We start from the raw sequence: 56,743 nt of genomic DNA, 5'->3' as shown, positions 1-56,743 counted from the left end.
CAGGGTCTGCGCCGCTTCCAGCCACTGCTTGTCGATGCCTTCCACCGCTGCCATCAGCACGCCGATGGTGCGCGGCAGCAGAAAGTAGAGATAACCGATGAACAGCCCGGCCATGCCGTAGGCGAGCACCGTCGGCTCGCCGGTGAGTGCCCGCGAAAGCGTATTGAGCACCCCCTGACGGCCCGTGGTCAGGATCACCAGAAAGCCCACCACCACGCCGGGGAAGGCGAGCGGAAAGAGCAGCAGCGCCATCAGCGCCCGGCGCCCGGGGAAGTGCGGATGCCGGGCCAGAAAGCGGCTGACCGGCAGCGCGATGGCCAGGGTGGCGAGGGTCGCCCCCAGTGACAGCGCCACCGTATTGGCCAGGCTGTGCCAGTAGCGCGGCTGGGTCACCACCAGCCAGTAGGCCGAGCTCTCCATGCCCTGGGGCGTGGCCGCCCCCAGCCCGGCCAGCTTGGCCATCGGCAGCAGCCAGAAGGCGATGAACAGCGTGGCGGCGGGTATGGCGATGGGCAGCCAGGCGCGGCGCCCCGCCAGCGCCGCCCGGCGACCGCCCCGCGAAGTGAGCGGGGCGGCCCGGTGCGGGGCCGCCATCATCAATTCACCTCGTCGGCGTAGCGCTGGGCGAAGGCGCGCTGCGCCGCCGCCATCTGGGTGTAGTCGACGGTACCGGCGCGGGCGTAGTCGCTGGCCGGGAGGAACTTGCTCTGGGCTTCCTGCGAGATCGCTTCCGGGCGTACCGGGCGCAGGTAGGCGTTGGCCCAGATCGCCTGACCCTTGTCGGAGAGCACATAGTCGAGCACCTTCTTGGCCGCCGCGGGGTTCGGGTCGTTGGCCACCAGGCTCATCACGTAGAGCACGCTGATGGTGCCCTCCTGCGGAATCACGAAGCGCACATTGGCGTGGTCCTGGTAGCGCGCGCGATAGGCGTTGAAGTCGTAGTCGAGCAGGATCGGAATCTCGCCGGAGAGCACCCGGGCGTAGGCGGTCTGCTTGGGCACGATGGGGCTGTTGGCCTGCAGCTTCTGGAACCACTCGATGGCCGGGGTGAAGTCGTCGAGTGTGCCGCCCAGGGCGCGGTTGACGGCGACCGCACCGACATAGCCGACGAACGCCGAACCGGGGTCGAGATAGCCGACCATGGTGCGGTACTCGGGCTTGAGCAGGTCGCTCCACGACTGCGGCACCGGCAGGCCGTGCAGCGCATCGACGTTGACCATGAAGCCCAGGGTGCCGGAGTGGATCGCGAACCACTTGCCGTCCGGGTCCTTGAGATCGGCAGGGATCGCATCCCAGTGGGCCGGCTTGTAGGGCTGTACCAGCCCCTGTTTGGCGGCCTGGATACCGAAGGTGACGCCGTAATAGACCACGTCCGCCACCGGGTTGTTCTTCTCCGCCACCAGCGAGGCCAGCGACTGGCCGGAGTTCTTGTTGTCCTGGGGGACATGGACGCCGGTATCGGCCTCGATGGCCTTCAACTGGGTGCCCCAGTCGGCCCACTCCGGCGGGCAGTTGTAGCAGATCGCGGTATCGTCGGTGGCGTGAACCGGCAGCGAGGCCAGGGTCACGGTGGTCATGCCCAGCGCCAGACAGGCAGCGCGCAGTGTCTTGTTCAGCATCTCAGGGTCCTCGAGTGCCGCGGGGGCGGCGTGGGTGAAATCGCATGGCGAGTGGGAAACTTCATGGCGAGCCCGGCGCGGTGATGGTGCCGCCATCGAACAACCAGTGGGGCAGGCGCCGCGAACGGCTGGGGCGCCCGGCGAGTGCGGCCAGCAGCTCGCGGCAGGCGTGTTTGCCGATATCGGTACTGGGCTGATGCACGCTGGCCAGTGATGGCACCATCAGCGCGCCGAAATCCATGCCGTCGAAGCCGCACACCGAGATGTCGTCGGGCACGCGCAGACCCAGGGTGGCCAGCTCGGCGATCACCGCGGCGGCGAGCAGATCATTGGAGCAGAACAGCGCGCTCGGTGGCTGCGGGGCAGCGAGCAACTCCTTGAGTCGGCCGCGGTCGGCGGCGGTGTGGCGTGACATCGAGACGTGGATCGGGGGCGGCAGCCCCAGTGTCTCCGCGCACGCCATTGCCCCCGCCAGGCGGTGTACCGCGCGGTCGGAGGCGGCCAGCGGGCCGCTGATCATGGCCAGCTGGCGATGCCCCTGCGCGGCCAGATGGGAAACCATGTCGGCGGCGGCGGCGCGGTTGTCGACGCTGACGCAGGGGTGGCAGTCGGACTCGTTGTAGGCCAGCACGAAAGGCACTCCGCTGCTGCCGAGCTCGCCCAGCGTGGCGCTATCTGCGGGGTCGGCCACGGTCAGGATCAGCCCCTCGACACGGTGATCGAGCAGGCTGCGCGCGGCCAGGCGTTCACGCTCGCTGTCGTAGCCGGTAGTCGCCAGCATCACGCTGTAGCCGGCATCTAGCGCGGCCATCTCCGCGCCCTCGAAGCAGGCGGCGAACACCGGGTTGGCCAGAGTCGGCAGCAGCAGGCCCAGCGTACGGGTGCTGCCCGAGCGCAGGCTGCTTCCGACCTTGTTGGGGCGGAAGCCGAGACGCTTGGCGGTGCTCAGAATGCGCTCGCGAGTGGCCGCATTCAGCAGCTCCGGGCGGTTGAACGCCCGCGACACCGTGGCCGGCGAGACACCGACCTGCTCGGCGACCTGGGTCAGCGACGGGCGCGAGGCCATGAGCTACCTCCCGGCGTGGCTGCCTGCACGATATCCCTGAACGCGCTCGCGACGATCCGACCCGAACCACAGCATGACGACATCGATCCACCTGCCCATGGCAATGAAAACGTTTGCAGTCTGGGGTGAATGCATGACGCTGGCGTGACGCCGGTATGTCAGTTGGGTGAAGCGTTAACGGAAGCGTCGAGCGGCCGAAACCGCGTCACGCGTCGAGAGAGCGTCACGCGTCGAGATAGCGTCACGCGTCGAGATAGCGCGTCGGCAGCCGCTCGGCGAGAAAGTCCATGAAGGCGCGGGCGCGGCGGGTCAGCGCGGTCTGCTGGTAGTAGACTGCGCTGACCCGCTGGGTCTGCAGCTCGGTCGCCGTCGCCAGCACCTCGACCAGCTCGCCGCGCTGGCGGGGTGGCAGCGTCATGTAGTCGGCCAGGCAGGCGATGCCCTCGCCGGCCAGCGCCAGGCTGAGCAGGGTGCTGCCGCTGGAGGCGCTGAGCGTGGGGGTGATGAGCAACGGCTCGCCCTGGGCATCGCGCAGCGGCCAGCGGTTGAGATGATCGAGCTGGCTGAAGCCGAGCAGGTCGTGATCCGCCAGCGCCGCCACCTTTGCCGGCGTACCGCGGCGCTCGAGATAGGCCGGGCTGGCGACCAGGCGCAACGGGCTGTGCCCCAGGGTGCGGGCGTGGAGCGAGGAGTCCTCCAGGTCGCCGATACGGATCGCCAGATCGACGCGCTGCTCGAGCAGATCGATGAAGCGGTCGTGGGTATCCAGCTCCAGGGTGATACCGGGATAGCGGCGGCGGAACTCGCCGATCAGCGGCACGAGCACCAGTTGCATGAAGCTCGGGGCGGCGTTGACCCGCAGCCGCCCCTGGGGCTGGTCATGGTGCCCGACCACCGACTCCTCCGCAGCCTCCACCGCGTTGAGGATACGGCGGCAGTGGTCGAGAAAGGTCTCGCCCTCCTGGGTCAGCTCCAGGCGCCGGGTGGTGCGCCGCATCAGGGTGGTCTCGAGCTTGCGTTCGAGGCGGTTGAGCGCGCGGCTGACCCCCGACACGGTGATGCCGAGCCGCTCGGCGGCGGCGGTGATCGAGCCGCAGTCGACCACGGCGATGAAGGCCTGCTGTTCTTCGAGAGTGCTTTTCATGATCCGGAAGCCGTCGGTGGCGGAAGGCGTGTCGGCGCGGTTTGTTGATTCTAAAGCAAACGTGACTTACCCGGGCGCGGGTTTTTCGTGTGCCCGAGATCCCCACAATAGCGCCCATCGATCGCTGACAGCGAGCGGCGCGCAGCGCCGGAAGCGCGGTCACGACCACGCATTGGAGGAGATCTCGAGATGAAGATACTACTGATCAACGGCGGCAAGGCCTTCGCGCATTCCCGCGGTGAACTCAACAATACCCTGCACGCGGTGGCCGTGGAGACGCTGGGAGCGCTCGGCCACGAGATCCGCGAGACGGTGATCGAGCAGGGTTACGTCAGCGCGGCGGAGGTCGACAAGATTCTGTGGGCCGACACCATCGTCTACCAGATGCCCGGCTGGTGGATGGGTGCACCCTGGAGCGTGAAGCGCTATCTCGACGAGGTCTTCACCGAAGGCCACGGCACCCTCTATGCCAGCGACGGCCGCTCGCGCCAGGACCCTACCAAGCAGTACGGCAGCGGTGGCCTGCTGCAGGGGCGGCGCTACCTGCTCTCGCTCACCTGGAACGCCCCCCGCGAGGCATTCGAGGCGCCCGACGACTTCTTCGAGGGGCGTGGCGTCGACGGGGTCTACTTCCCGTTCCACAAGGCGCAGCAGTTCATCGGGCTGGCCGCGCTGCCCACCTTCATCGCCAACGACGTGATCAAGGCGCCCGACGTCGAGCGTGACGTCGCTGCCTATCGCTCTCACCTGCGCGAGGTGTTCGGCACGGCCTAGTCTGCGTCTTCGCTGCGTGTCTCGCCCACCCCGAACCAGAATACCAGTGGTGCCAGCGCGCCGAAGGCAGCGAGGAACACAAAGCCGCCGACATAGCCGCTGGCATCCACCACATAGCCGGCGACCAGGTTGGAGGCGGCCGCGCCAAGCGCGAACAGCGTACCGAGGACCCCGATGGTGGCGTTGTAGCGCCCGCTGCCGCGGGTCAGGTCGGCGGCCACGATCAGCCACAGCACGCCGAAGATTCCCGCACCGATGCCATCCAGCGCCTGCACCAGCAGCAGCCACACCGGATCGTTGCTGACCCCGTAGAGCAGGCCGCGCAGCGGCAGCGCGAGCAGGCCGATCATCAATACCGGCCGTCGCCCCCAGCTCATCGCTCGGCGCCCCGCCCACCAGGCCACCGGTATCATCACCAGCTGCGCGATCACGATGCACGCCGACATGTAGAGCGAGGCGGCCTCCTGATCGCCGAGGGTCAGGTACTGGCCGACCAGCGGCAGCATCGCCGCGTTGGCGAAGTGAAACAGCGTCAGCGCCGCGCCCAGCATCAGCACCCGGCGGTCGCGCAGCACCTGCAGCAGGCCGCTGGCATGGGGTTGCGCGTCGGTTGTCTCCTGTGCCACCGCACCGCGGGCGGCGACATGGTCGATGTCCGTCTCGCGGATCGCCAGCGCGCTGATCAGGCTGCCGCAGGCGAACAGCAGCAGCGAGTAGAACAGCCACTCGATGCTCAGGAAGTGCGCCAGCAGCCCGGCGAGCAGTGCCGAGACCACGTTGCCGGCGTGGTTGAACACCTCGTTGCGGCCCTGGCGCGCGGGGAAGCGCCGGCGCCCCACCATGCCCAGGGTGATCGCCGCCACCGCCGGCAGCAGCAGTGCCGCACTGACCCCCATCAGCGCCTGCAGCAGCAGGATCGAGGGCAGATTGACGAAGGCCGGCAGTGTCATCAGCACGCTGCAGACCGCCACCACCAGGGTGGCGAGGGCGGTGAGCAGGCGCTTGCGGCGGGTGATGTCGAGCAGTACCCCGGCGGGGCTCTGGGAGAGCATGGTGGCGAAGGTCATCGCCGACATCGCCAGACCGATCTGCCCTGCGCTCCAGTCGAAGCGGGTCAGCAGGTAGATCCCCAGGAAGGGCCCCACGCCGTCGCGCACATCGGCGAGGAAAAAGTTCAGGCCATCCAGGCCGCGTTGGCTGCGCCCTGAGGGCGTATGAGATGGGGCAGACGCATGTGATTCGAGAGGCGGGTTCTCGGCGGGCTGTGGCGCTGGCGGCATGGGGGCTCTCGGGCATCCACCGCGGGCTGCGGCGACAGCCAGTGTAGCCGGGATGTGCCGAGACGGCCCCCGCGCAGGGCGGGACCGCCGGCGATGATCGGCGTGATCGACACATAGAGACTAGATGGAGACCACATAGCGAAGACATGGCGGTGCCAGCCGTGTCCGGTAGTTGCCCCCCACCGCCCACGGTTGGGTATGCTAGTGGCACAACCGATAGCCTGCTCATCGTCGGCACGGTACCGATGTACTCACGAGGTTTCGCCATGACCCCTGCTACCGCTTCCCCATCGCTTGCTCTGCCACCACGGCCCTCGGAGGTCGCGCTCGAGGCGCTGATCGGCGAACTCGCGCCGCGACTCGGCGAGCGGATCACCACCGCCCGCGGCGTCCGCGATCAGCACGGTCATGACGAGTCCTGGCATCACCCGGGCGCGCCGGATGCGGTCTGTTTTCCCCACACCACCGAAGAGGTGGCCGCGGTCGTCACGGCCTGCGCCCGCCATCGGGTACCGGTGATCCCCTACGGGGTCGGCACCTCGATCGAAGGGCAGGTGATCGCCGAGCACGGTGGGCTGTGTGTCGACCTCTCGGCGATGAATGCGATTCTCGCCGTGCGCCCCGAGGACATGGACGCCACCGTCCAGCCCGGCGTGACCCGGACCCAGCTCAATACCCACCTGCGCGCCAGCGGCCTGTTCTTCTCCGTCGACCCGGGCGCGGATGCGAGCATGGGGGGCATGGCCTCGACCCGGGCCAGCGGCACCAACACCGTGCGCTACGGCACCATCCGCGAGAACGTGCTGGCGATGACGGTGGTGATGCCGGACGGGCGCATCGTCAAGACCGGTAGCCGGGCGCGCAAGTCCGCTGCCGGCTACGACCTGACCCATCTGATGATCGGCGCCGAAGGCACGCTCGGCATCATCACCGAGCTGACCGTCAGGCTGCACGGCCTGCCCGAGGCGGTGTCGGCGGCGACCGTGGCATTCGAGGATGTCGCCGGGGCGGTCGATACCGTGATCGCCTCGATCCAGTACGGTATCCCCATGGCACGCATCGAACTGATGGACGCGCTCGCCATGCGCGCGGTCAACCGTTTCTCGCACCTCGACTACGCCGAGAAGCCGACCCTGTTCCTCGAATTTCACGGCACCCACGCGGGCGTGAAGGAGCAGGCGGAGAGCATGGCCGCGTTGTGTCAGGAGTTCGGCGGCAGCGACTTCGCCTGGGCGACCAAAGAGGAGGAGCGCAGCGCGCTGTGGCAGGCGCGTCACGACGCGGCCTACGCAGCCAAGGCGCTGCGCCCGGGGGCGGAGTTTCTGGCCACGGATATCTGCGTACCGATCTCCGAGCTCGCCGCCTGCATTGAAGCGACCCAGGCCGACGTGGCCGCCAGCGGCCTGATAGCGCCGCTGCTCGGCCATGTCGGGGATGGCAACTTCCATCTGGTCGTCGCGGTGGATCGGGAGAGTCCCGAAGAACTCGAGACGCTGGCGGCCTTCAACCGGCGCCTGATCGAACGCGCGCTCGCCGCCGGAGGCACCTGCACCGGCGAACATGGCATCGGCAGCGGTAAGCGCGGCTATATGGAGGCCGAACATGGCGAGGGCTGGGCGGTGATGCGCACCCTCAAGGCCGCACTCGATCCGCTGGGCATCATGAACCCCGGCAAGCTGGTATAGCACTGACGGGGCCACTCGGGCAGAAGACGGCCCTGCTCCGCTGGGGGCGGGGCCGTGATCTAGGGGCTCAGCCCCGGCTGGTGGCGGGGGTATTGCCCAGGGTGCGGTGGGCGCGTTCGAGATCTTCCGGTGCCAGTTCCCACGCCTGCGGGTCCAGATTCAGCTCCGGATGGTCCTTGGCGTTGAAGATCGGGCGTTCGATGCCCTGGCGCCGCTGACCGTCGAAGTCCTTGAGGATGCGCAGCCCCGACTTGAACAGCAGGATCAGCGCGACCAGGTTGGCGACCGCGAGCAGCCCCATGGTGACGTCGGCGAAGCCGAAGACCGTGCCCAGATCGGTGGTCGCGCCCCAGCACACCAGCAGCACGATGGCCACGCGGAAGGCGTTGAACAGCGTCTGGTTGTCGCGGCTGAAGTAGTTGAGGCTGTTCTCGCCGAGATAGTAGTTGTAGAGGATGGTGCTGAAGGCGAACAGCAGCAGCGCCAGACTGACGAAGGTGCGCCCCCACTCGCCGACATGGTCGGCCATCGACGCCTGGGTCAGCGCGATCCCCGCCACATCGCTGGCCGAGGCCGGATCGTAGACGCCGCTGAGCAGGATCATGAAGGCGGTGGCCGAGCAGATGACCACGGTGTCGATGAACACCGAGAACGCCTGCACGATGCCCTGGTTGGCCGGGTGCGGCACATAGGCCACCGCCGCTACGTTGGGCGCGCTGCCCAGGCCGGCCTCGTTGGAGAACAGGCCGCGCTTGACGCCCATCATGATCGCCGCGCCGATACCACCGCCGATCGCCGGTTCGAGGCCGAAGGCGCTCTTCACGATCAGCACGATCACGTCCGGAATCTTCTCGATGTTGAGGCCCAGCACCAGCAGTGCGATCAGCAGATAGCCGCCGGCCATGAACGGCACCAGCACCTCGGAGATGCGCGCGATACGCTTGATACCGCCGAAGATGATCAGACCCACGATCAGCGCCAGCCCCAGCCCGCTGTAGAGCACCGGCACGCCGAAGGCATCGCCGAACGAGGTGGCCACGGCGTAGGACTGCAGCGCGGTGAAGGCGAAACCGAAGGTCGCCAGCAGCAGCACCGAGTAGACCGCGGCCAGCCAGCGCCAGCGCCGCCCCAACCCGCGCGAGATGTAGTAGGCAGGGCCGCCGCGGTAGGTGCCGTCGGCCTCGGCTTCCTTGTAGGTCTGCGCCAGAGTGCACTCCAGGAAGCTGGTGGCCATGCCCATCAGACCGACCACCCACATCCAGAATATGGCCCCCGGGCCGCCGAGGGTGATCGCCACCGCCACGCCGGCGATGTTGCCGCCGCCGACACGTCCGGCCACCGACAGTACCAGCGCCTGGAAGGAGCTCAGATGGCCGTGCTTGTCGCGCCGGAAGGCCTGGCTGGCGCCGAGGATGCGAAACATCTGGCCGAAGTAGCGAAACTGCACGAAGCGCGAGGCGAGGGTGAAGCCGACGCCCACGGCGATCAGCAGCACCAGCAGGACCTTGCCCCACAGCAGGTCGTTGAGGAAATCCAGCATGCGTTGTCTCCGCTCTTGTGTTGTTGTGAACGAGTGTCGTGAACGAGTCGTTGGGGAACGTGTGATCGCGGACGAGCCGTCGTGAAGCGTGTCGTTGTGGACGGCATCGAGGCGTCGCCACGCATTTAATCACTCGCTGAGCGGAGGGGAATTTGACGTCCTGTTGCAGCCTGACGCACTCTTTTGCGCACCCAGTGCACCAGAGTGCGCCAGTCTCCAGTGAGCCCTTCTCATGCAGGACGATTTCGCCGCCAATCTGCGGCTGCTGTGCAGCTACTACCGCTCGATCGCCGAGGTCTGCCGGCGGCTCGAGATCAACCGGGCGCAGTTCAACCGCTACCTCAGCGGGCGCTACCGGCCCGCCGGCCACACCATGCGCCGGGTCTGCGATTTCTTCGGGGTCGAGCTCCACGAGATCGTGCTGCCCCACGCCGAGTTCCAGACGCTGGTGCGCCTGCGCCCCGGCACGCCGGGGCAGGGAGACGCCGAGGGCGCTGCTCCCGACCTGGGGCTACCGGCGGCGCTGCTGGAGACGGGCCGCCAGGGGATGTCGCGCTATCTGGGCTACTACCACGAGTACTACCTGGCGATGTCGCGACCCGGGCACGTGCTGTGCACGCTGGTGTGCCTCGAGCGCCACGGCGACGATGTGGTCTACCAGCGCACCGAGCGCATGCCGGCCGTCGGCGGTGGGCGGCTATGTCACAACCGCTATCGCGGCGTGGCGATGCTGCTGAGCGACCGTCTGTTCCTGGTCGACCACGAGTCGCTCAACGGCCACGAGATCACCCAGACGATCCTGTTCCCCAGCTTCAAGAGTCAAGTCTTTAGGCTCTCCGGTCTCAAGCTCGGGGTGGCGGACAGCAGCGAGCGGATGCCCTGCAGCGTGCGGGTGGTCTACGAGCGCCTCGCGGGGGCACTGAACGTGCGCCAGGCGCTGGCGGGGTGCGGCCTGTATGCGCTGGACGACCCGCGCCTCGACCCGGCGCTGGTGGCGGCGATTCGTAACGAGGTGGGGCCGGGGGAGTGGCAGTTTCGGGCGCGCTACGTCTAAGAGGGTGTTTCCAACCCCCTCTGACGATGGGCGCTGGTGGCAGGGCAAAGCGAGGGTCCTTTGCCAGGGATGGCAAAGGTAGCGCCCAGGGAGGGGGTCACAGCGCCCTCGCGACGTCCTGTCGCCGGACAAGCCCACGTCGTCTAGGGGGTGTGAAAGGCGTTCTAAGAGCCAGCGCCGGCGGGCGAGCTGCCACGCCGGCGCTGTGTGCCAGGTGCTGCCTGAAAAGTCGACGAACTCAGGCGCGATTTTCGGGCGTCAGTACCTGGGTATGCAGGGCGGTGCCGTCGCTATCCTTCAGCGTCACCGTCAGCGTCTCGCTCGCGCCGTCGAGGTCGACCTGGCCGAAGAACTGATAGCCCGCCGAGGGCGGCAGGTTCTTCTGGCCCGCCGGCGGCGCCTTCTGGAACACCACCTTGGGGCCGAAAGTGGCGTCCAAGTCATTGGGGCCGAAGGTGCCGGCGTGCAGCGGGCCGCTGACGAACTCCCAGAGCGGCTTGAACTGCTTGAAGGCGGCGCGCTCCGGCGCGTAGTGGTGGGCGGCGGTGTAGTGCACGTCGGCGGTGAACCACACCACGTTGGCGATGTCGTCGTCGCGGATCGCCTTGAGCAGGCGTGCGATCTCCAGCTCGCGGCCCAGGGGCTGCCCGGGGTCGGCGTTGGCGATCGCCTCGAAGTCGTCGCCGTCCGGCACCACCAGGCCGATCGGCATGTCGGCGGCGATGATCTTCCAGGTCGCGGTGGAGCGCTTGAGCGCCTGGTGCAGCCAGCGGAACTGATCCTCGCCGATGAAGGCGGTGGCCGGCGAGCTCTCGGCCTGAAGATTGGCACTGTTGGGGCCGCGGTAGCTACGCATGTCGAGCATGAACACCTCCATGCCCGGGCCGTAGGAGAAGCGGCGGTAGATGCGCTGCGGCGCCGCCGCCGACAGCCGCAGCGGCATGTAGTCGAGAAACGCCTGACGCGAGCGGGCCGCGAGCAGGGCTACGCGCTTCTCGGTATAGCGGTCGTCGTCGAGGATCTCCTGGGGGTACCAGTTGTTGATCGTCTCGTGGTCGTCCCACTGGGCCAGGATCGGCACCTCGGCGGCAAAGCGGCGGAAGTTGGCATCGAGATGGTTGTAGGCGTGCTGGCCGCGATACTCCTCGAGGGTTTCGGCCACTTTCTGCTTGGCTGGGGTGACCACGTTGCGCCAGGTGCTGCCATCGGGCAGCGCGACCTCCGGCGCCAGCGGGCCGTCGGCGTAGACGCTGTCGCCGGAGTGGATGAAGAAGTCCGGGCGCACCTGACGCATCGCCTCCCAGGTGCGCATGCCGCCGCGGGACTCATCGATGCCCCAGCCCTGACCGACCACGTCGCCGGACCACACGAAGCGCAGATCCCGCGGTGTGCTCGGCGGCAGGCGCAGGCGGCCGACCACCGGCTCGCTGACCGCCCGGGCGTCACCCAGAGCAGCGAAACGCACCCGATAGTGGACTTCCGGCATGCCGCCGAGCCCGGTGGCATCGAGCTTGCCGATCAGCCCGCTGTCGGGTAGCACATCGACCCAGGGCAGCTGGCGGGCGGCGCGGAAGTCGGGATTGTCGGCGACCTCGATCAGCATCCGCGCCGGGCGGTCGGCGCGGGCCCACAGCATGGCGCGGTCGGGCAGTACGTCGCCGCTCATCACGCCCCCCTGGAGCGCCGGGCGGCGGCTCTCGGCGAGCACGATGGCCGGGGCGCCGAGCAGGCCGACGGCGGCAAGGCCGAGCTGGCCGCCTCGGGCCAGAAGGTCGCGGCGGGTGATGGGGGGCTTGGTGGGCTGCATGGTGTCGTCTCCTCGGGCGGTCACGGGCGTTACGCCAGAGGCTAGTGGGGGCAGATGACGACAGCGTGAAGCGCCGCTGTATGCCGCCGAGCGCAGGTAGTTTTCGTACAGAGCCTAGGCAAGGCAGATGCGGGGAATCCGGTTGGGTGCGCGAAGTCGTTGAGTGCAGGCGGTTTTCGCACAAGAACTAATTTAGGGCCTACGCTGCGCCGCCCGGCTGCCGATAATCACCGGAATGGTTGGTCAATCGCAGGATTGGTCAAGGCTTCGGAGGTCACTCAAGGAGAGTCGGCATGAGTCAGGCGTTACCCCAACGCGTTGCGGATATCATGATCCGTGATGTGCTTACCTTGCGTCTCGACCAGTCACTGCACGATGGCAATGAGGCGATGCGCGAGCACAAGATTCGTCATCTGCCGGTGCTCGATGCGCAGGCGCAGCTGGTGGGAATGCTCAATCAGAAGGTGGTGCTGCGTGAGGCGCTGCAGATCACCAATGTCTACGGGTCGAATCGCCTGAGCCATCACCTGGCCCTGATCCCGGTCGAGGAGGTGCTCACCGGCGACGTGCCGACGCTGACGCCGGAGACGCCCCTGGCCGAAGCCGGCCGCGCCCTGCTCGACAATCGCCAGGGCGCGATGCCGGTGGTCGATGGCGACGGGCGGCTGGTGGGGATCGTCTCGTCGGTGGACTTCGTACACCTGGCGGTGCGCCTGCTCGAGGCCCAGCCTGCCTGAGCGGCGCTTGCGCTGCGGCACCCACACTGGCTAGGGTCGATCGGAGACGACCAATACGACACCAGCAGTGAGGGCCAACGGATGCGCCAGATCGGCTATGAGGACGCGCGCGGCGCGCTGGAGTGGGCGGGCGCGGTCGAGGCTCTGCGCCAGGGCCATCTGGGCGCACCGCCGCAGATCGACGACAGTTTTCTCGGCCCGGCCGAGGGCACGCTACTCAACCGCTCCTGCTTCATCCCCGGGCTCGGCTACGGCGCCAAGGCGGTGACCGTATTCGAGGCCAACGCCGCGCGCGGGCTGCCGACGGTGCAGGGGGCGATGCTCTACTTCGCCCCCGAGGATGGCCGGCTGCAGGCGGTACTCGACAGTCGCCTGGTCACCGAGATCAAGACCGCCAGCGACTCGGTGCTGGGGGCGCTGTGCCTGGCGCGGCCGCAGAGCCGCCAACTGCTGATCTGTGGTGCCGGGGCAGTGGCGGCGAGCCTGATCGAGGCCTATAGCGCGCTGTTCCCGTCCCTCGAACGCATCAGCCTGTGGAACCGCACGCCAGCCCGGGCGGCGGCACTGGCCGAACGTTATGCCGGCCACCGCGTGCCCGTGGTGACAGCGAACGCGCTGGCCGAGGCCGCCGGCCAGGCGGATATCATCGCCACCGCCACCCTGGCACGGGAGCCGTTTCTGCGCGGCGAGTGGGTGCGCCCCGGCACCCATGTCGATCTGATCGGCGCCTTCAAGGCCGACATGCGCGAGGCCGACGATGCCCTGCTGACCCGCGCGCGGCTGTTCGTCGACAGCCGCGACAGCACCCTGGGCCATATCGGCGAGCTGGCTATCCCGCTGGCCGCCGGCACCATCGCGGAGAGCGACGTGCTGGGTGATCTGCGTGAGCTGCTCGGCGGCGCCCCCGGCCGCCGGGACGACAGCGATATCACGCTCTACAAGAACGGCGGTGGCGCCCATCTCGATCTGATGATCGCGCGCTATATCGTCGAAGCCAGCGGCTGAGTCGCTAGGGCGGCGCGCTGGGGCATCATCCCTATCGCGCTGCGTCCACCTCCGCCGGGGTGGCAACGGCGGCCTCGCGCGTGGCCTCGGCGTAGGTGGGATAGTCGATATAGCCGACGTCAGTGCCGCCGTACATCGTCGCCGGGTCGACGTCGTTCAGCGGCCAACCGTGGTAGAGCCGTTGGGGCAGGTCCGGGTTGGCGATGAAAGGACGCCCGAAGGCGAACAGATCGCCGTAGCCCCGCTCGCGCATCCAGAGCGCCTTCTCGGGGGTGTAGCGCCCGGCATAGAGCAGGCAGCCGGAGAAAGTCTCGCGCACGGCTCGGTAGAAGGTCTCCGGCAGGTCCGGCGCATTGTCCCAGTCCGCCTCGGCGAGTGACACGTAGGCGACGCCGGCCTGCTCCAGGCGCTCGATGGCGGTGACGTAGGTGGTGTGCGGATCGCTCTCGACCAGCCCCAGATAGACACGGTCCTCCTCGGTGCTCTCGAACAGCGGCGAGAAGCGCACGCCGACGCGCTCCGCACCGAAGACGCCGGCCACCGCGTCGACGATCTCCTCGAGAAAGCGCAGTCGGTTGTCGAGGCTACCGCCGTAACGGTCGGTGCGAGTGTTGGTGTGCTCGGAAATGAACTGGTTGACCAGATAGCCGTTGGCGCAGTGCAGCTCGACCCCGTCGAAGCCCGCCGCCAGGGCGTTGCGCGCTGCCTGGGCGTAGCGTTCGACCAGCTCTTCGACGCCGGCAGTGGTCAGCGCCTCGGGTTCGCTCGGCGCGGTGAGCATGCCTTCGCCCGGTGCGGTCTCGACGAAGACGCTGACCGAGTCGGCGCGAATCGCCGACGGTGCGATCGGCGCCTTGCCGCCCGGCTGCAGCGAGCGGTGCGAAACCCGCCCGACATGCCAGAGCTGGGAGAAGATCACGCCACCGCGGGCGTGAACGGCTGCGGTGACTGCCTGCCAGCCCGCGATCTGCGCCTGCGAATGGATGCCCGGTGTCCAGGCGTAGCCCTGGCCCCGCGGCTCGATCTGTGTACCTTCGGTGACCATGAAGCCGGCACCCGCACGCTGGGCGTAGTACTCGACCATACAGTCGTTGGGAACGTTGCCCGGCTGGCTGCTGCGCGAGCGCGTCAGCGGCGGCATCACGATGCGATTTTTCAGGGTATACGGCCCCAGGCCGACCGTTTCGAACAGTGCTGCATTATCCATTCTCTTCCCTCTCCGGACGTCGTGGCGGCGAAGCCTGCCTGCCGCCTCTCGGTCGAATTCGATGGCGAGAGGGTAAGGAGTCCGAGCTACCATTAGAAACAATGTTTCTTTGTAAAGGTTACCAATATGAATGGTGAGGGCGTGGAAGATGAGCACAGGGAGGGCGATAGCGATCGAGGGAGTCGCGGGGGAGAGGGTCTCGGGGGAGAGGGGCGCGAGGGAGAGAAACACGAGATAAGCGACAGCGCCAGGCGGCCGGGCGGAGGAGAACGCACGCGACGTGCCGGGCGGCTCAATCGGCTCGATCTGAAGCAGCTGCGGGTACTCCAGGCGCTGCTGCGCGAACGCAATCTCTCCCGCGTCGCCGTCGGCATGGGGCTGACCCAGCAGGCGATCAGCGAACAGCTGCGCAAGCTGCGCGAGCTCTTCGACGACCGGCTCTTTCTGCGTCAGGGCAACGGCATGACCGCCACGCCGCTGGCGCTCGAACTCGGCGAGCGGGTCGAGCGGATTCTTCACGAGATCGATGCGCTGCTGGCGCCGGTCGAGTTCACCCCGGCCACCTACGAGGGCGTGGTGACGCTCAGCGCGACCGACTATGCGATGCAGGCGATCTTGCCGGCGTTCCTGCGCGAGGTGCGTCAGCAGGCGCCGTTTCTCAGGCTGATCGTGCAGCCCTTCGAGAGTGATCAGGTCGAGCGCAAGCTGATGTCGGGGGAGCTCGATCTGGCGCTCTCGTTCCCGGACTTTCTGCCCGATTCGCTGCCCTATCTCACGCTCTTCGACGATCGCCACGTCTGCGTCGCCAGCCCCTGTTCGCCGCTGCACGGCCGGACGCTGTCGATCGGGGAGATCGCCGCATTGCCGCAGCTGGTGGTCTCGCCGTCACGTTCGGCGCTCAAGGGCTCCCACGATCAGTGGTTCGCCGACCAGGGGTTGGAGCGCCATATCGTCATCTCCGTGCCGACGTTCAAGGCGGCGCCGGATGTGCTCTACACCACCGACCTGATCGCTTTCTATCCCGCGCGGCTGCTGCCCAATCCCAAGGTGGCGCCGCTCACCATCGATTTCGCCACGCCGACGTTCGAGGTGGCCGTTGCCTGGCATCCGCGCACCCAGGAGAGCGCGATTCACCGCTGGATGATCGAGAAGCTGGCGCGGCGGAGTTAAGGCCAGGGCGCACGAGCCCCCCGCAGCCACCTCGAGAGAGGGCGGCGGGGGGCTGGAGGCGCTCAGCCCCGGTGCGTCGCCCGCCAGGCATGCAGCTTGTGATAGCTCTCGAGCAGGCGCTGGTGGCGCTCGATGCCGTCGAGCTCAAGGCTGGTCGGTGTCAGCCCGGGGAAGCGCACCGAGCCCTCCACCGCGCCGATGGCGTCCGCCATCTTCGCCTCGCCGAACATCCGGGTCAGGTTGTGGCGGTAGTCGTCGAGGTCGAGATCGTCGTCCAGGGCAATCTCGAGCACCGCCGACAGCGCCTGATAGAAGAGCCCGCGGTCGACGGTGTTGTCGTTGAACTGCAAGAACATCTGCGCGCCGTCCAGGGCGTCCTCGAGGCGGCCCAGCGCTAGCTGGATCAGCAACTTCAGCTCGGCGATGGTCAGCTCCGACCACACGGTGTTGTCGTCGAACTCGATCCCGATCAGGGTGACGATCTTCATCTGCTCGTCGAGCTCGCTCTCCTCCAGGCGGTCGAGCAGATCGGTCAATTGCGCCTCATCCAGGGCGTGCAGCGCGAGAATATCTTCGCGGAAAGTTAGCGCCATGTTGGTGTTGTCCCACACCAGATCCTCGACCGGATAGACCTCGGAGTAACCGGGCACCAGGATGCGGCACACCGGGGCGCCGAGGTCATCGTGGAGGGCGACATAGGCCTCCAGGCCCTCCTGCTCGAGAATCGCGAACAGGCGCTCGGCCTCCTCGTCGTTGGTGCCGGAGAAGTCCCACTCGACGAAGTCGACATCCGCCGTTGCGCTGAAGAAGCGCCACGACACCACGCCGGAAGAGTCGATGAAGTGCTCGACGAAGTTGTTCGGTTCACTCACCGCCTGGGAGTTGAAGGTGGGCGGCGGCAGGTCGTTCATGCCTTCGAAGCTGCGCCCCTGCAGCAGCTCGGTGAGGCTGCGTTCGATGGCGACCGACAGGCTGGGGTGCGCGCCGAAGGAGGCGAACACGCCGCCGGTACGCGGGTTCATCAAGGTGACGCAGGCGACCGGGAAGCGCCCGCCGAGCGAGGCATCCTTGACCAGCACCGGGAAGCCCTGGGCTTCCAGCGCCTGCACGCCTTCGAGAATCGTCGGGTACTGCGCCAGCACCGCCTCGGGCACGTCCGGTAGCGCGATCTCCTGCTCGATGATCTGGCGCTTCACCGCCCGTTCGAAGATCTCGGAGAGACACTGCACCTGCGCTTCGGCGATGGTGTTGCCCGCGCTCATGCCGTTGCTGAGATAGAGGTTCTCGATCAGGTTGGAGGGGAACCATACCGTCTCGCCGTCCGAGTGGCGCTGGAACGGCAGCGAGACGATGCCGCGGTCGGTGCGTCCGGAGTTGGTGTCATAGAGGTGCGAGCCTCTGAGCTCGCCCTCCGGATCGAAGATCGCGCGGCAGTGGTCATCGAGAATCTCGCTGGGCAGCGCGTCGTCCGGCCCCGGCTGGAACCAGCGCTCGTTCGGATAATGGACGAACGAGCTGGCGGCGATCTCGCTGCCGAAGAACTGATCGTTGTAGAAGAAGTTGCAGGAGAGGCGCTCGATGAACTCGCCCAGCGCCGAGCACAGCGCGGCCTCCTTGGTCGCCCCCTTGCCGTTGGTGAAACACATCGGCGAGGCCGCATCGCGAATGTGCAGCGACCAGACGTGAGGCACGATATTGCGCCAGGAGGCGATCTCTATCTTCATGCCGAGCGCCTCGAGGATGCCCGTCATGTTGGCGATGGTGCGCTCCAGCGGCAGGTCCTTGCCTTCGATCCAGGTCTCCTGGCTCTCGGCGTCCTTGTCGAGCGAGCCGCCCATCAACAGCGCCTGGGCGTTCTCGTCGATGTTCTCCACCGCCTCGATCTGGAACTCGGGGTTGTTCTGGATCACCCGTTTGACCGAGCAGCGCTCGATCGAGCGCAGAATGCCGGTGCGATCCTTGTCGGAGATGTCCGCCGGCAGCTCGATCTGGATGCGAAAGATCTGGTTGTAGCGGTTCTCCGGGTCGACGATGTTGTTCTGCGACAGCCGGATGTGCTCGGTGGGGATCTCGCGGGCGTTGCAGTAGACCCGCACGAAATAGGCCGCGCAGAGCACCGTGGAGGCGAGGAAGTAGTCGAACGGACCCGGCGCCGAGCCGTCGCCCTTGTAGCGGATCGGCTGGTCGGTGATCACCGTGAAGTCGTCGAACTTGGCTTCCTGGCGCAGGTTGTCGAGATAGTTGACCTTGATTTCCATGGAGAGAGACCGCGTTGATAAGTGGCTGACCTCCGTGACCGACGGGAGGTGGATGGCGGCCATTATCCGGGTTTGAGGGCGCTTCGTCTTGGGGGCGTACTGGGAAGTGGAAGCGCCTGGCGGCAGGTGGGGGTGGAGGTGTGTCCGGCCGATGGGACGACAAGGGCCCGAGCCTCCCGGCTGAGAGGACTCGGGCCCTGTCGGTTCCGACGCGAGGTGCGGGACGCTTATGAAGCGACCTGGAATGCCATGGTCGCCTGTACCGCCCGCTTCCAGCCGTCGTAGAGCGCGTCGCGTCGATCCTGGCGCATGGCCGGTTCGAAGCGGCGTTCGATCGCCCACTGCTCGGAGATCTGCTCGCGGGATTCCCAGAATCCGAGCGCCAGTCCGGCGAGGTAGGCCGCGCCGAGTGCGGTGGTCTCGCTGATCTCGCTGCGCAGCACGTCGACACCGAGGATATCGGCCTGGAACTGGGCCAGGAAGTTGTTGGTGATGGCGCCACCGTCGGCGCGCAGTTCGGTCAGGTCGATACCCGCGTCGGCCTGCATCGCCGTGAGCACGTCGGCGGTCTGGTAGGCCATCGACTCGAGGGCCGCGCGGATGAACTGCTCCTTGCTGGTGCCGCGCGACAGGCCGAACATCGCCCCCCGCACATTGGAGTTCCAGTAGGGCGCGCCGAGACCGGTGAAGGCCGGCACCAGATAGACGCCCTCGTTGTCGCCGGCGCGTTCGGCGTAGGCTTCGGAGTCGGAGGCCTTGCCGAGCATGCGCAGCCCGTCGCGCAGCCACTGCACCACCGAACCGGCCACGAAGATCGCGCCTTCCAGCGCGTACTCGACCTCGCCATCGATCTCCCAGGCGATGGTGGTCAGAAGGCCGTTGTCCGAGATCGTCGCCTCGGTGCCGGTATTCATCAGCGTGAAGCAGCCGGTGCCGTAGGTGTTCTTGGCCATGCCGGGCTTGAAGCACGCCTGACCGAACAGTGCCGCCTGCTGATCGCCGGCGATGCCCGCGATCGGCAGCTCCGTGCCGAACAGGAACTTGGGCAGCATGTAGCCGTAGATCTCGCTGGAGGACTTGACCTCGGGCAGCATCGATTCCGGCACACCGAGCATCTCCAGCAGCTCCGGGTCCCAGCGGCGCTCGCGAATATCGAACATCAGCGTGCGCGAGGCGTTGGTCACGTCGGTGACGTGCTCGGCACCGCCGGTCAGGTTCCAGATCAGCCAGGAGTCCATGGTGCCGAACAGCAGGTCGCCCTTCTCGGCCTTCTCCCTGACGCCATCGACGTTATCCAGGATCCACTTGATCTTGGTCCCCGAGAAGTAGGCATCGATCACCAGGCCGGTCTTGTCGCGGACCTTGTCGGCATGGCCGGCGCTACGCAGCTCGTCGCAGATCTCGGCCGAGTGGCGGGATTGCCAGACGATCGCGTTGTAGACCGGCTGACCGGTGTGCTTGTCCCAGATCACCGTGGTTTCGCGCTGATTGGTGATGCCGATACCGGCGATCTCCTCGACGTTGACCTGAGAGTTGTTGATCACCTCGGTCAGGGTGGTCAGCACGCTGGTCATGATGTCGCGCGGGTTGTGCTCGACCCAGCCCGGCCGCGGGAAGATCTGCTCGAATTCGCGCTGGGCCAGGCCGGCGATCTTGCCCTGGTGATCGAACAGCATGGCTCGCGAGCTGGTGGTGCCCTGGTCGATGGCGAGGATGTATTTCTTCTTGTCACTCATGGGAGATCTCTCCTTCCGAATGGTGAGGCGACGTGTCTCTGAAGAGCCCGTTGCAGCTCAATAGACCGTTGCGACGAGTGCAGCGAGGATGCTGCCGGTGATCGGGCCGACGAAGGGCACCCACGCATAGCCCCAGTCATTGGTGCCCTTGTGCTTGATGGGCAACATGGCGTGGGCCAGACGCGGCCCCATGTCGCGGGCAGGGTTGATCGCATAGCCCGTGGGCCCGCCCAGCGAGGCGCCGATCGAGACCACCAGCAGCGCCACGGCCAAGGGCCCCAACCCGTTGGGCGTATGGCCGAACATGATGACGACGAACACCAGCACGAAGGTCCCGATGGCTTCGGTCACGCAGTTCCAGACACGCGACCGGATCTGGGGGATGGTCGAAAAGGTGGCCAGGATGGTGGTGGCATCCTCGGTGTCGTCGTATTGTTTCTTGTAGCAAAGGTAGCAAAGCACCGCACCCAGCCAGGCACCCACGAATTCGCCGGTGAAGTAGGCCAGCGTATTGTCCAGGGTGATGGGAATGCCTTTCGCGTACTCCGTGGCCGGGCCCAGCCACAGTGCCAGTGTGATGGCCGGATTGAGATGCGCCCCGGTATCGAACGCGATCCACACGCCGCAATAGACGGCGAGTCCCCAGCCGAAGAAGATCAGCAGCGGGCCACCATTGTGACCGCCGGTCTTCTTGAGCAGCACGTTGGCGACCACGCCGCAGCCGAGCAGCGTCATGCAGGCCGTACCGGCAATCTCGTGCAGCACTATCTTTTCTATGACTCCCATAGGACTCCCGTGATACTCGTCTAGATGTGGTGTGCTCCGAACGGACCTGAACGGCGGTGACGGATCGATCGTGAAGCCGATGGCCGGAGCGTGACTGGGTGGACGTTTACGCTTTTTCTTCCTCCGTGTGGGCAGCGGATGCTGCGAGATAGTCGGCGAGTCGACGCTGCTCGCGGTCGTCGAGTCGCAACCCTAGCTTGGAGCGGCGCCAGAGAATGTCTTCCGCGGTCCGCGCCCATTCGTGTTCGCACAGGTAATCGACTTCGGCGGCATAGAGATCGGCGCCGAAGTGTTCGCCGAGGTCGGCCAGGGACTTGGCCTTGCCCAGGATCGTCAGCGCTCGGGTGCCATAGTTGAATACCAGGCGGGTCGCCATCGCCGGTGGCAGAAAGGCGTGGCGAGTCTGCAACGACGCGACGAGCTGCTGCGGATTGGCGTCATCGCCGCCCGGCAGCGGATGGCCGTTGTGGGTCCAGGACTTCTCGCGCTGGCCGAGCGTCGGTGCCAGCTGGTCGACGGCATCCTCGGCCAGCCGGCGATAGGTCGTCAGCTTGCCGCCAAAGACGTTGAGCAGTGGCGCGCCACCGGCCGTGTCGAGCTGGATGCGGTAGTCGCGGGTGATCTCGCTGGCGTTGTCTTCGTGATCATCGAGCAGCGGGCGCACGCCGGAGTAGCTCCAGACCACGTCGTCGGCACTGATCGAGCGCTCGAAATAGCGGTTGATGGACTCACAGAGGTAGGCGATTTCGTCCGGCTCGATCGCCACCTTGCCCGGCGCCCCCGAGTGTTCGACATCGGTCGTGCCGATCAGGGTGAAGTCGCGCTCGTAGGGGATGGCGAAGACGATGCGGCCATCCGGCTGCTGAAAGATATAGGCGTAGTCATGCTCGAACAGGCGCTCGACCACGATATGGCTGCCCTTGATCAGGCGCAGTGAGTAGGGGTGGTTCTGGGCGGCGATATCGTCCAGGAAGCGCACCGCCCAGGGGCCGGCCGCGTTGACCAGGGCGCGTGCGTGCACCTCGAGGGTTTCGCCTTCGGCGGTCTTCAGCGAGACCGCCCAGCCATCGCTGCTGCGTGTCGCCGTCTCGGCCCGGGTGCGGGTCATGATCCGCGCGCCGCGATCGGCCGCGTCCATGCAGTTGAGCACCACCAGCCGGGCATCCTGGACCCAGGCATCCGAATAAACGAAGCCCTTGGTGAACGCCGCTTTCAACGGGACACCGGCCGGATGGTCGGCGAATTTGATGCCGTGCGAGTTCGCCAGCGACTGCTTGCCGCCGAGATGGTCATAGAGAAACAGGCCGGTGCGGATCATCCAGGCCGGTCGCAGGTGCTTCTGATGCGGAAGCACGAAGCGCATTGGCCAGATGATATGGGGCGCCATCTTGAGCAGGACTTCCCGCTCGGAGAGCGCCTTGGCCACGAGCCTGAACTCGTACTGCTCCAGATAGCGCAGGCCGCCGTGAATCAGCTTGGTGGAGGCCGACGAGGTGTGGCTGGCGAGATCATCGGCTTCGACCAGCAGTACCGACAGCCCTCGACCCACGGCATCTCGTGCAATGCCGGCGCCGTTGATCCCCCCGCCGATGACAATCAGGTCGTAGGTGTCTGTCCGCATGTTCGAGTTCGCTCTCTAATGATTCGCTTTGAATCATTATTGCGCGAAAGTGAACATCTTGGATGTGAGACAAAGGTCGTAGGGTTATGCGGATAGAGAGAGCTCTTTCGGGTATCTCTATGAAATGAATGGGTAAAGAGGTTTTCCGAGGAGTGCCTGGAGGGTTTCGATTGTGAAAAGACATGGGTGTCGAGAATACGGGTTCTTTCGTATCACAACATCCATTTACCTGTGTCCCGACTGAGGGGCGTAGGGGAGGGGCGCTGGCGATTCTGCGCCTTCAGAGTTTGACACCACCGAGCGGGTTTAGTGCCGCCAGCGGTGTTACCCGGGGTGGTTCGTTCGCGGGCCACTCGACGTGGGCGTGAATGGCGTAGACCTCGCGCAGCCGGGCGGCATTGAGCACCTCCCGTGGCGTGCCGGTGGCGCATACCCGGCCGCCGGCCCCCAGCATCCACAGATGGTCGGCGAAGCGCGCGGCGAGGCTCAGATCGTGGATGGCGATGATCACGCCGATACTCTGATCGCGGGCCGTGGCCTGCAGCCACGCCAGCACCTGCAGCTGGTGGTGCAGGTCGAGGGCACTGGTCGGCTCGTCGAGCATCAGCACCTGTGGCTCGCGCACGATCGCCTGGGCGATCGCCACGCGCTGGCGCTGGCCGCCGGAGAGCTGGCCCAGGTCACGCTCGGCCAGCGGTGTCAGCGCCAGCGTGTGCAACAGGCGTTCGACCCGCTCCAGATCCTCGCGGCCGCGCGCCGGATGGGTGGTGCGCCGCGCCAGCAGGACTGCCTCGAACACGCTCAGCGCAGCTCGGGTGGTGCTCTCCTGGGGCAGATAGTAGACCCGCCGCGCGCGCTCGGCGTGGGCCAGCCCGGCCAGGTCCTGTGTCTCGAGGTGAATCTCGCCGTGGTAGCGCACCAGCCCGGCGATCGCCTTGAGCAGGGTCGACTTGCCGGCGCCGTTGGGGCCGATCAGCGCGGTCACCTCGCCGGGGGCGGCGCGCAGCCCGGTGACCGCCTGCAGCACCGGCGTGCGCCCCAGTATCACCGATAGCGCCTCTACCGTCAGCGTCATCCCCACACCTCGCGCCGGCTCTTGATGATCAGCGAGACGAAGAACGGCAGCCCGATCAGTGCGGTGAGAATGCCGATCGGTAGCAGCACGCCGGGGATCAGGGTCTTCGAGGCGATCGAGGTCAGTGACATCAGCAGCGCCCCCACCAGCGCTGAGAGCGGCAGGAAGACACGCTGATCCTCACCCACCAGCAGCCGCGCGATATGCGGCCCCACCAGCCCGATGAAGCCGATGGTGCCGACGAAGGCGACCGCGGTGGCGGCGAGCAGCGAACAGCACAGCAGCACCAGCAGCCGTAGCCGGGGGACATCGATGCCCATGGCGCGCGCCTGCAGATCGCCCATGCGCAGTGCGGTCAGGCGCCAGCCGGCGATGAAGAAGACCGGTAGCGTGAGTGCCAGCGCGGCGCAGGCGATGCCCACCTTGGGCCAGCTGGTACGCGACAGCGAGCCCAGCGACCAGAACACTAGCTGCTGCAGCGACTGCGCCGAGGCGACGTACTGCAGCACGCCGAGCAGGGCGTTGAAGAAGAACATCAGCGCGATGCCCATCAGCACCATGGTCTGCACGCTGACCCCGCGCAGCCGGCTGACCAGCCAGATCAGCAGTGACGCGAGCATCGCCATGACGAAGGCGTTGAGCGTGGTCAGCAGTGCCTCGCCGCCCGGCAGCAGGCCGACCCCGAGCACGATCGCCAGCGCTGCGCCGAAGCTGGCGGCGGCGGAGACCCCGAGGGTGAAGGGGTCGGCCAGGGGGTTGTTGAGGATGGTCTGCATCTCGGCCCCGGCGCTGGCCAGTGACAGCCCCACCACGACCGCCATCAGCGCCACCGGCAGGCGGATCTCCCACACCACGATGGCCAGCGTGGTCGGTGCGCTGTCGGGGGAGACGATCGCCGCCACCACCGCCGGCAGCGGATAGTGCCCGGGACCGATGGCGACATCGGCGAGCAGCGACAGGCAGGTGAGCACGGCGGTCACCGCGATCAGCGCATAGTGGCGCCGGCGCCGGGAAAGATAGCGATCGGCGCTGCTGGACGAGGCGGCAACGGAGGCGGTCATGACGGGTAGCGGCAGGGCATGGAGGGAGAATCCGCGGGCGAACAAAAATGATTCTCGATCATAACACCGCCCGTCATCCTGTACAGACGACCCCGGCGGGTAACCACCACCCTGCGCGCCGGGCGGGTAGCACAGGCGGCGCAGGTACGCTCCGCTCAGCGTACCTGGGGCAGCCCCAGCGAGCGCTGGAAGCGCGCTTCCAGGCTGTCCGGGGCGCTGGGGCCGAACAGTGCCTGGGGCGTGTCCCGATACCAGGCCCACATCTGATCGCCGTAGCTGTAGTGCCACCACTCGCTGGGCAGATTGACGAAGCCGGCCTCGATCATGGCGTGGTAGAGAATACGCCGGCGCGCGCGGCAGGTGCGCGCGGCCTCGCTGTCGGCGGCGTGTTCGAAGTGGACGGTATGCGACGCCGCGCACGCCTCGTCGAAGGCCGAGCCCATCTCCAGCAGCACGCCGTCGGCGTCGCACAGCGCCACATCCACCGCGCCGCCGGTCAGGTGCGGGCTCGGACGTTCGGCGTTCACGCTGGGCGGCGAGACGAAGGCGCGTGCCAGGTGCCGGCGTTCGGCTTCGTCGTGATCGGCGTAGCGGATCTCGATCAGACCCATCAAGGTGTCGTAGAGGTAACGCTGCACGGCATAGGGGCGCCAGGCATCCAGCACCACCAGCCCCAGGCCCGCGGGCAGGCGGCGGGCCACCGTGAGCAGGCGGCGGTAGACCGCCTCGCGGGCCCAGCATTCGGGCACCGCGCCGGGCACACCCAGGGCGTGGTAGATCGGCAGCGTGCGCAGGGTCGGGGTGGCCAGGCCGAGGGGCATCAGCCCGCCGCCGGCGTCGGCGATCGGCAGCGCGCCGATCGCCGTCCAGTCCGGGTCGGTCGGCGCCGGGATGGGGCTTAGGGTGGGGTCGGTCACGGTCGAGCGAAGGGTGTCCAAGATGCAATCAGCCCAGAGTGTGGGGTAGCCAGGTAATCAGGCCGGGGAAGACGATCAGCAGCAGCAGCACGCTCACCGCGGTGAGAATGAACGGCCAGATGGTGCGGAACAGGACGGTGATATCGAGCCGGCTGACCGCCGCGGCGATGAACAGGCAGGCACCCATCGGCGGCGTGATCAGGGCGATGGTGATGTTGAGCGTGATGATCACGCCCAGCGCCACCGGATCGATACCGGCGGCCAGCGCCACCGGCGTGAACACCGGCGAGAGCAGCATCAGCGCCGAGACCTCTTCCATGAACATGCCGGTGACGAAGGTGATCGCACTGAGCATCAGCAGCACCAGGATCGGCGACTCGATGAAGGGTTCGAGCAGCCCGGCGAAGCGCTCCGGGGCCTGGGCGTAGGCCAGCTCCCAACTGATCACCGAGGAGATGCCGATGATCATGAAGATCGCCGCGCTCAGGCGGGTGGTCTCGACCACCGCGCGCCAGAAGGCAGCCGGCGACAGCGCCTTCAGCGCCAGGCCACACAGGGCGACGTAGAGCACCGTCAGCGCGCCGGACTCGGTCGGTGTGACCAGCCCCAGCACGATGCCGGCGACGATGATGAAGGGCGCGACCAGCGCCGGCATGGCCCCGCGTAGCGCCGAGCCGATCTCGGCCCGCGCGGGCAGCGAGGCGCGCCGCTGGAGCCCCACACGGCGCGCATGGATGGCGTTCATCGTCATGAATGCCAGCGCCAGCAGCAGCCCCGGTACCACGCCGCCGAGGAACAGCTGGCCCACTGAGGTGTTGGTCTGGGCGCTGTAGAGAATCATGAAGATGCTCGGCGGGATGATCGGGCCGATCAGCGAGCTGCCGGCGGTCAGCCCGGCGGCGAAGGCGGTGGAGTAGCCTTCGCGGGTCATCGCCGGCACCAGCAGCGAGCCCAGCGCCGAGGCATCGGCCGCGGCCGAGCCGTTGACGCCGGACATGAACACGCTGCCGACCACGTTGACATGTCCGATCCCGCCGCGCAGATGGCCGACGAACAGCCGTGCCACGCGCATCAGGCGCTCGGTCATGCCCACCGCGTTCATCAGGTTGCCGGCGAGGATGAACAGCGGAATCGCCATCAGCGAGAAGCTGTTGAGCCCGCCGAAGAACTGCTGCGGCAGCATGCGCGCGACCAGGCCGGGATCGATGAAGACGAAGCCCACCAGCGCGGTGACGATCAGGGTCAGGAACAGCGGCAGGCCGAGTAGGGTATTGGCGAGCAGCGCGGCGAACATGGTCGCGACCATCATGGGCGGGCCTCCGGCGGGGTCGCTGCGCTATCGGTGCTCTCGTCACTACCGGGCTGCGGCAGCGCCCGCGGGCCGTACAGCAGCACCTGCAGCGCCAGCAGGCCGAAGCCCAGCGGCATGACCAGCATGGGAATGGTGCGGCTGATCCCCAGGCCCTGGGAGGTGAAGTAGCCCACCGAGAGCGCGTAGTGCCAGCTCCACCAGGTGAGCGCCACGGCCAGCGCCAGGGTCAGCAGCCACTGGTAGCCCAGCAGCAGGCGGCGGGCGGTGTTGCCCAGGTGGCGCTCGAGCAGGGCCACGCGCATGTGCTCGCCGCGCACCCAGACGCTGCCGGCGATCAGCAGGGTCGAGGCGATCAGGCAGTAGCGGGCGAGCTCGTCGCTCCAGATCGGCGCCTGGCCGACCAGGTAGCGCGTGACGACGCCGTAGAGGATGTCGATCAGGGTGACGACGAGCGCCACGCCGCCCAGCGCGGTGGTCAGTCGCCCCAGCAGGCTCAGCAGGGTATCTCGGAACATGGTGGCTTCGCGCGCCGCCGGCAGTTCGCCGCGGCGCGCGCCTCTTGGCAGTAGGAGGGAAGGGCGGGCGCGGTCAGCGCGCTATCACTGGGAGAGCAGTCCTTGCTGGCCGGCGTCGTCGAGGGCGGTCTCGATCCACTGGCGGTCGATGCCCTGATCCTTCTGCAGCCAGCGGATATAGGCCGGCTGCCCCTTGTCGCGGAAGGCGGCGAGATCCTCGGCCGAAGGCTCGATCACCTCCATGCCCTGATCGGCCAGGAACTGGATACGCGCGTCGACCCGCTTCTCGACATCCTCGCGGTTGAGCGCATTGGCCTCCTTCACCGCGGCGTCGAGCGCCTGGCGGTCGGCGTCGGAGAGGCCCTCGTACCAGCTCCCGTTGGCGACCAGGAACTGATCCGAGTACTGCACGTTGGCCAGCGTCAGGTACTTCTGCACCTCGTAGAGACTGCCCATGATGATGTACATCGGCGGGTTCATCTGGCCATCGGCGACGTTGGTCTTCAGCCCCATGTAGGTGTCGCTCCAGGGGATCGGGGTGCCGGAGGCGCCGAACGCCTCGTAGAGCGCCACCTGGCTCGGGTCCATGGCGCGGAAGCGCAGCCCCTTGAAGTCGTCCGGATTATGGATCGGACGTTTGGAGTTGGTGAAGTCGAGAAAGCCACCCTCCTCGATCACACCCAGCAGTTCGGCCCCGGTGCGCTGCTTGAGCGCGCCTTCGACCTGTTTCCAGTACTCGCCCTCGTCGAAGAAGCGGTGGGCGGCCTGATAGTCCTCGAACAGAAACGGGATCGCGCTGACATAGATCTCGGGCACGATCGGCGACAGCCCGGCGAAAGAGGCGATATTGAGGCTGGGGGTGTTGATCACCTGCTCCATGCGCTCCTGCTCCTCGCCGAGCATGGAGTTGGGGTAGAGCTTGAGCTGGATGTCGCCGTCGCTCTTCTCCTCGACCAGCCGCTTGAGATTGGTGGCGAACAGATGCACGGCGTTCTTGTCGGCGTCGGGCGGCCCGTTGTAGCTCAGGTTGAGCGTGGTGGCGGCGTTGACCGGGCTGGTCACGGCCAGCAGACCCGTGGCGAGGGCGGCCAGCAGGGCCTGTTGTAGACCACCAAGGCGGCGCTTGGACAGGGGCATGGGGCTTCTCCTTGTTATTGTCGGAGGACTCGTTGTCGGAGGACTCGGTGTCTGAAAAGTCGTCGCAAGAGTCATTGTCGGGTGAACCGGGGCAGTGCGGCGCAGGCCGCACTGCCAACGCTACCCTAGCTGTTGCCTCGTTGCCCTTTCAATGTCTTGCCTGTTGCTTTTGAGGCAACACGCGGGGCGTCGCCGCTGAAAAAGCGCATGCTGGCGCGCAGATGCTTGATAAAGGCCTGGGCCGCCAGCGTCAGCGGGCGCTCGGCCTGGCTGACGATACGGGTGCGGGCGTCGCTGAGCAGACGCGGCTCGACCTCGCGCACCACGATGCTGCCCTCGCCGATCTCCTCGACCACGCTGAGCTCGGGCATGAAGGCCACGCCCAGCCCCGAGCGCACGAAGTTCTTGAGCACCGAGACCGAGTTGGTCTTCATGCGTGGGCGGAACGCCAGGTGCGCCTGATAGAGCGCCATGCCGACCAGTTGGCCCATACCGGTGTGGCCATCGATCAGCGCCAGCGGATGCTCGGCGATCGCCGCCAGCGGTAGCGGTGTGGTCGTTGCCGCCAGGGAATGGCCGGCGGGCAGGATCAGATCGAGTGGCTGGCGGCGGTCGATGTGCGAGATCAACTGCGGATCTTCCGGCGGTGCATACAGCAGCGCCAGATCCACCGCGTCCTCCTTCACCAGCATCATCGCCTCGGAGAGCCCGGCCATGCGCACCTCGATCTCCAACCCGGGGTAGGTGGTGAGGAAGTGCTGCAGCGGCGTCGAGATCAGGTCGGCGATGAAGCCTTCACCCACGGCGACGCGCACCTCGCCGCGCTCGAGGTTCTGTAGCGCGTTGAGACGCGACAGGGTGGCGCGCTCGGCGGCGCGCTGATCACGGTAGTGGCGCAGCAGCAGCTCGCCGGCCGGGGTCAGGGTGGCGCGTGCCGCACGCGCCAGCACGGCGGTTCCCAGCTCCTCTTCGAGCCCGCGCAGCTGGCGGCTCAGCGCCGAGGGGTTGACCCCCAGATGCGCCGCGGCACGCCGCAGCGAACCGTGATGGACGACGGCATCGAGATACTCCAGGGCGCGGGTCTTGAACGGGCTCATCGTTGCCTCGGCCAGGTGGGCGGTAACGCCGCCCGTGAGCGGGCGGCGTGGCCATTATCCTCCTCCGGTACGCCAACGCCCATGTCGGGCTGGGAAATCTGTCTCAGAACCAGGTTTCGGCCTGCACGCCGAAGCTCCACTGTCCACCGCTGTAGCCTTGTTCGCCGAACGCGACGTCGCTGGCAAAGTCGTTGAGCTCGTGATCCCAGGCGCGCGTTGAGCGTGGCCCAGAAGTCGTCGTCGCCCAGCGCGACGTCGTAGACCCCGCCGCCGACGCCGGCCAGCTTGACCACGTCGCTGTCGATCCAGTGGACGTCGAAGTTGTTGCGGTCGAGACGCTTGCCGGCCCACAGCGTGGCGTTCTCGAACGCGGTGCCGCGGAAATTGGCCAGGTCGGAGAGTTCGACCGCTCATGAGCGCGCTATTACTGTTGGCCACGGCCTGTGGCGCACCGGAACAGGGAGTCCCCGAGATGAACGACCAGGAACGCCAGACCGTCGAGGCCTATACCGACACGCAGGCGCCGGTTTGCATTGGCCGCTTTCAGGTCGACATGCCGTCGCAACTGAAACCGAGCTTCAGCAGCCTGGCCGTCAATGACGCCAATATCAGTGCCAAGCCCAACAGCCGGCAGATATTCGAGCGCCTAATCGACAAGCGCAAAGCCGAACTGGAAGCCATGCATACCGTGGATGCAGGCGATCAGCCCTTTCTCAAGCGGATCATCCATGTTAGCGACGACATGGTCATCATCGATCGTAACGAAAGCCCTCATATGCCAGATGCGGCAAGGCTATTAGAGGGTTACAAGTTCGAGGGATTGACCGTGTTCCGGATGGAGTTAACAGCTACAGACCTATCGGAAGGTAAGTATGAGCAAATGCGATCTTCCCTAAAGTCCAACAAACCCGAACGTCTGAAGCAGGTCGAGTACTTGTTGAACCACCTGTGCCCCCGACAGACGGGAGAAATCCCCGAGCGCCCTGGTCTGTGTTTCGAGCACGGTTTTCTAGCCGGGGGCGCCGACCAGTCGATTCCCGGGGCGGCGGTGCCGACGAGAAAGGAAACTGTCGCCATGATTTTTGTCGATCACGCTCATCGTGACGTCAACCTTCATATCAGTATCAATTCGACCGTCACGACCGAGAACACTCTTCTGGACCGTATGGGGGGAGGCCGAAGCTGCCATGCAAGCCAAAGGAGACGACCACTTTAGTGTCTTGCGTCGAGGTGACGTTGATCTTAGTGGCATCGCACAGGCAGAAGAATGGCTAGCTACGGTGACCACCGATGCCGATATCCGTGGCGACTGTTTCACCTTGGAGGCCAACAGCGAGCGTGGTTCCGTTCGAGAACCGCGGATATCCATGACCTTCAAGAACGGCGACTACAGTATCGATGAGGATGAGCGCCCCAAATTCGACAAAGCCTCGTTGACCGATGCCGAGGCGGTGGGGCTCTGGGATTCCATCACGCGGACGTTCAAGCCGCGACCAGGTGCCTTTTGATTAAAACGAACCTCTACCCTGCTAGTGCTGCGTCATGTGTCTCCCATCGCGATTCGGGGTCGGGCCCGTGGCAGGTCATCGACACCCCGGCTGTATCGGGCGTTATTGCGTGTGCGCGTAACGAGGTTGCCGGCACAAATGCAGTCTTCTCTCATCGATGTGATCGATGGAGTTTCCTTCATCATCATGATGGCGAGCTGAATTCGTTCAGCCGCCGAGAGCCCATTGATGTCGGCCCCTGCCTCGACGAGCCCCCTTGATCTGCCAGAGAGCGGGCGTTTGCTGAGTTCTTCAGTCAGTGCGCGGGTCAAGCCTGGCTCGGCTTGAAAGCCATGCTTCTTTAATAAGCGAATCATCGTAAGGGCCCGGCCACCGGGATTGCTCGACTGATAATCCAACCATACTTCGAGCAGTGTTCTGCCGCCGTGGCGCTCGGGCATTGTCGGGACCGGACGCATAGTGGATAAGTGCTGCGTCACTATCAACCAGTGGGCTGTATCGACCGCCCCTCCCTCGACGGCTGCATGCAGGAGGCTTTCGTGTTGATCAAAGTACTTTCCAGCAATATAGGGACTCTCTCCGTTCGCAATCAGCATGCGAACAAAAGCAAGGCGATCAAGCCCGGCCGCTATCCAGAGCGCCTCGCGCCGTGCTTGCATCTCGCTATGGGGTAGTAGAATCCTGAAGAGTTTCTGATCTGCTTGGGCGATTGCCACAGCCAAGGCCCCAGCTTGGCCCAAGTAGGCGCCATCACAGGTCCAGATACCCTCACCTCCTCTGGCGGAAACGGAAACATTAGCGTCGAGCATCGCAGTGACAACGCTGGGCGCTGCAACTTTTACCGCCTCTATTAAAATTCGTTGGTCCCCCCACTCGCGTTGACACGCCCGTATGCAGGTGTCTCGTGCACGCATGAGCGCGCGGGCGTCGTTCTTCTCTACCGCCTCTCGAATCGCCCTGCTTTGCACATGGCTTTGATCAATTAGATGTTGTTTCCATGCTATTTGTCCGAGCACTAGTAGCGTCATTGCTACAGGAATAGCCTGTAGCAATGAGGCCGCCATCAGCCAGCGTGGCCGAGGCTTTGTCAGCATTATCGCCAATAGGTTTACAGCAAACGAGAGCGATAGGCCGATACCTACTATCAGCAACGATAAAAACTGGCCAACTGAGTCCCAAGAGCTTTCCGGCTCGTCGCCAAGCCACCCGGGAAGGCCAAAAAAGATGCCAGCAGCAAGACTGATGGCCGTGAGAAGGGCAGCCAGATGATAGACAAGTTCTTTCATAGATAATCTCATACCCTTCACTTTTAGACACTTCCCGAAGTGGAGCTGTTTGGTCAGTGCGAGTTTCTGCTTCGGTATGATGTCGCCGAGCTCCATATTCAGACGCTAGAGGTTGTAAGTCCACAGCCACGCCGTGAGCATGTCTTGCATCAGTTCGATTGAGACGAAGACGGTGGTGGAACGCCAAACGTGATGGATGGTTCAGTTTCAGGACTCGCTGTAGGCGTTTTGCTGTGGCTTTCCGGGCTTTTTCAGGCCTACCTCGAACCCACGGCCTGGCGGCGCTACCATCCTTCTCTGAGGCGCCGGGCCAGCCGGCGCCAGCACTCTGCCTTTCCCTCTCCAGCCCCTCCCTTCGGCCATGATCTCGGCTTTCGCTGCGCGTCCTGCTAAGTTGAATTGACATGCCAACCGGGAACGCAGATGAAAAACACGCTGATCGGGATGCTGGCCGCGGCCGCGCTGACCACGACCTTCTCCGCTGCTCAGGCCGCGGACAAGACGCTGACCATCGGGACCAACAACTGGGCCGAGAACATTGCCGTCTCCAACCTGTGGAAGCTGGTGCTGGAGCAGCACGGCTATGATGTCAGGCTCGCCAACGTGGGCAAGAGTGCGCTCTACGCGGGTATGAACAGCAAGGATATCGATGTCGGGTTGGAGATCTGGCTACCGCATACGGACAAGAGCTTTCTGGCGCCGTACAAGGATACGCTGGAAGTTCACGATGCCTGGTACGACGAGACCGGACTGGGTCTGGTGGTGCCGAGCTATGTCGATATCGACAGCATTCCCGAGCTGGCGGCACATGCCGACGAGTTCGCGTATCAGGGGCGCCCGAGCATCCTGGGGATCGACCCGGGCTCGGCGATCGCCGGCATGACCGATGAAGCGATCAGCGCCTATGACCTGCCGCTGACGCAGATCAACAGCTCCGAGCCGGCGATGATGTCCGCCCTGGATCGCGCCTATCGCACACAGCAGCCGATCGTGGTCACGCTATGGAACCCGCACTGGGCGTTCGCCGACTACGACCTGAAGTATCTCGACGACCCGCAGGGCATCTACGGCGAAGGCGACACCATCTACTGGTTCTCGCGGCAGGGTTTTGGCGAGGACGACCCCTGGCTGACCGCGGTGCTCGACGCCTGGCACATGAGTGACGAGAGCCTGAGCGAGCTGATGTCGCAGATCGAAGAGCGCGGCGACCCGGTCGCGGGGGCCAAGACCTGGATCGCGGACAACCAGGAGCAGATCAATGCGTGGCTGGCCGCAGGGCAGGCGGCGCGCTGAGACGGCGTTGATGAAGCATTCTTTTAGCACGTCTTTCACCACCGCTGGACGACGTGAGCCTATCCGGCGCCATCGTCAGAGGGGTTGGAAATGGGCTCTTAGCGCGTGGGGCTATAAACATATTGTGCCGCCAGTGCAAGCACCGTGTCTCACGCTATCGGACAATTGATTAAACGCTAATTGAGGAACTAACCTCAGGCGACTGCCCGCTGGGCCGAGCCGTGGCGGGCAATGCGACAACGATAAACGCATAACAAACGGCCACAAGCCGACAAAGACAATGACAGCGACCGCTGTGCAGGAGAATCTCCAATGAAAAAGACGCTGCTGGCTGCCGGTGTGGCGGCCATGATGATGGGTGCGACCCCGGTCATGGCCAAGACGCTGGTCTACTGCTCCGAAGGCTCGCCGGAGGGCTTCGATCCCGCGATCTACACCACCGGTACCACCTTCGACGCGACCAGCGAGACGGTCTTCAACATGCTGGTGCAGTTCAAGCCGGGCACCACCGAGCTGGAGCCGGCCATCGCCAAGAGCTGGGAAGTCTCCGACGACGGCCTGAGCGTGACCTTCCATCTGCGTGACGACGTCAAGTTCCAGACCACCGACTTCTTCACCCCCAGCCGACCGCTCAATGCCGACGACGTGATCTGGAGCTTCGAGCGCCAGATGGACAAGGACAACCCCTACTACAAGCTCGCCAACGGCAACTTCGAGTACTTCAACGCGATGTCGATGGGTGAGCTGATCAAGTCGATCGAGAAGGTCGACGACCATACCGTCAAGTTCGTGCTGACCGAGCCCAATGCGCCGTTCCTGGCCAACCTGGCGATGCCTTTCGCCGCGATCCACTCCCAGGAGTACGAGCAGCAGCTGATCGACGAGGGCAAGCCGCAGCAGGCCAACCAGCAGCCGATCGGCACCGGCCCGTTCCAGTTCGTCGCCTATCGTGAAGACGCAGCGATCCGCTACCAGGCCAACCCGGACTACTTCCGCGGCAAGCAGCCGATCGACAACCTGGTCTTCGCCATCACCCCGGATGCCCAGGTGCGCTACCAGAAGCTGATGGCGGGCGAGTGCCAGGTGATGCCGTTCCCCAATCCGTCCGACGTCCAGGCGATGAAAAAGAACGACGAGATCAAGGTGCTCCAGGAGCCGGGTCTCAACGTCGCCTATCTCGCCTACAACACCCAGCAGAAGCCGTTCGATCAGCCGGAAGTGCGCCGCGCACTCAATATGGCGATCAACAAGCAGGCGATCATCGACGCGGTGTTCCAGGGCGCGGGGGAGGTGGCCAAGAACCCGATTCCGCCGACCATGTGGAGTTACAACGACGCCGTCAAGGATGACCCCTACGACCCCGAGAAGGCCAAGCAGATGCTGGCGGATGCCGGGGTGAAGAACCTGAAGATGGATATCTGGGCGATGCCGGTCCAGCGCCCCTACATGCCCAACGCCCGGCGTGCCGCCGAGCTGATGCAGGCGGATCTGGCCAAGGTCGGGGTCGACGTCAATATCGTCACCTACGAGTGGGGCGAGTACCTCAAGCGCGCCTCCGCCGTCGACCGCAAGGGCGCGGTGATCCTGGGCTGGACCGGTGACAACGGCGATCCGGACAACTTCATGGGGACGCTCTTGAGCTGTGCCGGCGTGGGCGGGGCCAACCGCTCGCAGTGGTGCTACAAGCCGTTCGACGATCTGATCCAGCAGGCGCGTACGCTGGACGACCAGGCCGAGCGCGCCAAGCTCTACGAGAAGGCGCAGGTGATCTTCAAGCAGCAGGCGCCGTGGGACACCCTGGCCCACTCGACGGTGTTCATGCCGATCCGCAAGGAGGTCACCGGCTATGTGATCAATCCGCTGGGTCTGCATAGCTTCGAAGGCGTCGACATCCAAGAGTAACTCCCTCCCTTCGCGGACACGGGGCAGCCTGGCGGCTGTCCCGTGTCCGCGCATGACTAGTCAGACCCTCACTATGTTCAAGTTCATTCTGGTCAAGCTGGCTCAGCTAGTGCCGACCTTCATCGGCGTCACCATCGTGGCGTTCGCCTTCATTCGCCTGTTGCCGGGCGATCCGATCCTGCTGATGGCGGGCGAGCGCGGGATCTCCGCCGAGCGCTACGCCCAGCTCCAGGCGCAGTTCGGTTTCGACCGGCCGCTGCCGGTGCAGTACTGGGAATTCCTCAAGGGGCTCCTGCACGGCGACCTGGGCAACTCGCTGGTCACCCACTCGCCGGTGGTCCACGAGTTCTTCAGCCGCTTCCCGGCGACCCTGGAGCTGTCGTTGTTCGCGCTCACCTTCGCCGTGATCATCGGCCTGCCGGCCGGAGTGCTGGCGGCGATCCGGCGCGGCAAGACGCTCGACCATACCGTGGTTGGCATCAGCCTGACCGGCTACTCGATGCCGATCTTCTGGTGGGGCCTGCTGCTGATCATGTTCTTCTCCGGCACCCTCGGCTGGACCCCGGTCTCCGGGCGTATCTCCTTCATGTACTTCATCGAGCCGGTCACCGGCTTCATGACCATCGATACCCTGCTCGCCGGTGACTGGGGCGCCTTCCTCTCGGCACTGCACCATCTGATCCTGCCCGCCATCGTGCTCGGCACCATTCCGCTGGCGGTGATCGCGCGTCAGACCCGCTCCTCGATGCTCGAGGTGCTGGGCGAGGACTACGTGCGCACGGCGCGGGCCAAGGGGCTCTCCAGCTACCGCGTGATCATGGTGCACACCCTGCGCAATGCGCTGATCTCGGTGGTCACGGTGATCGGGCTGCAGGTGGGGCTGCTGCTGGCCGGGGCGATCCTGACCGAGACGATCTTTTCGTGGCCGGGCATCGGCAAGTGGATGATCGATGCGATCTCGCGGCGCGACTACCCCTCGGTGCAGGGTGGTCTGGTGCTGATCGCGTTCATCGTGATGATCGTCAATCTGCTGGTGGATGTGGCCTATGGGGTCATCAATCCGCGCATCCGTCACTGAGGGCCCAAAAAATGGCTGCAATTTCTACCCCTGGTGCGCCCGGGACCTTTCGCTATCAGCTGGGCAGCTTCTGGAAGGATTTCAGCGCCAGTCGCGGCGCCCTGGTCGGGCTGATCTTCATCGCGCTGGTGTTTCTGGTAGCGCTGCTGGCGCCCTGGGTGGCGCCCCACGACCCGGCACTGCAGGACCGCTCGGCACTGCTGGTGCCGCCGGTGTGGCACGCCGAAGGCAGCTGGCGTTACATCCTGGGCACCGATGCGGTGGGTCGCGACATTCTCTCGCGACTGATCTATGGCGCCCGCTACTCGCTCTCGATCAGTGCCATGGTGGTGCTGATCTCGATGTGCGGCGGCATCTTCCTGGGGCTGCTGGCGGGCTACTTCCGCGGCTGGGTCGAGACCGTGATCACCCGCGTGATGGACGTGGTGCTGGCCTTTCCCAGCCTGCTGCTGGCGCTGGGTCTGGTGGCGATCCTGAGCCCGGGGCTGACCAGCGCGATGATCGCCATCGCGCTGGTACAGCTGCCCTATTTCGTGCGCCTGACGCGCGCTGCGGTGATCGGCGAGAAGAGTCGCGAGTACGTCACCGCCAGCCGTCTGGCCGGGGCCGGCCATATGCGCCTGATGTTCAACACCCTGCTGCCCAACTGCATGGCGCCGCTGATCGTGCAGGCGACTCTGTCGTTCTCCACCGCGATCCTGGATATCGCCGCGCTGGGCTTTCTGGGCATGGGCGTGCAACCGCCGACCCCCGAGTGGGGCGCAATGCTGGCCAACGCGCGCGAGTTCATGGGGAGCGCCTACTGGGCGGTCACCTTCCCGGGGCTGATCATTCTGCTGACCGTGCTGATGATCAACCTGATGGGCGACGGTCTGCGCGATGCGCTGGACCCGAAGATGAAACGATCGTGAGCGCCTCGCCCACCCTGGCGCCTGGCGTCCGGGGCGGGCGCGGCGACGCGATGAGGAGTTCACATGGCATTACTTGATATCGCAGGCCTGAGCGTTCGGTTCCAGACCAACAGCGGCCTGTTCACGGCGGTCGAGAACGTCGACATCCAGGTCGACCACGGTGACGTGCTCTCGATCGTGGGCGAGTCCGGCTCGGGCAAGTCGGTCTCGATGCTGGCGACCATGGGGCTGCTGCCGTGGACCGCCCAGGTCAGCGCCGAGCGCATGGCCTTCGACGGCCAGGATCTGCAGCAGCTGGGCTCGCGTCAGCGCCGGCGCATCGTCGGCGGCGAGATGTCGATGATCTTTCAGGAGCCGATGAGCAGCCTGAACCCGTGCTTCACCGTGGGCACCCAGATCGACGAGATGATCAAGCAGCACAAGGGCGGCTCGCGCCGCGAGCGCCACGAGCGGGCGCTGGAGCTGCTCGCCCAGGTGGGGATTCCCGACCCGGCGCGGCGGATCAAGGCGTATCCGCATCAGCTCTCCGGCGGCATGAGTCAGCGAGTGATGATCGCCATGGCGATCTCCTGCGACCCGCGGCTGCTGATCGCCGACGAGCCGACCACGGCGCTGGATGTCACCATTCAGGCCCAGATCCTCGAACTGCTGCTCAAGCTGCAGGAGGAGAAGGGCATGGCGCTGATCCTGATCACCCATGACATGGGTGTGGTTGCGGAGACCGCCAAGCAGGTGATCGTGCAGTACGCCGGGCGCCAGGTGGAGCAGCAGGAGGTGAGATCGCTGTTCGCCCATCCGCGCCATCCCTACACCGAGGCGCTGCTCTCGGCGCTGCCGGAGCGCGCCGCGGGGCAGACGCGGCTGCCGACCATCCCCGGCGTGGTGCCGGGCCAGCACGACCGCCCCACGGGCTGCCTGTTCAACCCGCGCTGTCGCTATGCCACCGAGCACTGCCGCGAGGTGGAGCCGGTGGCGGCGCCGGACGACCCGGCGCGCACGCTGTGCCACTATCCGCTCGGGCGGCCGGATGCCGAGCCATCATCCGGACCTTCACCCGGCGTCTCGCCCGAGACATCTTCCCCCTTGCGACCGGAGGTGCGTCCATGAGCCGTGAAGCGGTACTGCGCGCGCGTCATCTGACGCGCTACTACGAGATCAAGGGCGGGCCCTTCTCCAAGCCGGCCACGGTCAAGGCGCTCAACGAGGCCTCGTTCGAGCTGTTCGCGGGTCAGACGCTGGCGGTGGTCGGCGAGTCGGGCTGTGGCAAGTCGACCCTGGCCCGGGTGCTGACGATGATCGAGCCGCCCACCAGCGGCGAGCTGACCATCAACGGCCAGGCGGTGGCGCTCAAGCCGGGGCAACGTCCACCGGCGGCGCTGCGCCGCGAGGTGCAGATCATCTTCCAGAACCCCTATGGGTCGCTCAATCCGCGCAAGACCGTGGCGACCATGCTGGAGGAGCCGCTCAAGCTCAACCGTCGTGAGATGAGCGCCAGCGAGCGGCGCACGGCGGCGCTGGAGATGATCGAGAAGGTGGGCCTGCGGCCCGAGCACGCCGACCGCTATCCGCACATGTTCTCCGGTGGCCAGCGCCAGCGTATCGCGATCGCCCGGGCGCTGATGCTCAACCCCAAGATCCTGGTGCTCGACGAACCGGTCTCGGCGCTGGACCTGTCGATCCAGGCCCAGGTACTCAACCTGCTGGCGGACCTGCAGGAGGAGTTCGGGCTGGCCTACGTGTTCATCTCCCACGACCTCTCGGTGGTTCGGCGCATCGCCGACGACGTCATCGTGATGTACTTCGGCCAGCCGGTGGAGACGGGGCCGGCGGAGACGGTGTTCAGTCAGCCGCGCCACCCTTACACCCAGGCGCTGTTCTCGGCCACCCCGGTCGCCGATCCCAACCGGCGTCGCGAGCGGGTGCGGCTCAAGGGCGAGCCGCCCTCGCCGCTGGCGCCGCCGCCGGGCTGCCCGTTCGCCCCGCGCTGCCATCGTGCCACCGAGGCCTGCAGCCGCACCGACCCGCCGCTGGAGCCGGTGGACGACGCGGTCAGCGTGGCCTGTATCCATGTCGAGACCCGAGCCAGCCAGGCGGCTTCCTGAACTCGTCGGCCCGATGCCCTCTCAGGCGATGCTCGATGTCGCCGCCGACGTGTCGGCGCTGAGGCGCGCCCGCCGTGCCACACGGCGCTCCTCGGCGTCGAACAGGTGCAGCGGGCCGTCGACCGCGAGCCGTATCTCGCTGCCCTCGCGCAGTGCCGCGGCCTCCAGTGTGGCCAGCGGCAGCCGTGCGGTGAGCGGTGCGTCGAGTCCCGGCAGGCGGCAGTAGGCCAGGGCATCCACCCCCAGGCGTTCGATCATCTCCAGCGTGACCGCGAACTCGCCCTGCGGGTCGAGGCGCAGGTGCTCCGGGCGCACCCCCAGGGTGGCGGCAGCTGGGGGCTCGGCGGCGTCTGCGCTCGCCGCCGTATCGGCCTTGGTTTCGGGGGCTGTCTCGATGATTTCGGTCTCGAGTGCTTCTGTGTCGAGGATCAGGCCGCCGGGCAGCCGTGCACGGCCGTCGGCCTGGGTCACCGGCAGCAGGTTCATCGCCGGTGAGCCGATGAAGCGCGCCACGAAGCAGCTGGCGGGTGTCTCGAACAGGCTCATCGGGGTGCCGATCTGCTCGATCCGGCCATCGCGCAGCACCACTAAACGGTCGGCCAGGGTCATCGCCTCGACCTGATCGTGGGTGACATAGAGCATGCTCGCACCCAGGCGCTGCTGCAGGCGCCGAATCTCCAGGCGCATCTGCACGCGCAGCGCGGCGTCGAGATTGGAGAGCGGCTCGTCGAACAGGAACACGCGCGGCTCGCGCACGATCGCCCGGCCCATCGCCACGCGCTGGCGCTGGCCGCCGGAGAGCTGGCGTGGGCGGCGTTCGAGCAATGCCTCGATCCCCAGCAGGGCCGCGGCCTCGCGCACCCGGCGCGTGATCTCCTCGCGCGGGCGCTTCTGCAGCTTGAGCGCATAGGCCATGTTGTCGAACACGCTCATGTGCGGGTAGAGGGCGTAGTTCTGGAACACCATCGCGACCCCGCGCTGGGCCGGCTCCAGCTGGTTGGCCAGCGTCCCGCCGATTCTCAGCTCGCCGTCGCTGATCGACTCGAGCCCCGCCACCATCCGCAGGAAGGTCGACTTCCCGCAGCCCGAAGGGCCTACCACGACCATCAGCTCCCCGGGTTCCAGGGTCAGGTCGATACCATCGACGGCGCGCTGGCCGCCCTTGTAGGTCTTGACGAGCTGGCGACAGGTCAGTGTGGCCATGGGTCGAGTCTCTCTGCGTTGAAGGTCACTTTTCGGCATCGGTCAGCCCGCGCACGAAGAAGCGCTGCATGGCGACGATCACCACCACCGGGGGCAGGACCGTGAGCACCGTCATCGCGGTGGCCAGTTGCCACGGTGGCAGGGTGTCGGTGGACTGCACCAGGTTCTTCAGACTGATCACGGCGGTGGCGTGATCGGGCGAGTTGGCCGCCAGCAGCGGCCACAGATACTGGTTCCAGCCGTAGATGAACATGATCACGAACAGTGCCGCGAGATTGGTCCGCGACAGCGGCAGCACGAAATCCTTGAGAAAGCGCAGCGGCCCGGCGCCATCCAGCCGCGCCGCCTCGAACAGCTCCGACGGCAGGCTCAGAAAGCACTGGCGTAGCAGGAAGGTGGCGGTGGCTGAGGCGATCAGCGGCAGGATCATCCCGGCGTAGGTGTCGATCAGCCCGAAGCGCGCCACCACGCCGTAGGTCGGCACGATGCGCACCTCCACCGGCAGCATCAGGGTGACGAAGATCAGCCAGAAGCAGAGTGTGCGGCAGGGGAAACGGAAGAACACGATGGCGTAGGCGGCCAGCAGCGAGATCGCGATCTTGCCCAGCGCGATGCCCAGCGCCATCACCAGCGAGTTGCCGAGCAGGCGCAGCGCACTGACCCCCAGCCCGGGCATCGGCTGGGACAGTAGCTGCCAGTAGTTGGCGAGCCCCTGGTCACCGAACCACAGCGGGGCGATGCCGCTCTGCAGGTCGCCGGCACTGTGGGTGGAGGCGGTGAGTGCGAGCCACAGTGGCAGCCCGAAGATCACCGCGCCAATGATCAGCAGCAGGTGGGTGAGGCCGTCGAGGCCGGGACGACGATAGCGCATCAGTAGGCGACCCTGCGTTCGAGGTAGCGGAACTGGATGAAGGTGAGCACCCCGACCAATATCATCAGCAGCACCGACTGGGCGCTGGAACCGCCCAGGTCACGGCCGACGAAGCCATCCTCGTAGAGCTTGTAGACCAGCGTGCGCGTGGCGCCGCCGGGGCCGCCCAGGGTGGTGCTGTCGATGGTGGCGAAGGTCTCGAACAGTACGTAGACACTGTTCATCACCAGCAGGAAAAAGGCGGTCGGCGACAATAGCGGCAGGGTGATACCGAAGAAGCGCCGGAAGGGGCCCGCGCCGTCGATGGCGGCGGCTTCGAGCAGCGAGGCGGGGATCATCTGCAGCCCGGCGAGAAAGAACACGAAGTTGTAGCTCATCTGCTGCCAGATCGAGGCGATCACCACCAGTGCCAGCGCCTGGCCGGGATCTAGCTGGGCATCCCAGTGCACGCCGATGGCGGCCAGGGCGTGGGTCAGCACGCCGAGCACCGGGTCGAACATGAACAGCCACAGAAGACCCGCCACCGCCGGCGCCACGGCATAGGGCCAGGTCAGCAGCACGCGATAGAGCCTGGCGCCATGGAGCACGCGGTCGGCGAGCACCGCCAGCAGCAGCGCCAGGCCCATGGCGCCTGCCGCCACCAGCAGACTGAACAGCGCGGTGACGCCGAAGGCGTGCCAGTAGCCGGGGGAGGCGAGCACGTGCTGGAAGTTGGCGAGCCCGACGAAGCGCTCGCCGAGGCCGAAGGCATCCTGCACGTAGAACGCCTGGCGCAGCGATTCGGCGGCGGGCCAGAAAAAGAAGATGGCGACCACGACGAGCTGGGGCGCCAGCAGTAGCCACGGGGTGAGGGAGTGACGTTCGAATGTGGTCATCTTGATCGGCAGCGGGCGGCTTGCGCCGCCCGCTTTCAGGGACTCAGCAGGAGAAAGGAGTGTCGAAGCCGGAAATGGGTGCCTAGTTCGAGACGCTGCGCTCGAACTGCTCGAGCTCCTGGTTGCCGCGCTCGGCGGCGTCGGTCAGCGCCTGGGCGGCGGTTTCGCTGCCGTTGAACGCCTTCTCCAGCTGTTCGGCGATGATATTGCGGATCTGCGGCATGTTGCCCAGGCGCAGGCCGCGGCTGTTGTCATCCGGCGTGCCCCGGGTCAGCTGGTCGATCGCCACGCTGGCGCCCGGCGTCTTGGCGTAGAAGCCATCGTCTTTCAGGCGCTGGTAGGCCGCGGTAGTGATCGGCACATAGCCGGTGAAGCTGGCCCAGTCGGCCTGCACCGCCGGTGAGGAGAGGAAGTTCATGAATTCGGCCACGCCTTGGTAGACCTTGTCCGACTGCCCCCGCATGACCCACAGCGAGGCCCCACCGATGATCGAGTTCCGGGGCTGGCTCACCGCCTTGGCGTCATAGGGCAGCGGCGCGATGCCGAAGCCGAACTTGCCCTTGGCGGCCTCCTGGATGCCGGCGCGCGAGGCGGAGGAGGTGGTCAGCATGGCGCAGCGGCCCGACTGGAAGCGCTTGGTGCCGTTGTCGGCGCGGCCGCCATACTCGAAGGCGTGGCTCTTCTGCCACTCGGCCAGATCCTGGATATGGGCCACCGTGGCCGGCTGCTGGTCGAACACCAGGCGGGCGTCGGTGCCATTGAAGCCGTTGGCCTGGGTGGCGAAGGGCAGGTCATTGACCGCGCTGAAGTTCTCAAGCTGGGTCCAGCTCGGCCAGGCGGTGGTCAGGCCGCACTCGGCGGCGCCGCTCTCGACCAGCTTGTGGGCGTCCTTGCCGAGCTCGGCCCAGGTCTTGGGCGGCGTCTCGATGCCGGCCTTGGCGAAGGCGTCCTGGTTGTAATAGAGCACCGGGGTGGAGGAGTTGAACGGCATCGACAGCATATGACCGTCGCTCGAGGTGTAGTAGCTCTTCACCGCCGGCAGGAAGGCGTCGGGATCGAACGGCGTGTCGGTGTCCTGCATCAGCTGGTAGACCGGATAGATCGCGCCCTTGGCGCTCATCATCGTCGCCGTGCCGACTTCGAACACCTGGGTGATCGCCGGCGCCTGGCCGGCGCGGAAGGCGGCGATGGTCGCGGTCAGGTTGTCGCTGTAGCTGCCCTTGTAGACGGGCTTGACCACATAGTCGTCCTGGGAGGCGTTGAATTCGTCGGCGATGGCGTTGACCTTCTCGCCGAGTACGCCCTCCATGGCGTGCCACCAGGTGATGGTGGTGGCGGCCTGGGCCGAGGGGGAGAGGGATAGCGCGGTGACAGCGACGAACGGAAGCAGATGGCTAAGGCGCACGGTGACATCTCCTGACAGGGCGTTACAGGGTGTGGTGCGTACCCTAGGACGGCACGATGTCAGTACTGTGACATTCGGATGTCACGGTGATGATGGCGTCGTGACTGCGAGATGACGGCACGAGGTCAACGACGTCGGCAGGGCACGGCGCGCGCCCTGCCGTTATCGTTCAGGTTGCCGCCTGGGGGGCCTCCGGTGCGCCTTCGATCACCCGCTCGAAGGTGCGCAGGCGTTTGACGATCGAGAGCAGCTCGATGATGGTCGACCAGGAGTTGACCAGATACTGGAAGGAGTCGCGCACCTGACCGAAGACGTTGAGGATCTGCTGCAGCAGGCCCAGCGTCAGCTTGCCGGCGACGATCGAGGGCGCCAGCACGATGAAGGCGAAGACCACGTCCGCCTGCAGATAGAAGATGCGCGCGATATTGAAGTAGGCGTAGTGCCAGTAGAGCCGAAAGTAGTTGCGCCGTACCGCCTGGAACAGCTCCGCCACGGTGGCCGGCCGGGCGCGCTCGGCGGCGTCCTCGCCGTAGACCAGCTCCTTGCGGTAGGCCGCCTCCACCCGCTGGTTGCGAAACTCCAGCCCCGGCAGCTTGATCCCCGCCAGTGACAGAAACAGGGTGCCGAACAGCGACCAGGCGATCGCCGACCACACCAGAGCGTTGGAGACGTGCCCGATCAGCGGCAGCTCGGTGATGTTGTGCGACATCGTCACCAGCAGTGGCAGGAAGGCGATCAGCGTCAGCACCGACTTGAGCAGACTCACGCCCAGCCCCTCCAGCGTGGTGGAAAAACGCATGGTGTCTTCCTGGACGCGCTGGGCCGCGCCCTCGACGTGGCGCAGGCGCGACCAGTGCTGCATGTAGTAGTCGTTCATCGCCCAGCGCCAGCGAAAGATGTAGTGGCTGACGAAGAACAGGTTGAACACGCCCACCGTGACCGCGACGAAGGCGATCCCGGCGAAGGCGAGCATTTCGCGGTAGAGATCGGCCGCGCTCACCGAGCTGTCACCGCCCAGGGCCTGCTGCACCATGTCCCAGAACGGCCCGTACCAGGCGTTGACCGCGACGCTGGTCTGAACCGAGAAGTAGGTCATGAACACGATCAGCGCGCTGCCGAGAATCGACCAGCGCTGCCAGCGGTGCGGGCTGAACCGGAACCAGGCCGCAGCGAAGAGCGCAGTGCACAGCGCATAGTAGAGATAGAACCATAAAAACGACGGGGCCCAGAAGCGCGAGACGTCGATCGGCAGCTCGGCGCCGGGGGCCAGCGGAGGCAGGCCGATGACGGCGCCCCAGGCGTTGGCGGTGGTGTCCCAGAGCACCAGGCACAGCAGGGACCAGACGAGCGCACTGACGGCGAGCAGCGCGGGTCGGGGAAAGAAGGATCGAAACACGGTGACGTCCTGAGCGGCGATGGGAGCGGGCCCGGGATCGCGGGCCCCTCTCCATCGACCGTGACGCGCGCGTTACGTTCCCTTACCGGCCATTACCCGCGTCTCGCGGGCTGCCACCGGGAGAGTGGCGGTGGGCCATCGTCTCAGGTGATATCGACCTGGTAGCGGAAGGTCTCGGCATTCCCCAGGGTGCGGCGGTACTCCAGCGGGGTGCCGTCGTAACCCAGTGCCAGGCGCTCGATGTTCACCACCGGTGCTCCCTGGGCGATCTCCAGCGCCTCGGCGGTGCGGGCGTCGGCGGTCTCCACGGTGAGGGTCTCGCGCGCCGAGGCCACCAGCTGGCCGCACTGGGTCTCGTAGAAGGGGTAGAGCAGATTGCCGAACGCTTCCGGCTCCACCGACATCAATCCGCCGAAGCGTGACGCCGGCAACCAGATCTCCTCCCGCGAGACGTTGCTGCCGCCGATCTGACGCAGCCGTTCGAGCCGGATCACCTCGCTCTCCGGGGCGAGCTCCAGTGCCTGGGCCACGCTCTCCGAGGCCTGGATTCGGGTTCGACTCAGAATTCGACTGGTGGGTACCTGGCGTTCGCCGAGCGTATCCACCTGGCGGAAGAAGCGGAACAGAGAGCCCTGGAAGTTGGGGCGGCGAATGAAGGTGCCGCGACCCTGGCTGCGTTCCATCAGGCCGTCCCGGACCAGGGTGTCCACGGCCTTGCGCAGGGTGCCCACCGCCACGCCGTACTGTTTGGTGAGTTCCGCTTCGGTGGGGATGGCGATGCCGGGGGTCCACTCCCCAGAGGCGATGCGCGAAAGCATGTCGTCGCGCAGGCGCTGATAGAGCGGCAGACGTTCGTCGGTCTGCGTGCCCGAAGTTCTCATCACGTTGGGTTCCCTGCCTGTTATTCATCTCAATGTATCACCTTTAGTCGTAGGTAACGCCAAGTGCGACTAAAAGCGTGTATGCTGAGAATTCAACTATTCATATAGATGAATGGTTGGGTCGAAGCGACCGCATGTGCTCGATTGCACAGGTTTATATCACGTGATTCAAGGATTCCTAGATGCATTCTACTGCCAAGGTCGTGACGGGCGTTGATACTCACGCTCACATCTTCCAGCGCGATCTGCCGCTGGCTGAGGGGCGGCGCTACAGCCCGGACTACGACGCCAAGGTGGAAACGTATCTGGCACATCTGGACCGCTGTGGCCTGTCGCACGGTGTCCTGGTGCAGCCCAGCTTTCTCGGTACCGACAACGACTATCTGGTGGCGGCGCTACGCCGTTATCCCGAGCGGCTGCGCGGCACCGCGGTGGTCGAGCCGACGATCTCCGCCGCGGCGCTGGACACGCTGGCCGACGCCGGGGTGGTGAGCGTGCGCCTCAACCTGATCGGCAAGACGCTCGACGACTACGCCTCGGCAGCGTGGCAGCGCTTCTTCACGGATCTGGCCCGGCGCCGCTGGTCGGTGGAGATCCAGCGCGGGATGGAGGATCTCGACAGCGTGGTGGCACCGATCCTGGGCGCTGGCTGCGACGTGGTGATCGATCACTTCGGCCTGCCGGGCGGGGAGATCGATCCGGTGAACCCGGCGCATCGCGCCCTGCTGTCACGGATGGCGTACCAGCCGCTGTGGGTCAAACTGTCGGCCACCTATCGCAGCCGCTCGAGTCTGGATCAGGCGAGCCGTTCGATCGAGCGCCTGCGCGACGCCTACGGCCACAGTGAGAACCTGCTGTGGGGCAGTGACTGGCCGCATACCCGCTTCGAGGCCGACACCGACTACGACGCCCAGTTCGCGCTGCTGGAGAGACTGCTGCCCGACCCGGTGGAGCGCCGCCTGGTGCTGGTCGACAACCCGGCGCGGCTGTTTCGGATCGCGCTGAGCGGGGAGTGAATGACAGGGACATGAGCGTCCGCCTGCGCAGGCACGCCAATAACATCACACCGGGAGCCGGATGCGCCGGTACCGGGATCACGCACGAGGGGAACTGACATGATGAGTCTGCTGGTGGTGGGGGCGATCATCGTCTCCATCGTTCTAGGTTACCGCTTCAAGCTCAATATCGGGCTGTTCGCGATCGCCTTTGCCTATCTGATCGGCTGCTTCGGCATGGGCATGAGTCCCAAGGAGGTGATCGCCACCTGGCCGCTGAAGATCTTCTTCATCATCTTTTCGGTCTGCCTGTTCTACAGCTTCGCCATCGTCAACGGCACCCTGGAGAAGCTCGCCGAGCATCTGATGTATCGCTGCCGCAACGTGCCCAGCCTGATGCCGTTCGCGATCTTCCTCGCCGCCACGGTGATCTCCGGGCTCGGCGCCGGCTACTACACCGTGCTGGCGTTCATGGCGCCGATCACTTTGCTGCTGTGCAATCGCACCGGGCTTAGCCTGATCGTCGGAGGCATGGCGGTGAACTACGGCGCGCTGGCCGGGGCCAACTTCGTCTCCAGCCAGAGCGGGATCATCTTCCGCACCCTGATGACCAGCGCCGGGGTTTCCGACAACCAGGCCTTCCTCAACGCCCTGGGTATCTTCGCCAGTACTCTGATCGTGCCGGTGGTGGTACTCGCCGGGCTGATCGTGGTCGGGCGCCGGCGCGGCAGCGCGGTGGCCTCACTGGAACATGTCGAACGCCCGTCGCCGCTCAACCGCGAGCAGAAGACCACCCTGACCCTGACCCTGATCATGATGGCCACGGTGCTGCTGCCGCCGATCGCCAGCCTGCTGCTGCCGGACAACGCCGCGGTCGCTTTCGTCAACGCCAAGGTCGACATCGGCCTGATCGCCAGCGTGTTCTCGGTCATCGCGCTGCTGCTCAAGCTGGGCGACGAGCGTCAGGCGATCGCCTCGCTGCCGTGGGGCACCATCATCATGATCTGCGGGGTCGGCATGCTGATCTCGGTGGCGATCAAGGCCGGCACCATCGATCTGCTGGGTTCGTGGATCGGCACCAATATTCCGCCGGCGCTGATCCCGGTCGCCTTCGGCGTGGCGGCGGCGCTGATGTCGCTGTTCGCCAGCACGCTGGGCGTGGTCACTCCGGCGCTCTTCCCCCTGGTGCTGCCGATCGCCAACACCCTGGCCATCGATCCGATGATCATCTTCATCGCCATCGTGGTCGGTGCCCAGGCCACCTCGATCTCGCCGTTCTCTTCCGGCGGCAGCCTGATCCTCGGCTCCTGCCCCGACGACCGTGCCCGCGCCGGCCTGCTGCCGAAGCTGCTGTTCCGTGCCGCACCGCTGGGCTTCGTCGCGGCGATGGTGTTCAACCTGTTGCTGACCTTCGTCTTCTAGGCACCGTCTGCGGGATCGAAACGTGCGCTACACCAAGGGCGGCATCCTCGATGCCGCCCTTGGTCTTTCTGTGTCTCTGTGTCTCTGTGTCTCTGCGGGGCCGTATCCGTGTTCGCGGCGAGCGAATCGACGTCGGGTGCCAGGAGACGCCGAGCAGCGCCCGATGCGCGCTACACTGCGCTATCGCATCGCGCTGGCCGGCGGGCGTGCACGGCCGGCCCTCAGGATGTCATCAACCATCAGGAGCCCGCCTTGAGCCCGTCAGCTGTCTCTGCCACAGACACCGCTTTTACCGACGCTTCTGTCACCGGCGCCTCTGCCACTGATCTATTCTCCCGAACCTACGCCGCCACGCTCACGACGCTCGCCGCCGAGTTCAGCGGTGAGCGCCTCGAGACCTGGACCTTCGACGACCGGGCGACACGGCGCCAGGCCGAGGCGGCGCTGGCCGAGCGCGGTATCGCGGCGCGCTGCCGCTCCGCCTACAAGCCGCTGCTGTGCGCCTTCCGCGAGGAGATCGAGACCCGCGATCTCCTCGCCTGCGAAGTCATCTATCCGCGCCACCCCCAGGCCAGCGAGCAGCGCTTCCGCCTGGAGAGCTACCCCCTCGCCGCCTGCTATCCACAGGTGGCGTTTCGCTTCGTCGCCGGGGTGTGCCGGGCGGCGCTGCCGGTTTACCGGCTGCGTCTGCGCTATGCCGATGGGCGTGAGCGCGAGTGCGAGGTACTGGCGCCCAACCGCGTGCATGACGACTTCACCGGCGAACCGGCGCTCTCGCCCTGCGGCTGGTGCCGCGAGGGTGGGGTGACGGGGGCGGCGATGGAGGAGAAAGCGGCCGAGACGGCAAGTGGGGGACGGGCGCTGTGGACCGCCTTCGAGGCGCTCTATCACGACAGCGTGAGTGCGATCCGCGATGCTGACTGGGGGGACGAGCCCTATTTCGCGCGGCTCGAGATCGCGGTGACGCTGCCGGTGGACGACGAGCCGCTGGCTTACGACGACGAGGTGCTGTCGCTGCGCGAGGCGCTCCACGAGGAGCTCTACTTCTCGCTGCTGGAGGTCTTCCAGCGTTGCAGCGGCCGCCCGCCGGGGGACCGCCATCTGCAGCCGGGCCAGATCGTGCCCCAGGTGCGTCGCGGCGAGACGCTCAGCGTGCGGGCCGTCGCCCACGCGGCATTACCGCAGGCCACACTTCCGGACATACCCGCGGGCGACTGGCAGGCCCAGCTCTCGGCGCCCCAGGGGCCGCTGCCGCCGGCGGTGATCGAAGCCGCGCTGGCGGCGCTGCCCGGCAGCCGTTTCCAGGCGCGCTCGGTCGCCGGGCGCACGCTGAGCGGGTGCCACATCGCCGGTCGTGACCGTGCGGTGATGATCTCCGCCGGCCAGCACGCCAACGAGACCTCGTCGCCTGCCGGCTCGCTGCAGGCGGCGTTCACGCTGGCGCGTCGGCCCGGCGCCCACTTCACCCTGTGTCCGCTGGAGAACCCGGACGGCTATGCGCTGCACCAGCAATTGATCGCCGACAACCCAAGGCACATGCACCACGCCGCCCGCTACACTGCGCTGGGCGACGATCTGGAGTACCGCGAGCCGGCACGCTTCGAGAGCACCATCCGCACCCAGGCCGAGCAGCTCAGCGGTGCGCAGTTGCACCTCAATCTGCACGGCTACCCGGCGCACGAGTGGACCCGGCCGCTCTCCGGCTACGTGCCGCGGGGCTTCGAGATGTGGACGATCCCCAAGGGATTCTTCCTGATCCTGCGCTATCGCCCGGGCTGGGAGGCGGCCGCGCGCTGGTTGCTGGAGGCGGTCACCCGGGCGCTGGCGGAGGAGGCGGCGCTGCAGGCACTCAACCGGCGCCAGCTGGCGCAGTTCAACGCCCACGCCGGCGACGATGGCTTCGAGCGGATCAACGGCTTTCCCTGCTGGCTTGCGGTCGACGAGCGCCACCGGGTGCCGCTGACACTGATCACCGAATATCCCGACGAGACCGTCTACACCGACGCCTTCCAGGCCGCCGCCGCGGCCCAGCGGGCCACGGTGCTGGCGGCCTACGAGGCCTTTCAGCGTCTGCCGGCGGCGCTCCTCGAACCGGACCCGACGTGAGTGGCCGGGATACCTCCGGGGCGGGTCTGGTGCCGATCGGCCGATGAGGTGCCTCAACCGTTCAGCGCGGCGGGCATGGGGGCCAGCTCGCCGCTGATGCGCTCGTAGAGACGTGCCAGTTGCAGCAATCCCCAGTCATCCCGCGGTGCGCCGATCAGTTGCAGCCCCATCGGCAGGCCCCGGGCATCGACCCCGGCGGGCACGCTGATCGCGGGCAGACCCGCCAGCGAGGCGGGCACCACCACCTCCATCCAGCGGTGGTAGGTGTCCATGCTGCGGCCGTCGATCGTCTCGGGCCAGGGTGTGTCGAGGGCGAACGGGAACACTTGGGCGCTGGGCATGGCGACGTAGTCGACCTGTTCGAAGAGCGCACACCAGGCGCGATAGAGCTCGCTGCGGCGCACATTGGCGTCATGAATGTCCTGGGCCGAGAGCGTGAGCCCGCGGGCGACTTCCCACTGCGCCTCCGGCTTGAGCTGGCGTCGGCTGTCGGGGTCGGCGTAGTAGCCGCCGAGACTGCCGCATACCGCCCAGTGGCGCAGGGTGGTCCAGCTCTGCCACTGGGCCTCGGCCGAGTAGGGCAGGGCCGCCGGTTCGATTCGGCAGCCGCCCGCTTCCAGCCGCTGCAGCGCGGCTTCGCACAGCGTGAGCACCCCCGGTTCCAGCGCCAGATGCCCCGACCAGTCCCCCAGCCAGGCGATACGCAGGCCGTCACCATCGCGCTCGAGCGCCGCGGCCGGGTCTTGCCCGGCGGGCAGCAGCGGCTCGCCCAGTGAGAGCGGCGCACGGCGGTCGTAGCCGGCCTGCACGGCGAGCAGCCGGGCCACGTCCTCGACGCTGCGGCCCATGGGGCCATGGGTGGCGAGCTGCTGGCCGAACGCCTCCGGCGCCGCGCCGGGGACGCGTCCGAAGGAGGGGCGCAGGCCGAGCACCTGATTGAAGGCGGCGGGGTTGCGCAGCGAGCCCATCATGTCGCTGCCGTCTGCCACCGGCAGCAGGCGCATGGCCAGCGCGGCGGCGGCACCGCCGCTGGAGCCGCCGGCGGTGCGGGTCGGGGCATGGGCGTTGCGGGTGGCACCGAACACCGGGTTGTAGGTGTGGGAGCCGAGCCCGAACTCCGGGGTGTTGCTCTTGCCGATCACGATGGCCCCGGCAGCGCGCATGCGCTCGACCATCAGGCTGTCGGCGTCGGCGCGATGATGGATGCACAGCGGCGAGCCCTGCACGGTAGGCAGCCCCTGCACGTCGGAGAGATCCTTGATCGCCTGGGGGATGCCGTGCAGCCAGCCCCGCGAGCGCCCGGCGGCGAGTTCGTGGTCGGCCGTCTGCGCTTCTGCCAGCAGCGCCTCCGGTGCGCGTCGGGAGACGAGTGCGTTGAGCTGCGGATTGGCGGCATCGATATGCGCCAGATAGGCGCTCATCACCTCGTGGCAGGATACCTCGCGGGCATGGATGCGCCGGGAGAGCGTGGTGGCGCTCCAGGTGACGATCTCATCGAGCGCGCCCATGGCGTCGGGGCCGGCGTTGGCAGGGGGCATGCGTGTCTCCTCGCTGCATGGGTGGCGGGAAGCCTCCAGCATACCTCAGGCCGAGGGCGCTCAGCCGGCGTGGAACAGCTCGCTGTAGGCGCTGAGCGCCGGGGCGCCGCCGAGGTGGGCGTAGAGCACGCGGGAGCCGGCGGGGAATTCGCCGCGGCGGACCTTGTCGATCATGCCGTGCATCGACTTGCCCTCGTAGACCGGATCGGTGAGCACGCCTTCGAGCCGGCCGCAGAGGCGGATCGCTTCCAGGGTGCCGTCGTTGGGCAGGCCGTACTCCGGATGGCCGAAGCGGGTGTCGAGGATCACGTCGTCGGCTTCGATCGGCTGGCCGAGTTCGACCAGCTCGGCGGTGTTCTGGGCGATGCGCAGGATCTGGGCGTGGGTCCGCTCCGGCTTGGCCGAGGCGTCGATCCCGATGACCTGGCGCGCCCGGCCGTCGGCGGCGAAGCCCACCACCATGCCGGCCTGGGTGCTGCCGGTCACCGAGCAGACCACGATGTAGTCGAAGGTGAAGCCCAGCTCGCGCTCCTGCTGGCGGACCTCCTCGGCGAAGCCGACGAAGCCGAGGCCGCCGTAGGGGTGTTCTGAGCAGCCGGCGGGGATCGGGTAAGGCTTGCCGCCGCGGGCGCGCACATCCTCCAGCGCGCGCTCCCAGCTGGCGCGGATGCCGATATCGAAGCCCGCCGGATCGAGGCGCACGTCGGCACCCATGATGCGCGACAGCTCGATGTTGCCGACCTTGTCGTAGTGGCTGTCGTCGTAGTTGACCCAGTTCTCCTGCACCAGCACGCACTCGAGACCCAGATGCGCGGCCACCGCGGCGACCTGACGGGTCTGGTTGGACTGGATGCCGCCGATCGAGACCAGGGTGTCGTAGCCGCCCTCGAGCACTTCCGGAATCAGGTATTCGAGCTTGCGCGTCTTGTTGCCGCCGAAGGCGAGCCCGCTGTTGCAGTCTTCGCGCTTGGCGTAGAGCTCGACCTCGCCACCGAGATGTTCGCTCAAGCGCTTGAGCGGCGTGATCGGAGAGGGGCCGAAGGTAAGGGGGTAGCGGGGAAAGCGGTCGAGTCGCATGGGGTCACCTGATTGTCGTTGTGGTAGCAGCGGCAAGGCCGCCGATCGTGGAGAGGCGATGCCTGGATACTTGGCAGACAGTGCCTAAAACGCTATCAGGAAAGTCGGTGAGTGATGTTGCAAGTTGATCGCGATTTTCGATCTCATGTAATAAGTATTTAGATTCATGGCGTCTTTCATTGTGCTAAAAATAGATTCTCGACAATAAAATTAAGCGGAGGCTCTGTGATGCCCCTCTCTGACGCGCCCGAGGCGCCACCGCTGGATCGTATCGATCGTCAGATACTCGATGTGCTGCAGCACGACGCCTCGCTCTCCAACGTGGCGCTGGCGGAGCGGGTCAATCTCAGCCCGCCGGCCTGCCTGCGCCGGGTCGAGCGGCTCAAGCGCGCCGGCCTGATCAAGGGGGTGGTGGCGCTACTCGATGCCGAGCGTCTCCATGCCGGCATGGTGGTGGTGATCGGCGTGGTGCTGGATCGCTCCACGCCGCAGTCGTTCGCCGACTTCGAGGCGGCGGCGCGGCATATCTCCGGCTGCATGGCGTGTCATCTGGTAACCGGTGAGTTCGACTACTTCCTGATGATCCGCACCCGCGACAGCCAGAGCTTCAATCGGCTGCATGCCGAGCAGCTCATCTACCTGCCCGGGGTGCGCCAGATCCGCTCCTTCATGGGCCTGCGCGAGGTGCTGTCGAGTACCCAGATTCCGCTGGGGCGCTGAGCCTTCCCCGGCTGAGCCGACCTCGCCCCCGGAAAGGCATGGCCTCGCCTCCACGCGGACGCGCGGCAACGGATGCCGGGTGGGCGTCCCGGGGGCTTTGGGCTAAGGTATAACGGCACTATAGTATGATGTATGACAACATCGCCGTCATAAAGCCTGCCGGTGCCGCACCGCCAGGCGCGATGCTGGTATGGCGCTGTCGCCGTCTGCCCGTGCCAGCGCTCATGCTCGTGCCAGCGTTTATGTGCTTGCCAGCCATTAGCGAGGAATCCAGGTGAATTTTTCCAGAGACGCGCTCAAAGCCTCCATCACCGACGGTCTGCTCTCCTTTCCGGTGACCGACTTCGATGCCCACGGCCAGTTCGACGCCGAGAGTTACCGCCGGCGGCTCGCCTGGCTCAAGGATTACGACGTTTCGGCGCTGTTCGTCGCCGGGGGCACCGGGGAGTTCTTCAACCTGACGCTGGATGAGTATCGCGAGATCGTGACGGTCGCGGTGGAGGTCCTCGGCGGCCACGTGCCGATCATCGCCAGCGCCGGGCAGAGCGCCGAGCTGGCCAAGGCGCATGCCAAGGCGGCGCAGGACGCGGGGGCCGACGGCATTCTGCTGATGCCGCCCTATCTCACCGAGTGCCCGCAGGCGGGCATCGTCGAGTATGCCGCCAGCGTGTGCGAGTCCACCGAGCTGGCGGTGATCTACTACAACCGCGCCAACGGCGTGCTCGATGTCGACGGCGTCAAGGCGCTGGCCGAGCGCTGCCCCAATCTGGTCGGCCTCAAGGATGGCAAGGGCGACATGCAGTCGCTCAACATCACCATCAAGACGCTGGGTGATCGCCTGGCCTACGTCGGTGGTGTGCCCACGGCCGAGATCATCGCCGAGGCCTATCTGGCGATCGGCGTCAGCACCTACTCGTCGGCGGTGTTCAACTTCGTGCCGTCGCTGGCGGTGAAGTTCTATCAGGCGCTGCGCGAGGGCGACCACGACTTCGTGCGCCGGGTCACCCAGGAGTTCTTCATTCCCTTCGTCACCCTGCGCGATACCACCAAGGGCTATGCGGTGAGCCTGATCAAGGCCGGCGCCGGGCTGGTCGGTTATCCGGCGGGCGAGGTGCGGGCGCCGCTGGTGATGCCCAGCGCCCAGGAGCTGGAGACGCTGAAACGGCTGATCGAGCGCGCCGAGCGTCTGTGATCCTTGCGGCCGCCGCGCTGCGGTGGCCGCTGTCGTTATCTCAGCGCCGCCCATCGCCGGCGGCCGCTGTCGTTATCCCTGCGCGGTCCGCTCGGCGGCGGGCCGCACCGATCTCATCGCGGGAGTCGCCATGCCCAGCCACGCACGGACCCGTCACGCCACGCCGACCATCACCGCCATGCGGGTGATCCCGGTCGCCGCCCGCGACAGCATGCTGCTCAATATCGGTGGTGCCCACGCCCCCTGGTTCACCCGCAACCTGGTGATTCTCGAAGACAGTGCCGGCCATGTCGGGGTCGGCGAGGCGCCGGGGGGCGAGACCATCCAGCGTTCGCTGGAGCAGGCCCGCGAGCGCGTACTGGGCCAGTCGCTGGGCCAGCTGCGCGGCGTGGTGGCGTCGCTGCACTCGCGCGGGCGCCATGCCGATTTCGAAGACTTCGGCCGTGGCTCCTGGACCTTCGAGCTGCGTGTCAACGCGGTGGCGGCGCTGGAAGCGGCGCTGCTCGATCTGATGGGCCAGTTCCTCGGGGTGCCGGTGGTGGATCTGCTGGGTGACGGGCGCCAGCGCGACCAGGTCGAGGTGCTCGGCTATCTCTTCTTCGTCGGCGACGGCCACGCCACCTCGCTCGGCTATCGGCGCGAGACCGCGGATGGCCGCGGCGGGGTGGGGCACGACTGGTATCGCCTGCGCGACCAAGCCGCGATGACGCCGCAGGCGATCGTCGAGCAGGCCCAGGTCGCGCACGACCGTTACGGTTTTCGGGACTTCAAGCTCAAGGGTGGGGTGCTGCCGGGGGCGCAGGAGATCGAGGCGGTCAGCGCGCTGCATGCGGCCTTCCCCGAGGCGCGGACCACCCTCGACCCCAACGGCGCCTGGTCCCTCGACGAGGCGATCCAGCTCTGCCGCGGCCTGCATGGGGTACTCGCCTATGCCGAGGACCCCTGCGGCGCCGAGCAGGGCTTCTCGGGGCGCGAGATCCTGGCCGAGTTCCGCCACGCCACGGGGTTGCCGGTGGCCACCAACATGGTCGCCACCAACTGGCGCGAGATGGCCCACGCGCTGATGCTGCGAGCGGTGGATATCCCGCTCGCCGATCCACACTTCTGGACGCTCTCCGGCGCCGTGCGCGTCTCCCAGCTGTGCCAGGATCACGGCATGACCTGGGGCTCGCACTCCAACAACCATTTCGATGTCTCGCTGGCGATGTTCGCGCATGTGGGCGCCGCGGCGGTGGGGCGGGTCACAGCGCTCGATACCCACTGGATCTGGCAGGAGGGCGATGCGCGCCTGACCCGCGAGCCGCCGACCATCGTCGACGGCCGGGTGACGGTCACCGACGCCCCGGGGCTGGGCATCGAACTCGACATGGCCGCGGTCG

48 protein-coding genes and 1 pseudogene (2 of these 49 only partly in view) are annotated in these 56,743 nt (G+C 66.4%); 20 read left to right on the top strand and 29 right to left on the bottom strand.

Going from position 1 to position 56,743, the window contains the following annotated elements; all coding sequences use genetic code 11:
- From DOM66_RS16150 to DOM66_RS16135, 4 genes are all read right to left on the bottom strand, one after another.
- On the bottom strand, positions 1-597 hold the 5' portion of the coding sequence (locus DOM66_RS16150) for an ABC transporter permease (protein ID WP_110690875.1). The gene continues 285 nt to the left of window position 1, outside the view; the window shows 597 of its 882 coding nt (coding positions 1-597); the start codon lies at positions 595-597; its stop codon lies off the left edge, out of view.
- Positions 597-1,619 carry an ABC transporter substrate-binding protein gene (locus DOM66_RS16145; RefSeq protein ID WP_188115204.1) on the bottom strand — a complete coding sequence of 341 codons (1,023 nt, stop codon included), beginning with the start codon at positions 1,617-1,619 and terminating at the stop codon, positions 597-599. The genes DOM66_RS16150 and DOM66_RS16145 overlap by 1 nt, the downstream gene beginning before the upstream one ends.
- A 61-nt stretch (positions 1,620-1,680) precedes the next feature.
- Complete coding sequence (locus DOM66_RS16140; RefSeq protein WP_110690874.1) at positions 1,681-2,685, bottom strand: LacI family DNA-binding transcriptional regulator; 1,005 nt, start codon at positions 2,683-2,685, stop codon at positions 1,681-1,683.
- A gap of 241 nt (positions 2,686-2,926) precedes the next feature.
- Positions 2,927-3,829, bottom strand: coding sequence for a LysR substrate-binding domain-containing protein (locus DOM66_RS16135; protein ID WP_110690873.1), 903 nt, complete (start codon positions 3,827-3,829; stop codon positions 2,927-2,929).
- 189 nt (positions 3,830-4,018) lie between these two features.
- Between DOM66_RS16135 and DOM66_RS16130 the strand changes: the two genes are divergently transcribed.
- Positions 4,019-4,603 (top strand): NAD(P)H-dependent oxidoreductase, encoded by a 585-nt coding sequence (locus DOM66_RS16130; protein ID WP_110678585.1) that lies wholly within the window; start codon positions 4,019-4,021, stop codon positions 4,601-4,603.
- On the opposite strand, the gene DOM66_RS16125 is transcribed toward DOM66_RS16130, so the two are convergent.
- Positions 4,600-5,883 (bottom strand): MFS transporter, encoded by a 1,284-nt coding sequence (locus DOM66_RS16125; RefSeq protein WP_110690872.1) that lies wholly within the window; start codon positions 5,881-5,883, stop codon positions 4,600-4,602. The genes DOM66_RS16130 and DOM66_RS16125 overlap by 4 nt on opposite strands.
- Positions 5,884-6,149: 266 nt before the next feature.
- On the opposite strand from DOM66_RS16125, the gene DOM66_RS16120 reads away from it, so the two are divergent.
- Entirely contained in the window at positions 6,150-7,568 is a 1,419-nt protein-coding gene (locus DOM66_RS16120; RefSeq protein ID WP_110690871.1) for an FAD-binding oxidoreductase, read from the top strand.
- 67 nt (positions 7,569-7,635) lie between these two features.
- On the opposite strand, the gene DOM66_RS16115 is transcribed toward DOM66_RS16120, so the two are convergent.
- On the bottom strand, positions 7,636-9,108 hold the full coding sequence (locus DOM66_RS16115) for an alanine/glycine:cation symporter family protein (RefSeq protein ID WP_110690870.1): 1,473 nt from the start codon (positions 9,106-9,108) through the stop codon (positions 7,636-7,638).
- Positions 9,109-9,340: 232 nt separating this feature from the next.
- On the opposite strand from DOM66_RS16115, the gene DOM66_RS16110 reads away from it, so the two are divergent.
- Positions 9,341-10,162, top strand: coding sequence for a helix-turn-helix transcriptional regulator (locus tag DOM66_RS16110; protein ID WP_110678579.1), 822 nt, complete (start codon positions 9,341-9,343; stop codon positions 10,160-10,162).
- 238 nt (positions 10,163-10,400) lie between these two features.
- On the opposite strand, the gene DOM66_RS16105 is transcribed toward DOM66_RS16110, so the two are convergent.
- Positions 10,401-11,969, bottom strand: a complete 1,569-nt coding sequence (locus DOM66_RS16105; protein ID WP_110690869.1) for an alkaline phosphatase D family protein — start codon at positions 11,967-11,969, stop codon at positions 10,401-10,403.
- Between the two features lie 293 nt (positions 11,970-12,262).
- On the opposite strand from DOM66_RS16105, the gene DOM66_RS16100 reads away from it, so the two are divergent.
- Complete coding sequence (locus tag DOM66_RS16100; RefSeq protein ID WP_110678575.1) at positions 12,263-12,706, top strand: CBS domain-containing protein; 444 nt, start codon at positions 12,263-12,265, stop codon at positions 12,704-12,706.
- Between the two features lie 81 nt (positions 12,707-12,787).
- On the top strand, positions 12,788-13,711 hold the full coding sequence (locus DOM66_RS16095; RefSeq protein ID WP_110678573.1) for an ornithine cyclodeaminase family protein: 924 nt from the start codon (positions 12,788-12,790) through the stop codon (positions 13,709-13,711).
- Positions 13,712-13,742: 31 nt separating this feature from the next.
- Here the strand turns inward: DOM66_RS16095 and DOM66_RS16090 are convergent, their stop codons facing one another.
- Positions 13,743-14,918 (bottom strand): alkene reductase, encoded by a 1,176-nt coding sequence (locus DOM66_RS16090; protein WP_110690868.1) that lies wholly within the window; start codon positions 14,916-14,918, stop codon positions 13,743-13,745.
- A gap of 126 nt (positions 14,919-15,044) precedes the next feature.
- Here DOM66_RS16090 and DOM66_RS16085 point away from each other — a divergent pair, with 126 nt between their 5' ends.
- The gene (locus DOM66_RS16085) at positions 15,045-16,088 is read left to right on the top strand and encodes a LysR family transcriptional regulator (protein ID WP_110690867.1); all 1,044 of its coding nucleotides are present in this window, start codon (positions 15,045-15,047) and stop codon (positions 16,086-16,088) included.
- Positions 16,089-16,150: 62 nt separating this feature from the next.
- On the opposite strand, the gene DOM66_RS16080 is transcribed toward DOM66_RS16085, so the two are convergent.
- From DOM66_RS16080 to DOM66_RS20020, 12 genes and pseudogenes are all read right to left on the bottom strand, one after another.
- Positions 16,151-18,346, bottom strand: a complete 2,196-nt coding sequence (locus DOM66_RS16080) for an OsmC domain/YcaO domain-containing protein (protein ID WP_110690866.1) — start codon at positions 18,344-18,346, stop codon at positions 16,151-16,153.
- 227 nt (positions 18,347-18,573) lie between these two features.
- Positions 18,574-20,082 (bottom strand): glycerol kinase GlpK, encoded by a 1,509-nt coding sequence (gene glpK, locus DOM66_RS16075; RefSeq protein WP_110678565.1) that lies wholly within the window; start codon positions 20,080-20,082, stop codon positions 18,574-18,576.
- Between the two features lie 57 nt (positions 20,083-20,139).
- On the bottom strand, positions 20,140-20,847 hold the full coding sequence (locus DOM66_RS16070; protein ID WP_232825316.1) for an MIP/aquaporin family protein: 708 nt from the start codon (positions 20,845-20,847) through the stop codon (positions 20,140-20,142).
- Positions 20,848-20,974: 127 nt separating this feature from the next.
- Positions 20,975-22,489, bottom strand: coding sequence for a glycerol-3-phosphate dehydrogenase (glpD, locus tag DOM66_RS16065; protein WP_110690865.1), 1,515 nt, complete (start codon positions 22,487-22,489; stop codon positions 20,975-20,977).
- A gap of 280 nt (positions 22,490-22,769) precedes the next feature.
- Positions 22,770-23,564 (bottom strand): ABC transporter ATP-binding protein, encoded by a 795-nt coding sequence (locus DOM66_RS16060; RefSeq protein WP_110690864.1) that lies wholly within the window; start codon positions 23,562-23,564, stop codon positions 22,770-22,772.
- On the bottom strand, positions 23,561-24,625 hold the full coding sequence (locus tag DOM66_RS16055; RefSeq protein WP_110690894.1) for a FecCD family ABC transporter permease: 1,065 nt from the start codon (positions 24,623-24,625) through the stop codon (positions 23,561-23,563). The genes DOM66_RS16060 and DOM66_RS16055 overlap by 4 nt, the downstream gene beginning before the upstream one ends.
- 155 nt (positions 24,626-24,780) lie before the next feature.
- Complete coding sequence (locus DOM66_RS16050) at positions 24,781-25,563, bottom strand: M15 family metallopeptidase (RefSeq protein ID WP_245392464.1); 783 nt, start codon at positions 25,561-25,563, stop codon at positions 24,781-24,783.
- A 7-nt stretch (positions 25,564-25,570) separates the two neighbouring features.
- Positions 25,571-26,851: a TRAP transporter large permease gene (locus tag DOM66_RS16045; protein ID WP_110690863.1), complete on the bottom strand. Its 1,281-nt coding sequence runs from the start codon at positions 26,849-26,851 to the stop codon at positions 25,571-25,573.
- A complete protein-coding gene (locus DOM66_RS16040; protein ID WP_110678558.1) occupies positions 26,848-27,369 on the bottom strand; it encodes a TRAP transporter small permease in 522 nt (173 codons plus the stop codon). The genes DOM66_RS16045 and DOM66_RS16040 overlap by 4 nt, the downstream gene beginning before the upstream one ends.
- 84 nt (positions 27,370-27,453) lie before the next feature.
- Positions 27,454-28,506: a TRAP transporter substrate-binding protein gene (locus DOM66_RS16035; RefSeq protein WP_110690862.1), complete on the bottom strand. Its 1,053-nt coding sequence runs from the start codon at positions 28,504-28,506 to the stop codon at positions 27,454-27,456.
- Between the two features lie 125 nt (positions 28,507-28,631).
- On the bottom strand, positions 28,632-29,603 hold the full coding sequence (locus DOM66_RS16030; RefSeq protein WP_110690861.1) for a LysR family transcriptional regulator: 972 nt from the start codon (positions 29,601-29,603) through the stop codon (positions 28,632-28,634).
- A pseudogene (locus tag DOM66_RS20020) lies at positions 29,600-30,007 on the bottom strand (carbohydrate porin); the annotation flags it as partial. The pseudogene DOM66_RS20020 and the gene DOM66_RS16030, both read right to left, overlap by 4 nt.
- Positions 30,008-30,075: 68 nt before the next feature.
- On the opposite strand from DOM66_RS20020, the gene DOM66_RS16020 reads away from it, so the two are divergent.
- Both DOM66_RS16020 and DOM66_RS16015 read left to right on the top strand, forming a co-directional pair.
- Positions 30,076-30,819 (top strand): T6SS immunity protein Tli4 family protein, encoded by a 744-nt coding sequence (locus tag DOM66_RS16020; RefSeq protein WP_110690859.1) that lies wholly within the window; start codon positions 30,076-30,078, stop codon positions 30,817-30,819.
- The gene (locus tag DOM66_RS16015) at positions 30,791-31,111 is read left to right on the top strand and encodes a T6SS immunity protein Tli4 family protein (protein WP_157959074.1); all 321 of its coding nucleotides are present in this window, start codon (positions 30,791-30,793) and stop codon (positions 31,109-31,111) included. Before DOM66_RS16020 ends, DOM66_RS16015 begins: the two co-directional genes overlap by 29 nt.
- A 32-nt stretch (positions 31,112-31,143) precedes the next feature.
- Here DOM66_RS16015 and DOM66_RS16010 read toward each other — a convergent pair whose 3' ends face one another.
- Positions 31,144-32,397: an ankyrin repeat domain-containing protein gene (locus tag DOM66_RS16010; protein ID WP_157959073.1), complete on the bottom strand. Its 1,254-nt coding sequence runs from the start codon at positions 32,395-32,397 to the stop codon at positions 31,144-31,146.
- Between the two features lie 423 nt (positions 32,398-32,820).
- On the opposite strand from DOM66_RS16010, the gene DOM66_RS16005 reads away from it, so the two are divergent.
- The 6 genes from DOM66_RS16005 to DOM66_RS15980 all read left to right on the top strand — a co-directional run bounded on the left by DOM66_RS16005 (position 32,821) and on the right by DOM66_RS15980 (position 39,683).
- Positions 32,821-33,690 carry a glycine betaine ABC transporter substrate-binding protein gene (locus tag DOM66_RS16005; protein WP_110690856.1) on the top strand — a complete coding sequence of 290 codons (870 nt, stop codon included), beginning with the start codon at positions 32,821-32,823 and terminating at the stop codon, positions 33,688-33,690.
- A gap of 312 nt (positions 33,691-34,002) precedes the next feature.
- Positions 34,003-35,592, top strand: coding sequence for an ABC transporter substrate-binding protein (locus tag DOM66_RS16000; protein ID WP_110678552.1), 1,590 nt, complete (start codon positions 34,003-34,005; stop codon positions 35,590-35,592).
- Positions 35,593-35,644: 52 nt separating this feature from the next.
- Positions 35,645-36,670, top strand: a complete 1,026-nt coding sequence (locus DOM66_RS15995) for an ABC transporter permease subunit (RefSeq protein ID WP_455431021.1) — start codon at positions 35,645-35,647, stop codon at positions 36,668-36,670.
- Positions 36,671-36,681: 11 nt separating this feature from the next.
- Positions 36,682-37,581, top strand: a complete 900-nt coding sequence (locus DOM66_RS15990; RefSeq protein ID WP_110690854.1) for an ABC transporter permease subunit — start codon at positions 36,682-36,684, stop codon at positions 37,579-37,581.
- Positions 37,582-37,644: 63 nt separating this feature from the next.
- On the top strand, positions 37,645-38,688 hold the full coding sequence (locus DOM66_RS15985; RefSeq protein WP_110690853.1) for an ABC transporter ATP-binding protein: 1,044 nt from the start codon (positions 37,645-37,647) through the stop codon (positions 38,686-38,688).
- Positions 38,685-39,683: a dipeptide ABC transporter ATP-binding protein gene (locus DOM66_RS15980; protein WP_110678544.1), complete on the top strand. Its 999-nt coding sequence runs from the start codon at positions 38,685-38,687 to the stop codon at positions 39,681-39,683. Before DOM66_RS15985 ends, DOM66_RS15980 begins: the two co-directional genes overlap by 4 nt.
- Before the next feature lie 21 nt (positions 39,684-39,704).
- On the opposite strand, the gene DOM66_RS15975 is transcribed toward DOM66_RS15980, so the two are convergent.
- From DOM66_RS15975 to DOM66_RS15950, 6 genes are all read right to left on the bottom strand, one after another.
- Positions 39,705-40,886, bottom strand: coding sequence for an ABC transporter ATP-binding protein (locus DOM66_RS15975; protein ID WP_110690852.1), 1,182 nt, complete (start codon positions 40,884-40,886; stop codon positions 39,705-39,707).
- Positions 40,887-40,911: 25 nt separating this feature from the next.
- Positions 40,912-41,757 carry a sn-glycerol-3-phosphate ABC transporter permease UgpE gene (gene ugpE, locus DOM66_RS15970; RefSeq protein WP_110678540.1) on the bottom strand — a complete coding sequence of 282 codons (846 nt, stop codon included), beginning with the start codon at positions 41,755-41,757 and terminating at the stop codon, positions 40,912-40,914.
- Complete coding sequence (gene ugpA, locus DOM66_RS15965) at positions 41,757-42,632, bottom strand: sn-glycerol-3-phosphate ABC transporter permease UgpA (RefSeq protein WP_110678538.1); 876 nt, start codon at positions 42,630-42,632, stop codon at positions 41,757-41,759. Before ugpA ends, ugpE begins: the two co-directional genes overlap by 1 nt.
- An 82-nt stretch (positions 42,633-42,714) precedes the next feature.
- Positions 42,715-44,037, bottom strand: a complete 1,323-nt coding sequence (gene ugpB, locus DOM66_RS15960) for a sn-glycerol-3-phosphate ABC transporter substrate-binding protein UgpB (RefSeq protein ID WP_223162029.1) — start codon at positions 44,035-44,037, stop codon at positions 42,715-42,717.
- A gap of 169 nt (positions 44,038-44,206) precedes the next feature.
- A complete protein-coding gene (sbmA, locus tag DOM66_RS15955; protein WP_110690851.1) occupies positions 44,207-45,433 on the bottom strand; it encodes a peptide antibiotic transporter SbmA in 1,227 nt (408 codons plus the stop codon).
- Between the two features lie 143 nt (positions 45,434-45,576).
- Positions 45,577-46,314: a GntR family transcriptional regulator gene (locus DOM66_RS15950; RefSeq protein WP_110678534.1), complete on the bottom strand. Its 738-nt coding sequence runs from the start codon at positions 46,312-46,314 to the stop codon at positions 45,577-45,579.
- A 182-nt stretch (positions 46,315-46,496) separates the two neighbouring features.
- Here DOM66_RS15950 and DOM66_RS15945 point away from each other — a divergent pair, with 182 nt between their 5' ends.
- The 3 genes from DOM66_RS15945 to DOM66_RS15935 all read left to right on the top strand — a co-directional run bounded on the left by DOM66_RS15945 (position 46,497) and on the right by DOM66_RS15935 (position 50,837).
- A complete protein-coding gene (locus DOM66_RS15945; RefSeq protein WP_110690850.1) occupies positions 46,497-47,330 on the top strand; it encodes an amidohydrolase family protein in 834 nt (277 codons plus the stop codon).
- A gap of 99 nt (positions 47,331-47,429) precedes the next feature.
- Complete coding sequence (locus DOM66_RS15940; protein ID WP_110690849.1) at positions 47,430-48,731, top strand: SLC13 family permease; 1,302 nt, start codon at positions 47,430-47,432, stop codon at positions 48,729-48,731.
- A gap of 252 nt (positions 48,732-48,983) precedes the next feature.
- A complete protein-coding gene (locus DOM66_RS15935) occupies positions 48,984-50,837 on the top strand; it encodes a M14 family zinc carboxypeptidase (RefSeq protein WP_188115203.1) in 1,854 nt (617 codons plus the stop codon).
- A gap of 53 nt (positions 50,838-50,890) precedes the next feature.
- Here the strand turns inward: DOM66_RS15935 and DOM66_RS15930 are convergent, their stop codons facing one another.
- The gene (locus DOM66_RS15930; RefSeq protein ID WP_223162027.1) at positions 50,891-52,375 is read right to left on the bottom strand and encodes an amidase; all 1,485 of its coding nucleotides are present in this window, start codon (positions 52,373-52,375) and stop codon (positions 50,891-50,893) included.
- Between the two features lie 60 nt (positions 52,376-52,435).
- Positions 52,436-53,452: a 1-aminocyclopropane-1-carboxylate deaminase gene (locus tag DOM66_RS15925; protein WP_035471958.1), complete on the bottom strand. Its 1,017-nt coding sequence runs from the start codon at positions 53,450-53,452 to the stop codon at positions 52,436-52,438.
- Positions 53,453-53,680: 228 nt separating this feature from the next.
- Here DOM66_RS15925 and DOM66_RS15920 point away from each other — a divergent pair, with 228 nt between their 5' ends.
- The 3 genes from DOM66_RS15920 to DOM66_RS15910 all read left to right on the top strand — a co-directional run.
- Positions 53,681-54,172, top strand: coding sequence for an Lrp/AsnC family transcriptional regulator (locus DOM66_RS15920; protein WP_110690848.1), 492 nt, complete (start codon positions 53,681-53,683; stop codon positions 54,170-54,172).
- Between the two features lie 274 nt (positions 54,173-54,446).
- A complete protein-coding gene (gene kdgD / locus DOM66_RS15915; RefSeq protein ID WP_110678526.1) occupies positions 54,447-55,364 on the top strand; it encodes a 5-dehydro-4-deoxyglucarate dehydratase in 918 nt (305 codons plus the stop codon).
- A gap of 130 nt (positions 55,365-55,494) precedes the next feature.
- Positions 55,495-56,743, top strand: partial view of an enolase C-terminal domain-like protein gene (locus DOM66_RS15910; RefSeq protein WP_110678524.1) — the 5' portion only. 119 nt of this gene lie beyond the right edge of the window; 1,249 of the gene's 1,368 nt are visible here — the first part of the coding sequence; it begins with the start codon at positions 55,495-55,497; its stop codon lies off the right edge, out of view.

This window comes from Salinicola endophyticus (assembly GCF_003206575.1).
Classification (GTDB): Bacteria; Pseudomonadota; Gammaproteobacteria; order Pseudomonadales; family Halomonadaceae; genus Salinicola; species Salinicola endophyticus.
The sequence above is the reverse complement of the archived record's forward strand: the minus strand, read 5'-3'. Positions and strand labels throughout refer to the sequence as shown.

What these genes read in the sequence shown, in the direction of transcription:
- DOM66_RS16145 (WP_188115204.1), bottom strand. Translation starts at nt 1,619, where the DNA reads ATGCTGAACAAGACACTGCGCGCTGCCTGTCTGGCGCTGGGCATGACC.
- DOM66_RS16140 (WP_110690874.1), bottom strand. Translation starts at nt 2,685, where the DNA reads ATGGCCTCGCGCCCGTCGCTGACCCAGGTCGCCGAGCAGGTCGGTGTC.
- DOM66_RS16135 (WP_110690873.1), bottom strand. Translation starts at nt 3,829, where the DNA reads ATGAAAAGCACTCTCGAAGAACAGCAGGCCTTCATCGCCGTGGTCGAC.
- DOM66_RS16130 (WP_110678585.1), top strand. Translation starts at nt 4,019, where the DNA reads ATGAAGATACTACTGATCAACGGCGGCAAGGCCTTCGCGCATTCCCGC.
- DOM66_RS16125 (WP_110690872.1), bottom strand. Translation starts at nt 5,883, where the DNA reads ATGCCGCCAGCGCCACAGCCCGCCGAGAACCCGCCTCTCGAATCACAT.
- DOM66_RS16120 (WP_110690871.1), top strand. Translation starts at nt 6,150, where the DNA reads ATGACCCCTGCTACCGCTTCCCCATCGCTTGCTCTGCCACCACGGCCC.
- DOM66_RS16115 (WP_110690870.1), bottom strand. Translation starts at nt 9,108, where the DNA reads ATGCTGGATTTCCTCAACGACCTGCTGTGGGGCAAGGTCCTGCTGGTG.
- DOM66_RS16110 (WP_110678579.1), top strand. Translation starts at nt 9,341, where the DNA reads ATGCAGGACGATTTCGCCGCCAATCTGCGGCTGCTGTGCAGCTACTAC.
- DOM66_RS16105 (WP_110690869.1), bottom strand. Translation starts at nt 11,969, where the DNA reads ATGCAGCCCACCAAGCCCCCCATCACCCGCCGCGACCTTCTGGCCCGA.
- DOM66_RS16100 (WP_110678575.1), top strand. Translation starts at nt 12,263, where the DNA reads ATGAGTCAGGCGTTACCCCAACGCGTTGCGGATATCATGATCCGTGAT.
- DOM66_RS16095 (WP_110678573.1), top strand. Translation starts at nt 12,788, where the DNA reads ATGCGCCAGATCGGCTATGAGGACGCGCGCGGCGCGCTGGAGTGGGCG.
- DOM66_RS16090 (WP_110690868.1), bottom strand. Translation starts at nt 14,918, where the DNA reads ATGGATAATGCAGCACTGTTCGAAACGGTCGGCCTGGGGCCGTATACC.
- DOM66_RS16085 (WP_110690867.1), top strand. Translation starts at nt 15,045, where the DNA reads ATGAATGGTGAGGGCGTGGAAGATGAGCACAGGGAGGGCGATAGCGAT.
- DOM66_RS16080 (WP_110690866.1), bottom strand. Translation starts at nt 18,346, where the DNA reads ATGGAAATCAAGGTCAACTATCTCGACAACCTGCGCCAGGAAGCCAAG.
- glpK (WP_110678565.1), bottom strand. Translation starts at nt 20,082, where the DNA reads ATGAGTGACAAGAAGAAATACATCCTCGCCATCGACCAGGGCACCACC.
- glpD (WP_110690865.1), bottom strand. Translation starts at nt 22,489, where the DNA reads ATGCGGACAGACACCTACGACCTGATTGTCATCGGCGGGGGGATCAAC.
- DOM66_RS16060 (WP_110690864.1), bottom strand. Translation starts at nt 23,564, where the DNA reads ATGACGCTGACGGTAGAGGCGCTATCGGTGATACTGGGGCGCACGCCG.
- DOM66_RS16055 (WP_110690894.1), bottom strand. Translation starts at nt 24,625, where the DNA reads ATGACCGCCTCCGTTGCCGCCTCGTCCAGCAGCGCCGATCGCTATCTT.
- DOM66_RS16045 (WP_110690863.1), bottom strand. Translation starts at nt 26,851, where the DNA reads ATGATGGTCGCGACCATGTTCGCCGCGCTGCTCGCCAATACCCTACTC.
- DOM66_RS16040 (WP_110678558.1), bottom strand. Translation starts at nt 27,369, where the DNA reads ATGTTCCGAGATACCCTGCTGAGCCTGCTGGGGCGACTGACCACCGCG.
- DOM66_RS16035 (WP_110690862.1), bottom strand. Translation starts at nt 28,506, where the DNA reads ATGCCCCTGTCCAAGCGCCGCCTTGGTGGTCTACAACAGGCCCTGCTG.
- DOM66_RS16030 (WP_110690861.1), bottom strand. Translation starts at nt 29,603, where the DNA reads ATGAGCCCGTTCAAGACCCGCGCCCTGGAGTATCTCGATGCCGTCGTC.
- DOM66_RS16020 (WP_110690859.1), top strand. Translation starts at nt 30,076, where the DNA reads ATGAACGACCAGGAACGCCAGACCGTCGAGGCCTATACCGACACGCAG.
- DOM66_RS16015 (WP_157959074.1), top strand. Translation starts at nt 30,791, where the DNA reads ATGCAAGCCAAAGGAGACGACCACTTTAGTGTCTTGCGTCGAGGTGAC.
- DOM66_RS16010 (WP_157959073.1), bottom strand. Translation starts at nt 32,397, where the DNA reads ATGAAAGAACTTGTCTATCATCTGGCTGCCCTTCTCACGGCCATCAGT.
- DOM66_RS16005 (WP_110690856.1), top strand. Translation starts at nt 32,821, where the DNA reads ATGAAAAACACGCTGATCGGGATGCTGGCCGCGGCCGCGCTGACCACG.
- DOM66_RS16000 (WP_110678552.1), top strand. Translation starts at nt 34,003, where the DNA reads ATGAAAAAGACGCTGCTGGCTGCCGGTGTGGCGGCCATGATGATGGGT.
- DOM66_RS15995 (WP_455431021.1), top strand. Translation starts at nt 35,645, where the DNA reads ATGACTAGTCAGACCCTCACTATGTTCAAGTTCATTCTGGTCAAGCTG.
- DOM66_RS15990 (WP_110690854.1), top strand. Translation starts at nt 36,682, where the DNA reads ATGGCTGCAATTTCTACCCCTGGTGCGCCCGGGACCTTTCGCTATCAG.
- DOM66_RS15985 (WP_110690853.1), top strand. Translation starts at nt 37,645, where the DNA reads ATGGCATTACTTGATATCGCAGGCCTGAGCGTTCGGTTCCAGACCAAC.
- DOM66_RS15980 (WP_110678544.1), top strand. Translation starts at nt 38,685, where the DNA reads ATGAGCCGTGAAGCGGTACTGCGCGCGCGTCATCTGACGCGCTACTAC.
- DOM66_RS15975 (WP_110690852.1), bottom strand. Translation starts at nt 40,886, where the DNA reads ATGGCCACACTGACCTGTCGCCAGCTCGTCAAGACCTACAAGGGCGGC.
- ugpE (WP_110678540.1), bottom strand. Translation starts at nt 41,757, where the DNA reads ATGCGCTATCGTCGTCCCGGCCTCGACGGCCTCACCCACCTGCTGCTG.
- ugpA (WP_110678538.1), bottom strand. Translation starts at nt 42,632, where the DNA reads ATGACCACATTCGAACGTCACTCCCTCACCCCGTGGCTACTGCTGGCG.
- DOM66_RS15950 (WP_110678534.1), bottom strand. Translation starts at nt 46,314, where the DNA reads ATGAGAACTTCGGGCACGCAGACCGACGAACGTCTGCCGCTCTATCAG.
- DOM66_RS15945 (WP_110690850.1), top strand. Translation starts at nt 46,497, where the DNA reads ATGCATTCTACTGCCAAGGTCGTGACGGGCGTTGATACTCACGCTCAC.
- DOM66_RS15940 (WP_110690849.1), top strand. Translation starts at nt 47,430, where the DNA reads ATGATGAGTCTGCTGGTGGTGGGGGCGATCATCGTCTCCATCGTTCTA.
- DOM66_RS15930 (WP_223162027.1), bottom strand. Translation starts at nt 52,375, where the DNA reads ATGCCCCCTGCCAACGCCGGCCCCGACGCCATGGGCGCGCTCGATGAG.
- DOM66_RS15925 (WP_035471958.1), bottom strand. Translation starts at nt 53,452, where the DNA reads ATGCGACTCGACCGCTTTCCCCGCTACCCCCTTACCTTCGGCCCCTCT.
- DOM66_RS15920 (WP_110690848.1), top strand. Translation starts at nt 53,681, where the DNA reads ATGCCCCTCTCTGACGCGCCCGAGGCGCCACCGCTGGATCGTATCGAT.